The organism is Rhodococcus sp. 05-2256-B1 (genome assembly GCF_002258465.1).
GTDB lineage: Bacteria > Actinomycetota > Actinomycetes > Mycobacteriales > Mycobacteriaceae > Rhodococcoides > Rhodococcoides fascians.
The window spans coordinates 1-46,175 of the sequence record NZ_NOZA01000018.1 but is presented as its reverse complement, the minus strand read 5'-3'; the positions used below and the strand labels follow the sequence as shown (position 1 = coordinate 46,175).

General features: G+C 65.3%; 40 protein-coding genes. 17 read left to right on the top strand and 23 right to left on the bottom strand.

All coding sequences use genetic code 11. From position 1 onward, the window contains the following. Nucleotides 1-119: 119 nt before the first annotated feature. The 3 genes from CH285_RS11060 to CH285_RS11050 all read right to left on the bottom strand — a co-directional run bounded on the left by CH285_RS11060 (nt 120) and on the right by CH285_RS11050 (nt 3,250). The gene (locus CH285_RS11060; RefSeq protein WP_051365247.1) at nt 120-1,556 is read right to left on the bottom strand and encodes an MFS transporter; all 1,437 of its coding nucleotides are present in this window, start codon (nt 1,554-1,556) and stop codon (nt 120-122) included. Between the two features lie 124 nt (nt 1,557-1,680). Next, nucleotides 1,681-2,544, bottom strand: coding sequence for a hypothetical protein (locus CH285_RS11055; protein ID WP_032371672.1), 864 nt, complete (start codon nt 2,542-2,544; stop codon nt 1,681-1,683). Continuing rightward, complete coding sequence (locus CH285_RS11050; protein ID WP_027498034.1) at nt 2,534-3,250, bottom strand: metallophosphoesterase family protein; 717 nt, start codon at nt 3,248-3,250, stop codon at nt 2,534-2,536. The genes CH285_RS11055 and CH285_RS11050 overlap by 11 nt, the downstream gene beginning before the upstream one ends. Nucleotides 3,251-3,320: 70 nt before the next feature. On the opposite strand from CH285_RS11050, the gene CH285_RS11045 reads away from it, so the two are divergent. After that, nucleotides 3,321-3,914, top strand: a complete 594-nt coding sequence (locus tag CH285_RS11045) for a suppressor of fused domain protein (protein ID WP_174557311.1) — start codon at nt 3,321-3,323, stop codon at nt 3,912-3,914. Nucleotides 3,915-4,004: 90 nt separating this feature from the next. On the opposite strand, the gene CH285_RS11040 is transcribed toward CH285_RS11045, so the two are convergent. Further along, a complete protein-coding gene (locus tag CH285_RS11040; protein ID WP_027498032.1) occupies nt 4,005-5,093 on the bottom strand; it encodes a magnesium and cobalt transport protein CorA in 1,089 nt (362 codons plus the stop codon). 79 nt (nt 5,094-5,172) lie between these two features. On the opposite strand from CH285_RS11040, the gene CH285_RS11035 reads away from it, so the two are divergent. The 4 genes from CH285_RS11035 (at nt 5,173) to CH285_RS11020 (ending at nt 8,355) form a co-directional block, all read left to right on the top strand. After that, a complete protein-coding gene (locus CH285_RS11035; RefSeq protein ID WP_027498031.1) occupies nt 5,173-6,009 on the top strand; it encodes a PHP domain-containing protein in 837 nt (278 codons plus the stop codon). Further along, nucleotides 6,006-6,620, top strand: coding sequence for a MarC family protein (locus CH285_RS11030; RefSeq protein WP_027498030.1), 615 nt, complete (start codon nt 6,006-6,008; stop codon nt 6,618-6,620). The genes CH285_RS11035 and CH285_RS11030 overlap by 4 nt, the downstream gene beginning before the upstream one ends. Further along, complete coding sequence (locus tag CH285_RS11025) at nt 6,617-6,910, top strand: hypothetical protein (protein ID WP_052053095.1); 294 nt, start codon at nt 6,617-6,619, stop codon at nt 6,908-6,910. Before CH285_RS11030 ends, CH285_RS11025 begins: the two co-directional genes overlap by 4 nt. Nucleotides 6,911-7,155: 245 nt before the next feature. Continuing rightward, nucleotides 7,156-8,355, top strand: a complete 1,200-nt coding sequence (locus CH285_RS11020) for an NAD(P)-dependent malic enzyme (RefSeq protein ID WP_094643820.1) — start codon at nt 7,156-7,158, stop codon at nt 8,353-8,355. 79 nt (nt 8,356-8,434) lie between these two features. On the opposite strand, the gene CH285_RS11015 is transcribed toward CH285_RS11020, so the two are convergent. Genes CH285_RS11015 through CH285_RS11000 form a run of 4 tightly spaced genes read right to left on the bottom strand, consistent with a single transcriptional unit; the run spans nt 8,435 to nt 11,908 of the window. Then, complete coding sequence (locus tag CH285_RS11015) at nt 8,435-9,127, bottom strand: ABC transporter permease (protein ID WP_027498027.1); 693 nt, start codon at nt 9,125-9,127, stop codon at nt 8,435-8,437. Further along, nucleotides 9,124-9,786 (bottom strand): ABC transporter permease, encoded by a 663-nt coding sequence (locus tag CH285_RS11010; protein WP_032365390.1) that lies wholly within the window; start codon nt 9,784-9,786, stop codon nt 9,124-9,126. Before CH285_RS11010 ends, CH285_RS11015 begins: the two co-directional genes overlap by 4 nt. After that, a complete protein-coding gene (locus tag CH285_RS11005; protein ID WP_032390505.1) occupies nt 9,783-10,934 on the bottom strand; it encodes an ABC transporter ATP-binding protein in 1,152 nt (383 codons plus the stop codon). Before CH285_RS11005 ends, CH285_RS11010 begins: the two co-directional genes overlap by 4 nt. Continuing rightward, complete coding sequence (locus tag CH285_RS11000) at nt 10,934-11,908, bottom strand: ABC transporter substrate-binding protein (RefSeq protein ID WP_032365502.1); 975 nt, start codon at nt 11,906-11,908, stop codon at nt 10,934-10,936. Before CH285_RS11000 ends, CH285_RS11005 begins: the two co-directional genes overlap by 1 nt. 209 nt (nt 11,909-12,117) lie before the next feature. Here CH285_RS11000 and CH285_RS10995 point away from each other — a divergent pair, with 209 nt between their 5' ends. After that, complete coding sequence (locus CH285_RS10995; protein WP_094643819.1) at nt 12,118-13,011, top strand: glycine betaine ABC transporter substrate-binding protein; 894 nt, start codon at nt 12,118-12,120, stop codon at nt 13,009-13,011. Here CH285_RS10995 and CH285_RS10990 read toward each other — a convergent pair. From CH285_RS10990 to CH285_RS10980, 3 genes are read right to left on the bottom strand one after another with little or no spacing between them, the layout of a single operon-like run. Beyond that, nucleotides 12,967-13,923, bottom strand: coding sequence for an alpha/beta hydrolase (locus CH285_RS10990; protein ID WP_032365393.1), 957 nt, complete (start codon nt 13,921-13,923; stop codon nt 12,967-12,969). The two genes, CH285_RS10995 and CH285_RS10990, sit on opposite strands and share 45 nt — an antisense overlap. 12 nt (nt 13,924-13,935) lie before the next feature. After that, on the bottom strand, nt 13,936-14,769 hold the full coding sequence (locus CH285_RS10985; RefSeq protein ID WP_032365394.1) for an SDR family NAD(P)-dependent oxidoreductase: 834 nt from the start codon (nt 14,767-14,769) through the stop codon (nt 13,936-13,938). Beyond that, a complete protein-coding gene (locus CH285_RS10980) occupies nt 14,766-16,334 on the bottom strand; it encodes a flavin-containing monooxygenase (protein WP_094643818.1) in 1,569 nt (522 codons plus the stop codon). The genes CH285_RS10985 and CH285_RS10980 overlap by 4 nt, the downstream gene beginning before the upstream one ends. Nucleotides 16,335-16,403: 69 nt before the next feature. Here CH285_RS10980 and CH285_RS10975 point away from each other — a divergent pair, with 69 nt between their 5' ends. Further along, entirely contained in the window at nt 16,404-17,051 is a 648-nt protein-coding gene (locus CH285_RS10975; protein ID WP_032371667.1) for a TetR/AcrR family transcriptional regulator, read from the top strand. A gap of 264 nt (nt 17,052-17,315) precedes the next feature. Here the strand turns inward: CH285_RS10975 and CH285_RS10970 are convergent, their stop codons facing one another. The 6 genes from CH285_RS10970 to CH285_RS10945 all read right to left on the bottom strand — a co-directional run bounded on the left by CH285_RS10970 (nt 17,316) and on the right by CH285_RS10945 (nt 28,762). Next, nucleotides 17,316-21,128 carry a multifunctional oxoglutarate decarboxylase/oxoglutarate dehydrogenase thiamine pyrophosphate-binding subunit/dihydrolipoyllysine-residue succinyltransferase subunit gene (locus CH285_RS10970; RefSeq protein ID WP_094643817.1) on the bottom strand — a complete coding sequence of 1,271 codons (3,813 nt, stop codon included), beginning with the start codon at nt 21,126-21,128 and terminating at the stop codon, nt 17,316-17,318. 110 nt (nt 21,129-21,238) lie between these two features. Continuing rightward, nucleotides 21,239-24,976, bottom strand: a complete 3,738-nt coding sequence (locus CH285_RS10965; protein ID WP_094643823.1) for an ABC transporter ATP-binding protein — start codon at nt 24,974-24,976, stop codon at nt 21,239-21,241. Between the two features lie 251 nt (nt 24,977-25,227). Further along, nucleotides 25,228-25,998, bottom strand: a complete 771-nt coding sequence (locus tag CH285_RS10960) for an ABC transporter permease (RefSeq protein ID WP_032365398.1) — start codon at nt 25,996-25,998, stop codon at nt 25,228-25,230. Further along, nucleotides 25,995-27,053 carry an ATP-binding cassette domain-containing protein gene (locus CH285_RS10955; RefSeq protein ID WP_094643816.1) on the bottom strand — a complete coding sequence of 353 codons (1,059 nt, stop codon included), beginning with the start codon at nt 27,051-27,053 and terminating at the stop codon, nt 25,995-25,997. The genes CH285_RS10960 and CH285_RS10955 overlap by 4 nt, the downstream gene beginning before the upstream one ends. A 106-nt stretch (nt 27,054-27,159) precedes the next feature. Further along, nucleotides 27,160-27,999, bottom strand: coding sequence for an LLM class F420-dependent oxidoreductase (locus CH285_RS10950; RefSeq protein ID WP_094643815.1), 840 nt, complete (start codon nt 27,997-27,999; stop codon nt 27,160-27,162). Between the two features lie 43 nt (nt 28,000-28,042). Beyond that, nucleotides 28,043-28,762, bottom strand: coding sequence for a hypothetical protein (locus CH285_RS10945; RefSeq protein WP_037219502.1), 720 nt, complete (start codon nt 28,760-28,762; stop codon nt 28,043-28,045). Nucleotides 28,763-28,859: 97 nt separating this feature from the next. On the opposite strand from CH285_RS10945, the gene CH285_RS28370 reads away from it, so the two are divergent. Together CH285_RS28370 and CH285_RS10940 are read left to right on the top strand one after the other, a co-directional pair. Then, nucleotides 28,860-28,994: a hypothetical protein gene (locus tag CH285_RS28370; RefSeq protein WP_255032191.1), complete on the top strand. Its 135-nt coding sequence runs from the start codon at nt 28,860-28,862 to the stop codon at nt 28,992-28,994. After that, entirely contained in the window at nt 28,991-29,371 is a 381-nt protein-coding gene (locus CH285_RS10940; protein ID WP_094643822.1) for a VOC family protein, read from the top strand. The genes CH285_RS28370 and CH285_RS10940 overlap by 4 nt, the downstream gene beginning before the upstream one ends. A 57-nt stretch (nt 29,372-29,428) precedes the next feature. Here CH285_RS10940 and CH285_RS10935 read toward each other — a convergent pair whose 3' ends face one another. Together CH285_RS10935 and CH285_RS10930 are read right to left on the bottom strand one after the other, a co-directional pair. After that, nucleotides 29,429-30,442, bottom strand: coding sequence for a glutathione S-transferase family protein (locus CH285_RS10935; RefSeq protein ID WP_045840759.1), 1,014 nt, complete (start codon nt 30,440-30,442; stop codon nt 29,429-29,431). A 63-nt stretch (nt 30,443-30,505) separates the two neighbouring features. Next, entirely contained in the window at nt 30,506-31,249 is a 744-nt protein-coding gene (locus tag CH285_RS10930) for a GNAT family N-acetyltransferase (protein ID WP_080730184.1), read from the bottom strand. A 194-nt stretch (nt 31,250-31,443) separates the two neighbouring features. Between CH285_RS10930 and CH285_RS10925 the strand changes: the two genes are divergently transcribed. The 3 genes from CH285_RS10925 to CH285_RS10915 all read left to right on the top strand — a co-directional run bounded on the left by CH285_RS10925 (nt 31,444) and on the right by CH285_RS10915 (nt 33,997). Next, nucleotides 31,444-31,647, top strand: coding sequence for a cold-shock protein (locus tag CH285_RS10925; RefSeq protein ID WP_008714360.1), 204 nt, complete (start codon nt 31,444-31,446; stop codon nt 31,645-31,647). 272 nt (nt 31,648-31,919) lie between these two features. After that, nucleotides 31,920-32,537, top strand: a complete 618-nt coding sequence (locus tag CH285_RS10920; RefSeq protein WP_048315880.1) for a PadR family transcriptional regulator — start codon at nt 31,920-31,922, stop codon at nt 32,535-32,537. Next, entirely contained in the window at nt 32,534-33,997 is a 1,464-nt protein-coding gene (locus tag CH285_RS10915) for a DHA2 family efflux MFS transporter permease subunit (protein ID WP_032365402.1), read from the top strand. The genes CH285_RS10920 and CH285_RS10915 overlap by 4 nt, the downstream gene beginning before the upstream one ends. 52 nt (nt 33,998-34,049) lie before the next feature. Here the strand turns inward: CH285_RS10915 and CH285_RS10910 are convergent, their stop codons facing one another. Further along, on the bottom strand, nt 34,050-35,195 hold the full coding sequence (locus CH285_RS10910) for an acyl-CoA dehydrogenase family protein (RefSeq protein ID WP_027498008.1): 1,146 nt from the start codon (nt 35,193-35,195) through the stop codon (nt 34,050-34,052). A gap of 86 nt (nt 35,196-35,281) precedes the next feature. Between CH285_RS10910 and CH285_RS10905 the strand changes: the two genes are divergently transcribed. After that, nucleotides 35,282-36,073 carry an enoyl-CoA hydratase/isomerase family protein gene (locus CH285_RS10905; RefSeq protein WP_094643821.1) on the top strand — a complete coding sequence of 264 codons (792 nt, stop codon included), beginning with the start codon at nt 35,282-35,284 and terminating at the stop codon, nt 36,071-36,073. Nucleotides 36,074-36,083: 10 nt separating this feature from the next. Further along, nucleotides 36,084-37,025 (top strand): adenosine deaminase, encoded by a 942-nt coding sequence (locus tag CH285_RS10900; protein ID WP_057472864.1) that lies wholly within the window; start codon nt 36,084-36,086, stop codon nt 37,023-37,025. A 1-nt stretch (nt 37,026) separates the two neighbouring features. On the opposite strand, the gene CH285_RS10895 is transcribed toward CH285_RS10900, so the two are convergent. Both CH285_RS10895 and CH285_RS10890 read right to left on the bottom strand, forming a co-directional pair. Next, the gene (locus CH285_RS10895) at nt 37,027-38,514 is read right to left on the bottom strand and encodes a molybdopterin-dependent oxidoreductase (protein WP_057472952.1); all 1,488 of its coding nucleotides are present in this window, start codon (nt 38,512-38,514) and stop codon (nt 37,027-37,029) included. A 61-nt stretch (nt 38,515-38,575) separates the two neighbouring features. Next, nucleotides 38,576-39,889, bottom strand: a complete 1,314-nt coding sequence (locus CH285_RS10890) for a D-arabinono-1,4-lactone oxidase (protein WP_027498004.1) — start codon at nt 39,887-39,889, stop codon at nt 38,576-38,578. A gap of 75 nt (nt 39,890-39,964) precedes the next feature. Here CH285_RS10890 and CH285_RS10885 point away from each other — a divergent pair, with 75 nt between their 5' ends. Continuing rightward, nucleotides 39,965-40,606: a TetR/AcrR family transcriptional regulator gene (locus CH285_RS10885; RefSeq protein WP_027498003.1), complete on the top strand. Its 642-nt coding sequence runs from the start codon at nt 39,965-39,967 to the stop codon at nt 40,604-40,606. Between the two features lie 83 nt (nt 40,607-40,689). Next, nucleotides 40,690-41,904 carry an alanine racemase gene (locus tag CH285_RS10880; protein ID WP_057472866.1) on the top strand — a complete coding sequence of 405 codons (1,215 nt, stop codon included), beginning with the start codon at nt 40,690-40,692 and terminating at the stop codon, nt 41,902-41,904. Here CH285_RS10880 and CH285_RS10875 read toward each other — a convergent pair. After that, nucleotides 41,874-45,323 carry a TM0106 family RecB-like putative nuclease gene (locus tag CH285_RS10875; protein ID WP_094643814.1) on the bottom strand — a complete coding sequence of 1,150 codons (3,450 nt, stop codon included), beginning with the start codon at nt 45,321-45,323 and terminating at the stop codon, nt 41,874-41,876. The genes CH285_RS10880 and CH285_RS10875 overlap by 31 nt on opposite strands. A gap of 81 nt (nt 45,324-45,404) precedes the next feature. On the opposite strand from CH285_RS10875, the gene CH285_RS10870 reads away from it, so the two are divergent. Then, nucleotides 45,405-46,022 carry an alpha/beta hydrolase gene (locus CH285_RS10870; RefSeq protein WP_032375181.1) on the top strand — a complete coding sequence of 206 codons (618 nt, stop codon included), beginning with the start codon at nt 45,405-45,407 and terminating at the stop codon, nt 46,020-46,022. The last annotated feature ends 153 nt before the right edge of the window (nt 46,023-46,175 follow it).

Here is a 46,175-nt window from a genome sequence, read left to right as displayed (position 1 = left end):
AACAACCGCCCCAGAAAAACCCTGGGATGGGATACTCCACTCGAGGAGTACAACAAACGACTGCACGTTGCGACGACCACGTGAACCCGTCACGAAGTTCCACTCACATGCCGCAGGCTCTACAGTGGCACGTTCGACGTGGTGTTCGGTTCGGACTCGGCAACCCGCACCGATTGCCGCGCTGCCGGGGTGCTTCTGATGGCCAGGGCTGCCGCGGCGACGACGGCGCAGGCGACGGCACCGGCGACGAAGGCTGCGGTGTACGCGCTCTCGCGGGCCACGTTTGTGCCGTCGATGGTGAACATCGCCAGCACGGTGGACAATGACGCACTCGCGATCGACGTGCCGACGGTGCGCACGATCGAGTTGACGCTGTTGGCCACGCCGGTGTCCGCCGCGCTGACCTCGGCCATGAGCAGGTTGGGCAGGGCCGCGAACGCGAGGCTGACGAACGTGTTGATGACGATGCCTGCGGTGATCAGCTGCCAGGTGTGATCGTGGGCCACCGCGACGAACGCAAATCCGAGAACGCCGATCACCGCGCCGCCGACGAGAACTCGGCGCGGCCCGAACGATCCGATGAGGCGACCGCTGATCACCGCGGCCACCACTCCTACCGCTGCACCGGGTAGCAGGTACACGACACTCGCTTCGAGAACGTTGGCGGTGAATCCGTAGCCGGCGACGGCACGTGGGGTCTGCACGAAGTAGGAGCAGGCCAGAAAGTTGGCGAACATTCCGACGCCGACGAACAGGGTGGCGACGTTGGTGGCCAGCAGGGGCCCGTGAGTGAGCATGCGGGGTGCGACGAGCGGGGCATCGATGCGCTTCTCGAAGATCCACCAGACGGTTCCCAGCAGCACGCCCGCGACAGCGCATCCGATGGTGGCCACCGAACCCCAGCCCCACGTGCGGCCCTGGGTGAGGGCCAGGAACAGCAGCAGGAGTGTGCCCGCCAGAAGTACGGCACCCCACCAGTCGACCGACCCGCTGCCGCTACGCGGTCGGGCCGGGACACCGAACCACGCAATGCCGAGTGCAACCACGACGATGGCGACGGTGAGCCAGAAGACGCGGTGGTAGTCGGCACCATTGGCCGTGAGCAGCCCCGTCAGCACCAATCCGAAGCCGCCGCCCACGCCGAGAGTGCCAGACAGGATCGACATCGAGCCGACGAGTGCGCGCGGTGGCATTTCGTCGCGCAACACCGCCAGGGCGATGGGAAACAGGGCGTACGAGACACCCTGCAGAATGCGGCCGACCAGCAGCCAGGTCAGTGAATCGGTCAACGCTGCCAGCAGCGACCCCGCCAGCACGACGGTCAGGACGCCGATGAGCACGGGGCGTTTGCCGTGCAGGTCGGCGAGTCGGCCGATGACGGGGGTGGCGATGACCGCGGCCAACAGGTTCGCCGTCAGCACCCACCCGGCAGCGGTGGTGCTGACGCCCAGTTGGGTGCCGATGGTGCCCACGATGGGAACGACCATCGTCTGCAGGACGGCGAGGGTCATGACGATGAAACAGAGTCCTGGCAGCAGCGTGCGGCGGGTGGACATGGAAGAGCTACCTCGTTACCTATGACAACCGAAAATACGAACCGATCGAACTAAAATGTTGAACGCATCTAATTAATTATCGGGTACCGGTTTCCCCGGTGTGAGCCGAGGTGCCTCGGACGAGCTACTGCGCCCGGTTGGGCTTCCCCAGGGCCTTCTGCCGGAGTTCACTGACGATCTCGTCGTTCCAGACGTGCTCGCGCACCAACCGATAGCGCTCACGGCTCATCCACAGATAGGCCTCGGCATCGGTGCGGTCCTCGAGAATCTCGGCCGCCCGGACCATGCGGACCACCGGCAGGTACTCCTCACCGAACCAGCGTCGTGCGACCGTTCCGCGGTCGACGAACTCCCCGAGTTCCTGCATCAGCCGAAATCCCCAGGCCTCCACCGACTCGCTCAGCTGCGCGTAATCGAACGGGTCGGTGACCTGTACCGCCTCGCGTGCGCGTCCCACCAGGGGCACCCGACTCAGGAAGATGCGGCGATGATCCTTGATCAACAGATCGCCGCGCCGGGTGATGCCCTCGGGGGAGATACGCGTGATGATCTCGGTGACGACGGCGTCGATCGTCGTGCGATGCATCGCGAACGCAATCGACACCCGGTGATGCCCGTCGACGACGAAGTGCATGCCGCCGATGCGATACACCTGGATCGGCGGCATCGCTTCACCGCGGCGCTGCGCCGCCGCCAACCGCTGCCAGCGTTCCCTGATCCGCGCCGAGGTCGGCCTGAAGAACCTGTCGAAGTCGCGGGTGCGGTCGACACTTCCGACGATGGTCTCGACGCGAATGACCTGCAGACCCAGGTGCCGTTCACCGACCTTGCCGAGGGCAGCAACCACCTCGTCGAACGGCAGGATGGTGTTGACGTCGTCGGGTTGACGCCGCAGCCACCCGACGAGTCTCGCCACGTCGGCGCGTCGACGCTGGCGGGTGAAGTCGTTCTCCGCGTCGGCGGCCGGAAATCCGGTGTCACGTGCCATGTCTGCGCCTCACGATCCTCGGTGCTTCGACGTGCTGTCGCTGCCCACCCGGTTCGACGTCGAGCAGGGTGTATCCGACGGTGTTGATCACCGCCGCCCCGTGCAGGGCCAGATCGTCCGGGGTGTGGCCGTGTGGATGAATGTGGCCGTGCAACAACAACTGTGGGGAGAGCCGACGCGTCACCTCGTCCAGGCAGTCGAAGCCGACGTGTGCCGGGTCGGTGTCGTCGCCGACTCCGAGGGGTGGGCTGTGAGTGAGCAGAATGTCCACCGGCCGTACGTCCTTGCGGACGTTGCGATTCCACGCGAATGTTCGAGTGAGGGTGCGTGAGCGTCTGCGCTGCTGACGTTGCGTCCATTGATTGGGTCCGCCGTTGTAGCGGATCGACCCGCCGAGACCGGCGATACGCAGACCGGCAGCGGACACGATCCGCCGGTCGACGTTGATCGCACCCACCGGCCCCGGCCAGGTGGCAGGCAGCCCGGCGCGCATCCAGCCGGCCTTCCCGGCCGAATAACCCGTCAGGTCCGCGTCGTGATTGCCGGGCACGAACACGCACGGAGCGTTCAACGCATCGGTCAGATACTCGAGGTAATCGAACGGAAGGTCGCCCGCGCCGAGAATCAGATCGACGCCGAGCGACTTCACCTGCGGACTCCACAGAGATTCGATCGTTTCGTCGGACACAGCGAGAACGGATACCACGGGTACGACGGTACCCACCTCGTCCGCGGTGGCACCTCCGAACGGACTTCTCGGGCACCGGTGGTGTTGGATGGGTCTCGTGAGCGAGAGTGTCATTACCGCGGTACGCGCACACCTGGTGACCGAGATCGGCGACGACAACCCGTCGTCCGCGTCCGTGACGTTCCTCGGCCTGGAGTCACTGGACGTGCTGCGATTCGGAGCGGACTCCGAGGTGGTGCGGTACGTCAGCCTCGGCTGCTCGCGTCATCCCATGGCAGACCCGAACGACATGGTCGCCGATCCGTCCCGTGGCCCTCGCGCCGAACTGGTACTGACCCTTCGCGGTGGCGCAGGCGTGGCGTCGGGCGTCCACAAGAGCTTGGCCGTGCTCGCGGCCTCGCCTGCGGTGGAGGGCGTCGTGCTGGTGGAGGACGCCCTGCTCGATCTCGGTGAGCCGCTGTGGACCAACGCGCCGTTCACGGCCGTGCTGCTCGGGCCGAGCGACATTGCGGACCTGCCGCTGCCGGAGCCTTTCGATCCGGTTCATTTCTTCGCCGCGGTGCCGTTGACCGGAACCGAGGCCGCCTGGGTGCGGTTACGCGGGGCGGATGCGTTGCGCGAGGCCTGGAAGGAAGCGGGGATCGACGTTCGAGACCCCAACCGGTCCGCAGCCAGCCTCTGATCGGGCGCTCCTGCGCACAGGGTGTCGACTTCCGGTGGCTACCCGCTTCTGTCGGAGTTCGTCCCTGGCTGTAGATCTCAGGCGCAGGATCTACAGCCAGTTGTTCTTGTGGAACGTTCGCCACAGACCGACGCACACGCAGGCGACGATCGCGACGATCGTGTGATACCCATAGGTCCAGTGCAGCTCGGGCATGTTGTCGAAGTTCATGCCGTAGATGCCGGCCACCATGGTCGGCACCGCCGCGATCGCCACCCAGGACGAGATCTTGCGCATGTCGAGGTTCTGCTGCATCGTCACCCGAGCCAGGGCGGCGTCGACGAGCGAGCTCAGTACCTCGTCGTATTCGGAGATACGTTCGGCGACAGTGGTGTGATGGTCCTGCACGTCGCGCAGGTACCGCCGGACGGATTTCGGAACACTGGGCTCCTGGACCAGCCGTGCGAGAGGCGTCGACAGTGGGGTCACCGACCGGCGCAGTTCCACGACCTCCCGCTTGAGCAGATAGATGTTCTCGATCGGCACGTGATGATGCGGAGAGAACACCTCCTCCTCCATGCCGTCGACGTCCCTCTCGATCGAGTCGGTGACGGCCAGGTACTCGTCGACGACGTGGTCGGCAACCGCGTGCAGCACCGCCGACGGGCCGAGTGCGAGCTGCTCCGGATTGTCCTCGAGGCGCTGGCGCACGCCGGCCAATCCGGAGTGTTCGCCGTGTCGGACGGTGATGACGAAATCTCGACCGACCATCACCATGATCTCGCCGCTCTCGACGATCTCGTTCGCCGTCGTCACCGACTCGTGTTCGACGTACTTGACTGTGCGCAGGACGAGGAATGCGACGTCGTCGTATCGCTCCAGCTTGGGCCGCTGATGCGCGTGCACGGTGTCCTCGACCATCAACTCGTGCAGGTCGTAACACTGAGCGATCGCGTTCATCTGACGGTCGTCCGGCGCATGCAGGCCCACCCAGACGAACCCCTCGCCGCGGGCTCGTACTTCGGCGATCGCGGAAGTGTGAGTGAACCGGCCGGGTAGCCGGGAGCCGTCGACGTAGACAGCGCAGTCGACGATGGCGCGCGCCGTCGGCACCGGTATTCGTGGACTCGAATCGGGAACGGCCTTGTTTCCTCGTCGGTGCAGCGAGGGCAGTGAGGGACGCGGTGGAAGGGACGGCATGGCGGGCAATCGTACGCCAGGAAAACGACAGAACAGTGGGCCCGGAACATCACGGCGGTACGCCTGGGACACTGTTCTGGTGCTCATCGATCTCCACACCCACTCGACAGCGTCCGACGGTACCGACAGCCCGGCCGAGCTGGTTCGCGCTGCGTCGGCAGCGGGCCTGTCGGTGGTGGCGCTCACCGATCACGACACCACGGCGGGATGGGACGAGGCCGCTGCCGCATCGCCCGCCGGCCTGACGCTCGTGCGCGGCATGGAACTGTCGTGCACCGGTCGTGGGGAGGACGGCACGCCCGTCCCGGTGCACCTGCTGGCGTACCTGTTCGACCCCGAGAACGAGGCATTCGCCGCCGAGCGTGCACGACTGCGCGGTGAGCGGGTGACCCGGCTGCGGGCCATCGCCGAGAACATGGCCGCGGACGGCCTACCCATCGATCCCGACGCGGTTCTCGCCTCGGCCGGGGAGGCCGCCGGTCGTCCCCATTTGGGCCAGGCTCTGATCGAGGCCGGCTACGTCTCGGACATGGACGCGGCGTTCGCCGGTCCGCTGGCAACGGGTGGCAAGTATTACGTGGGCAAGGTCGACACTCCACTCGACGTCGCCGTCGAGATGATCGCCGCCGCAGGCGGCGTCAGCGTGCTCGCGCATGCCCGGGCCCGCAAGCGCGGACGCATCCTGGATCTGGACCACATCCGAGAACTCACCCCGCTCGGGCTCGGCGGTGTGGAAGTCCACCACATGGACCACTCGCCGGAGGACACCGTGGTGATGGCCGAGTTGGCCGCGGAGTTGGACCTCATCGTCACCGGGTCCTCGGATTATCACGGCACCAACAAGACCGTGAAGCTGGGCGAGTACACCACCGACCCGGAGCAGTACGACCGACTGATCGCGGCGGCCCGGTCATGAACTTCGACGTGACGCTGTACCTGACGGTTCTGATCACGCTGTTCGTGATCATGGATCCACCGGGCGCGATTCCGGTGTTCTTGTCCCTGGTGGGACGCAAGAGCAAGGAAGTGCGCAACAAGGCCGCATGGCAGGCACCCGCGGTCTCGCTCACCGTCATCTCGGTGTTCGCGATCGGCGGCCAGGCCATTCTGAGCTACCTGCACATCGGCATTCCGGCACTGCAGGGCGCGGGTGGACTTCTGCTCCTGCTCATCGCGCTGTCGTTGCTCACCGGTAAGGGCGCGGGCGGCGACGCGGCGGCCGAGGACGTCAACGTCGCACTCGTGCCGCTGGGAACGCCGTTGATGGCGGGCCCCGGAGCCATCGCCGCGGTGATCGTCTACGTCAGTCAGGCCGACGGCAACGCGAGCTCGTTGCTCGCAATTGCCTTGGGCATCATCACGATTCACGTCCTGTTCTTCGTGATTCTACGATTCTCCACCGTCCTCATCCGGCTGCTCGGCGAAGGCGGCATTTCGCTGCTGGCGCGCATCGCAGGCCTGTTGCTCGCCGCCATCGCAGTGCAGTTGATCGCGGACTCCGTCCGCGGATTCGTGGCCGGAGCATGAGCGGGGCCGGAGCGGGCGCCGGACTGCGCTTCCTGCGCGGGCTCAGCGGCATCGTCACCGCCGGACTGCTGGTGCTGGCGATCGGCGTCGGCGTCACCCAATATCTCGGTCAGTCCCGCGGCTACCCGGGACCGGGCGCGCTGTCGGTCACCGTGCACATCGTTGCCGCTGTCGTCGCCATCGCAGCGCAGCGGATCGCCGATCACCGACGCGGATTCACCGCATTCCTCGGAGCGATCGTGGTCTTCGTGGTCACCGGTCTCGTCCTGTGGACCCAATGGTGGCAGTAGTTCACGCTGGTTTCTGACTCTGTGGTCAGGTCGGTGGGCGGTATGGCACACTTGGGCCGTTACAGCGATGCGGCTACAGCCCATCGTTGACTGTGCAGGCACACCCGCCGCACGTGCGAGACGCGCTTTTCGGCAGTCGGCAGCCAGTACTGGCGCCCTCCGGTAGTCCGCGACCCTTTCGAGCATCAATCACTTCGTAGACACGTGTTGCCTCGTCGAGGCCGACAGTGCGAGGAGCTTTCACCGTGACGGCAGTCGAAGACACCACAGGAACACCATCGGCAGTTGCGGCCGCGATCACCGACGACGAGATCTTCGCCGGGCATCTCGGCGGCAAGCTTTCGGTCCAGTTGGCCGCGCCGCTCGAGACCCAGCGCGATCTCTCGATCGCGTACACCCCGGGAGTGGCCCAGGTCAGCCGTGCCATCGCCGCCGACCCGGCGCTGGCCAAGCGCTACACCTGGACCGACCGGCTGGTCGCCGTCATCTCCGACGGTTCCGCGGTGCTCGGCCTGGGCGATATCGGTCCGCGCGCGTCGTTGCCGGTGATGGAGGGCAAGGCGGCGCTGTTCAAAAAGTTCGCCGGCCTCGATTCCATCCCGATCGTGCTCGATACCCACGATGTCGACGAGATCGTCGAGACGATCGTGCGGATGCGACACAGTTTCGGAGCCGTCAACCTCGAAGACATCTCCGCCCCGCGGTGTTTCGAGGTGGAACGACGCGTCGTCGAGGCACTGGACTGCCCCGTGATGCACGACGACCAACACGGCACGGCCATCGTCGTCCTTGCGGCGCTGACGGGTGCTGCACGGGTACAGGGCCGGGACCTGGCCGGGCTCCGAGTGGTCGTCTCGGGCGCAGGCGCTGCAGGCGTTGCGTGCGCGAACATGCTGCTCGCCGCCGGCATCTCCGACGTCGTGGTCCTCGACTCCAAGGGCGTCGTCTCGGCCGATCGCGGTGACCTCACCGGCGTCAAGGCCGACCTCGCTGCGCGAACCAACCCTCGTGGACTGAGCGGGGGACCGGGCGATGCGCTGGCCGGAGCCGACGTGTTCCTCGGACTGTCCGCAGGCAAGGTGGACGAGAACGTCATCGCCTCGATGGCCCCCGAGTCCATCGTGTTCGCGCTCTCGAACCCGGATCCGGAGATCCACCCCGAGGTGGCCAGGAAGTACGCGGCCATGGTCGCGACCGGACGCAGCGATTTCCCCAATCAGATCAACAACGTTCTGGCCTTCCCCGGTGTGTTCAAGGGCGCGCTCGACGCCGGCGCACGCCGCATCACCGAAGGCATGAAGCTCGCCGCTGCCGAGGCAATCCTCTCGGTTCTCGGCGACGAGTTGGCCGCGGACAGAATCGTCCCGAGCCCGCTCGATCCTCGCGTCGCCCCGGCCGTTGCGGACGCAGTTGCGGCAGCAGCGCGAGCCGAGGGCGTCGCGTAGGAAAACAGAAAAAAGCACCCCGAACCCCGCCCTATCCGGGCCGGTGGTTCGGGGTGCTTTTAGTTTGCGTGAGTCGTCGTCAGACTTTTGCCAGTCCGGTCGGCATGCGCCGGAGGCGACCGGTTCCCGGCACCGACGTCCACACCGCAAGGGCGAGAAGGCCGTCGACGACGAGTGTGAGCAGCGCGACGAGGATCGCCCCGACCAGAACCCGGCCGTAGTCGTAGAGCGCGAGACCGTCGAAGATGTAGCGACCGAGCCCGCCCAGGTTGACGTAGGCCGCAACGGTCGCGGTGGCGATGATCTGCAGGGTGGTGTTCCGTAGTCCGCCGAGGATCAGTGGGAGTGCATTGGGGATCTCTACCCGCAGCAGCACCTGTGATTCGGTCATCCCCATCGCGCGGGCGGCGTCGACCACGTGGGCGTCGACGTTGGCTATTCCCGAGTAGGTGCCCGCCAGCAGCGGCGGTATCCCGAGCAGGACCAGCGCGATGATCGGCGGGATCAGACCCAATCCGATCACCAGGACCAGGAACACCAACACACCCAGAGTCGGCAGTGAGCGCAGAGCGTTGACCAGTCCGACGACCACCGCTTCGCCGCGGCGCAGGTGACCGATGATCAGTCCGATGGGAATCGCGACAGCGGCCGAAAGCACCACGGCCAGCAGTGAGTACCACATGTGCTCGAGCAGTCGAGCGCCGATTCCCGTCGGCCCGGCCCAGTTGGCACCGTCGAGGATGTACGAGAACGCTTCGGAGAACAGATTCATGCGCGCGCCTTCCTCGTCGACGAGCTGCCCTGCCGGGTCCACGGCGTGAGTCGACGGCCCACCAGGTACAGGGCGGCGTCGAAGATCAACGCCAAGAACACGATCGAGATGATGCCGGCGAAGATCTGATCGGGATAGTCACGTTGGTAGCCCTGGGTGAACAGCTGGCCGAGACCACCGATACCGATCACCGAACCCACCGAGACCAACGAGATGTTGGTGACCGTGACAACTCGAATATTGGCTATGAGCACCGGCAAGGACAGCGGTAGCTCGACGGTCACCGCCCGGCGTAGCGACGAAAAGCCCATGGCCTGAGCCGAATCGACGACGGCGAACGGAACCGAATCGAGTGCCTCCGGAACCGCGCGAACGAGCAGAGCCGTGGAGTACACCGTCAGTGCGATCACGACGTTCAGCGGATCGAGCACAGGCAGTCCCACGACCGCGGGAATGGTGACGAACAGCGCCAGTGACGGCAACGTGAACGCAATGCTGGCCACCGTCAACGTGATTCGGCGGACCCACCGCGTGTTGCGGATCAGAGTGCCGACCGGAACCGCGATGAGCAGTCCGATGAGCAGGGGCACGAGCGAAAGATACAGATGTGTCTTCGTGTACCCGAGTACGACGCCGAAGTTGTCGAACAGCCAGGTCACTGTGCGTCGTTCCCGGCCGCGCCGAAGTGGTGGCGATTGCGCTCCTCGTCCTCCGACTTGCGCTGTACGGCCAGGTTTTCGAGAATCTCCGCACCGTCGACGCTGCCCACGGCGGCACCGGTCGAATCGACGGCTACGCCGATTCCCGACGGAGACGAGATCGCCGAGTCGAGCGCCTGCCGTAGATCGCCGCCCTCGAGGAACAGCGACCCACCGGCCGCGGTGCTCTCGTCCAGGCTGCCGCCGCCGCGTACCTTCTCGACGCCGGTGGCGTCGATCCAGCCGAGGGGACGACGCTGGGAGTCCACGACCAGAACCCACTGCCCCTGGTCGAGTCGCAGGGTGCTCATCTCGTCCTCGGTCGCGGTATGGATCGGATGCATCGTCACCGACTGCGCGGAGCGGAAAGACAGGCCTCGGTAGCCGCGGTCGCGGCCGACGAACGACGCCACGAACGACGTCGCCGGTGCCGCGAGCACGGTCTCGGGCTTGTCGTATTGCTGCAGACGACCCTGCGGTCCGAAGACCGCAATGTGGTCGCCCAGCCGCACGGCCTCGTCGATGTCGTGCGTGACGAACACGATCGTCTTCTTCAGATCGGCCTGCAGCCTGAGCATCTCGGTCTGCAGATCCTCACGCACCACCGGATCGACGGCGCTGAAGGGTTCGTCCATCAACAGAATCGGTGGGTCCGCGGCGAGCGCGCGGGCCACCCCGACGCGCTGTTGCTGCCCGCCGGACAGCTGTGCCGGGTAGCGGGACGCGAGAGCCGGATCCAGGCCCACTCGTTCCAGTACCTCGAGCGCCGCCTTGCGGGCCGCGCGCCGGGACTGACCGTTCAACACCGGAACCGTCGCAACATTGTCGACGACGGAACGGTGGGGCAGCAGCCCGGCACTCTGGATGACGTAGCCGATTCCCCTGCGCAGCTTCACCGCGTCTGTGTCGGCGATGTTGCGGCCGTCGACCGTGATGACGCCCGAGGTGGGCGCGATCATCCGGTTGATCATCCGCATCGACGTCGTCTTGCCGCAGCCGGACGGCCCCACGAACACGGTGAACGAGTGTGGCTGGATCACCAGGTCCAACGAGTCGACTGCCGTGGTGCCGTCCGGGTACGTCTTGGTGATGTTCTCGAAGGTGATCATCAGCTGACCGGCTGGTCCAGACCCTTGTCCTTGACCCACGCCGTTGCCGCCGCAGCCGGTTCGACCTTCTGGTCGCCGGACACCGACGTGTTCAGTGCAATGAGCTCTTCGGTGGTGATCTGCGCCGAGACGGCGTCGAGAACCTGAGTGAGCTTGTCGGACTGCTTGGACGTCCGCAGCACCGGGATGACGTTCTGAGCGGCGAAATTGTTCTCCGGGTCTTCGAGAACCACGAGATCGTTCTGCGCGATGGCAGGCGAGGTGGTGAAGATGTCCGCCGCGACGACCTGGCCCGACACGAGTGCCTCGACCGTGGCCGGTCCGCCGCCGTCGGAGATGGGCACGTAGTTACCGGGGGAGATGTCCAGGCCGTACTTCGCTTTCAGGCCCGGCAGTCCGCCGACGCGCTCCTGGAATTCCGGCGTGCCCGCGAACGTCACCTCCGAGGAGAACGGTGCGAGATCGCCGACGGTCTTGAGATTGCGCTCGGTTGCGGTCGCGCGGGTGACGACGACGGCATCCTTGTCCTCGCCAGGTGCCTGGGCCGTCACCGAGAGGTCGTCGCCGAGTGCGGCGGGCAGTGCCGCCAGCACGTCCTCGGACGAGGTGGCCGTGGCAGATTCGTCCAAGTACTGGAGCAGGTTGCCCGTGTAGTCGGGAATCAGGTCGATCGAGCCGTCGCGGACGGCGGGAATGTACGCCTCGCGGCTGCCGATGTTGAGCTTGGTGCTCACCTCGAAACCGTTGGCGCGCAATGCTTCTGCGTAGATGTTCGCGACGGTCTCGGACTCCGGGAAGTTGGCCGAGCCGACGATGATCGAGTTCGTATCGTCGTTGCTCTCGCCGCCTCCGCTCGAGAGCGGATCCGAATTTCCGCCGCAGGCGGTCAGTGCGGTGACCGACAGGGCGAGCGCGGCAACGGCCGCCACTGCCTTCGGGGCGGAGAACGCGCGCGTGATTCGGGAGGTGGTCATGGTGTCCTTCCATCGGTTCGGGCACAGACGAAGCCCCAACTCCGACGGGTGCCGCCCGATCACCGGGGACACCGCCGAACCAGGACTCGGGCTGCTCGGGATGGTAGTCGACGTCGCCGTGCCCATAGGGTTGGTTCGACTACCCTCTCGTTCGCATCTGTGCCCCGCGGTCGGGATCGGTAAACCCCACGGGCAGTGAACAGGAGAAAATGAGAGTGCGTTCGTCGATTCTGGCAGCGGCCCTCGCGGTCACTATTGCAGGTTCCGTCGGTGGGTGCAGTGCGGCCGACCGGGCCGAACCCGGGCACGTGCCCGTCGTCGTCGGAGCCGGGAATTCCGACCTCTCCCGGTTGCTCGCACAGATCTACGCAGGAGGACTCCGGTCGACGGGAGCCGAGGTCTCCGTCGCCGAGAACCTGGGGGATCGGACGGCGTACCTCGCGGCGCTGGACCGCGGCGAGGTATCGATGATCCCCGACCTGACCGGGGACCTGTTGCGAACCTTCGACACCCTGGCCGGGGCAACCGAAGCAGAGGACGTGTTCACCGAACTGAACCGATCGCTGCCCGCCGGACTGTCGGTGGGAGACTACGCAACCGCCGAGGATCGATTGGCCCTCGCGGTCGCGTCGAGCAATGCAGTGGACGACGACGCGACGGTGACCGAATTTCTTCGTCGGGACGACGTGACAGTCGGCACGGTCGATGGCCAAGTCGACCCGATGAACGTCATGAATGCGCCGCGGACGGCTCCGGCCTTCACCGGGGCAAGTGCCACAGATTTCATGGTCTACCCGGATGCGCAGTTCGCCGTCCACGACCTGAATTCCGGTGCGGTGGATGCTCTCGCGATTCGGACGGCGTCGTTCGGTCCGCTGGCCAAGGATCTGACGACTCTGCCCGACGACGATCATGTGTATCCGGCGCAGAACGTCGTTCCGCTGTACCGCACCGGTGTGCTGGACGAGAGTGCGGTGAAGTCGTTCTCGGTGGTGGCGGGGGAGCTGACGACAGCGGACCTCGCCGACATGATCGGCGAGGTCCGCGGGGGTGCTGCGTCAGGCGATGTCGCCGGCCGCTGGCTCGGCGAGCACAGCCTCTGACACGTCGGACTTCTGCTCTGCTCTGAGCTTGCGGCCCAGATAGGAACCCATGTGCTGGACGGCTTCGGCTGCTTCCCGCAGGATCGACGCCTGCAGATGCGCCACGTGCCAGAGCTTCTTGTACTCGATGTACTCGAGTTCGACGCCGGACAGGCGCAGCTTGTCCGCGAACGCGGTGATCTGCGGATAGAGCACCTCGTCCGTCCCGACGTGCATGACGACCGGAGGCAGCTCATCGAGGTTGCCCTGGAGCGGCGCGAAGCCTTGATCCAGCGGGTCGCCCGCCCCGAGATACGCGTCGGCCGAGGAGTTCGACCACCCGGTGTTGACCACCAGGTCGCGCGGCTTGACCGCGTCGCGTGCGCCCGGATCGACCCACGGTGAGATCAGTCCGAGTGCTGCCGGCCTCGCGCCGTCGTCCACCAGCCGCCTCGCCGTCGCGACGGTCAACCCGCCGCCGGCCGAATCACCGGCGATGGCGATGCGATCCGGGGTGAAGCCGTGCGAACGCACCAGTTCTCGGAACGCCGCCACGGCGTCGTCGAGCGCGGCCGGGTACGGGTTCTCCGGGGCGAGGCGGTAGTCGAGTACGTACACGGCGCTGGCCGACTCTCGGGCCAGATGGGCGGCGAGCGATCGGTGGGTGTTGATCGAGCCGATCGTGAACGCGCCCCCGTGGAGGTACAGGATCGCGGTGTCGCGTTCGGTGGCTCCGACGGTGATGCGCTCGGCTCGCCTGCCCGCGAGCGTCAGTTTCTGCGCGACGGTCCCGTGTGGGAGCGTCTGCACGGGAGCCGCGGCCTCGAGGACCGCCCGCTGCGCCCGGAAGGACAGACGCGGATTCAGCGCGAGGCGGTAGAAGGGCTTGAGCGCCGCCGCAACGATCGGCAGTGGAACGTAGAAGGCTTTCACGACGCGACCCGCCTACTTCTTCGACCGTGGCATGGCCCGCTTGGACACCGCTGCGATCAGGCCCTGGTACCGCGAGCCGGTGATGCGTTGCAGCAGATCGAGCGCGATGGCGTCGGAACCGATGAGCACGCGACCCCGGCCCTTCTCGACGCCCTTGAGAATGGTCTTGGCCGCGTCGATCGGGGTGGTCTTCGCCAACTTGCTGTCGAAGAATTTCGCCACGTCGGCCTGGTCGAAATTCTCGGCGACGGTGGCGTTGCGGGCGATGGCAGTCTTGATGCCGCCGGGGTGCACCACGGTCACCTTCACCGGAGCCTTCGCGATCAACATCTCCATGCGCAGCGACTCGCTGAATCCGCGGACGGCGAACTTCGCTGCGTTGTACGCGGACTGGGACGGCATCGCCAGCAGGCCGAACAGGCTGGAGATGTTGACGATGTGGCCGTCGCCGGAGGCCTTGATGTGCGGCAGAAATGCCTTGGTGCCGTTGACGACGCCCCAGAAATCGACGTCGACGATGCGCTCGATGTCCTTGAACGAGGACTTCTCCACGTCACCGTGGTAGGCGATGCCCGCGTTGTTGTAGATCTGGTTGACCTTGCCGAAATGCGCGACGACGGCCTCGGCATAGTCCAGCACGGTCTCGCGCTGCGAGACGTCGAGGAAATCGGACTTCACCTCGGCTCCGAGTGCCTCGACGCGGCGCACCGTCTCGTCGAGTCCGGCGGTGTCGACGTCGGACAGTGCGAGCTTGGCTCCGCGTCCGGCCAGCTCGAGGGCCAGGGCCCGGCCGATTCCCGAACCCGCGCCGGTGACGACGGCTACCTTGCCTGTGAATGTGCTCATCGTGCGGACACCTTGTCTGTGTTGTTGCCGGCGGCCGTGCTCGCCGACGCGGAGGTCAGATCTGCGGTTGCGACGCTACGGTACGCATCGAGATCGAAATGCTTGGTCTGACGACGGAACTCGAACGTGAACCCGGGCCACAGGGTGGTGTTGTTTCCGTGCTTGTCCAGATACCAGCTGGCGCAGCCGCCGTTCATCCAGACGCTCTTGGCGAGCTGGTCCTGCAGGGTCACGTTGTACTCGTCCTGCACGTCCTTGCGCACTTCGATGGTCCCGATGTCGTGCTTGTCGATGGTGTTCAAGGCGTCGACCAGGTAGTTGATCTGCGACTCGATCATGAAGACCATCGAGGTGTGCCCGAGGCCTGTGTTGGGGCCGACGAGGAAGAACATGTTCGGGAAGTTCGCCACCGCGGCGCCCTTGTAGCCCTGCTGTCCGCCGTCGTCGAACGTCTGCGCCAGCGTCCGGCCGTCCTTGCCGACGATGGCTTGGTATGCAGGCGAATCGGTGACGTGGAAGCCGGTGGCGACGACGAGTGCGTCGATCGGGCGCTCGGTGCCGTCCTTGGTGACGATCGATCCCTTCCGGATCTCGGCGATGCCGTCGGTCACGAGGTCGACGTTGCTCTGCGCGAGAGCGGGGTAGTACGCGTTGGAGATCAACATGCGCTTGCAGCCGATGCGGAAGTTCGGAGTCACCTTCGCGCGCAGCGCCTTGTCCTTGATCTGCGTGCGCAGATGATTCTCCGACGCCCACTGCAGCGGCTTCATGAACGCGGGGTTCTTCGCCAGCCCGACGACCTGGGTCTCACGCATCGCGTAGATGCCGGCGCGGGCGAGGCGCTGGAAGCCGGGCACATGCTTGAAGGCGAAGCGCTCGAGCTTGGTGTACGGGCGATCGGCGCGAGGGAGGATCCACGGCGCGGTGCGCTGGTAGACGTCGAGGTGCTCGACCTGGCCTGCAATGGCGGGAACGATCTGGATCGCCGACGCGCCGGTCCCGATGACGGCGACGCGCCTACCGGCGAGCGAGACGTCGTGGTTCCACTGAGCGGAGTGGAAGACGTCGCCCTCGAAATCGTGAATTCCCTTGATATCGGGCAGGTTCGGCTCACACAGTGCGCCGACGGCCGAGACGACGATCTTGGCGGTGTAGTTGCCGGTGGTCGTCTCGACGTCCCAGCGGCTGGTGGAGGCGTTCCATCGCGCCGACGTCACGTCCGTGCCGAAGACGTGCTTGTCCATGACGCCGTACTTGCGCGCAACTCCGGCGATGTACTTCTGGATCTCGGGCTGGGTGGAGAACGAACGAGTCCACTCCGGGTTCAGCGCGAACGAGTACGAGTACAGATGCGAGGGCACGTCGCAGGCTGCACCGGGGTAGGTGTTGTCGCGCCAGGTACCGCCCACATCGTGGCCGCGTTCGACGACGACGAAATTCTTCTTGCCTGCCTTGGTCAGCTTGATCGCCGCTCCGAGCCCGGCGAAACCACTGCCGATGATCAGCGTATCGACGTGACGCGGCGACGTTGCGCGGTCCGAAGTATCTGTTACGGGAAGACTCATGTAGAGCAGACTAGAAGCTTACTGAGTGTGAGTCAATAGTTATTGACTACTATTCAATAGGATGATTGCATGGCGGATGTGAACCGCGCTGGAGTATCGACGACGAAAAGGACCAGACTCAGTCCGCAGCAACGACGAGCGCAGCTGATCGAGCTCGGCACCGAGATGCTCGCCGATCGGCCACTCGAACAGATCTCCGTCGAGGACATCGCCGATCAGGCCGGAGTCTCCCGAGGTCTACTGTTCCACTACTTCGCGTCCAAGCAGGACTTTCACCTCGAAATAGTCCGCGAGGCGTCGCGGTCGATGATCGAACGGACCGCACCCGACCCCGACCTCGAACCCTTCGAGATTCTGCGCGACTCCATCGCCAACTACGTCGACTACGTCAGCGAGAAACGCGACACCTTCATCTCCCTGCTCCGCGGCACGGCAAGCGGAGACCCCCAGATGCGCGAGGTGTTCGAGCAGACCCGCACCACCATGGCCGATCGCACTCTCGTCCAACTCGCTCAACTCGACGTCGATGTCACCCCCACCATCGACCTCGCCGTCCGCGGTTGGATCGCCTTCGTCGAAGAAGCCACCATCACCTGGCTCAGAAATCCACAGATCACCCGCGACGAGTTGATCGACCTGAACGTCAACGCCCTACCTGCTGTCGCCCTGGCTCCGGGCATGATCTCCGCGCTGCTGGGAGCCGACGCCGACGCCTGAGCCCCGCCCCAGTGTGCGTCCCCCCTGGATCGACGTCCTCCCCGGTTGCAGGTCCTCCCCAGTTGGGATCAATGTCCCTTTGTTGCAGTCTGACCGACTGAATCCCGCATTCATCCGAAGTGCGGCCGAGGCCACAGCCGAATGAATGCGGCTCTGTTGCAGTCTGACCGACTGAATCCCGCATTGATCCCAACCCGGGTGCGCACAGAAACGACGAAAGCGGCCCACTCCCGAAGGAGTGGGCCGCTTGTCGCTGTCGGAGATCTAGTCTTCGCCGACCTTGTTGAAGGCCTCGTCGATGATTTCGAGTTGCTCGACGGCGTGCACCTTGCTCGATCCCGAGGACGGTGCGGACATGGCGCGACGGGAGATGCGCTTGATGCCGACCAGCTTTTCGGGCATGAGTTCGGGCAGTGCGAGACCGAAGAACGGCCAGGCACCCTGGTTCGCAGGCTCTTCTTGAACCCAGCGGAATTCCGTTGCGTTCGGGTAGCTCTCGAGTGCTTCCCGGATTCGACGCGTCGGCACGGGGTAGAGCTGCTCGATTCGGACGATGGCGACGTCGTCGCGGTTGTCCTTCTGCTTGCGGGCGAGGAGCTCGTAGTAGAGCTTGCCGCTGACCATCAGCACGCGCTTGACCTTGCTGCGGTCGCCGGTGCCGGTGTCGTAGGTGGGCTCGTCGAACACCGAGTGGAACTTGCCGTCGGTGAAGTCCTCGATGTTGCTCACTGCTGCCTTGTTGCGCAGCATCGACTTCGGGGTGAAGACGATCAGCGGGCGACGGATTCCGTCACGCGCATGCCTACGCAGCAGGTGGAAGTAGTTCGCGGGGGTCGAGGGGAGTGCGACGGTCATCGATCCTTCGGCGCACAGCGTCAGGAAGCGTTCGATGCGTCCGGACGTGTGGTCCGGGCCCTGACCCTCGTGGCCGTGCGGGAGCAGCAGCACAACGTCGGAGAGCTGTCCCCACTTGGCTTCACCGGACGAGATGAACTCGTCGATGATGGACTGGGCACCGTTGACGAAGTCACCGAACTGCGCTTCCCACATCACCAGTGCGTCCGGGTTGCCCACGGAGTAGCCGTACTCGAAGCCGACGGCCGCGAACTCGCTCAGTGCGGAGTCGTAGACCATGAACTTGCCGGGATTGTCGCTGCCGATGTTCTGCAGCGGCGTGTACTCGGAACCGGTCTTGCGGTCGATGATCACCGAGTGCCGCTGCGTGAACGTGCCGCGGCGGGTGTCCTGGCCCGAGAAACGAATGTTGCGTCCCTCGTCCACGAGCGAGCCGAGTGCGAGCAGTTCGCCGAAGGCCCAGTCGACCTTGCCCTCGTACGCCATTTCCCGACGCTTCTCGAGCACCGGCTTGACGCGGGGATGCACGTTGAATCCCTCGGGAATGTCGAGGTGCGCATCACCGATGCGGTGCAGGACGGCCTTGTCGACGGCTGTGGTGAGTTTGGTCGGCAACTGCTGGTCGAGTTCGACCGATTCGCTGGGCTCCGGGGTGTACTTCTCGAGTTCGCGTACCTCGTTGAAGACGCGTTCGAGCTGACCCTGGTAGTCGCGGAGCGCGTCCTCGGCTTCCTTGAGCGAGATGTCGCCACGGCCGATGAGCGATTCGGTGTAGCTCTTGCGGACGCTGCGCTTGGTGTCGATCACGTCGTACATCGCCGGCTGGGTCATCGAGGGGTCATCACCCTCGTTGTGTCCGCGACGGCGGTAGCAGATCATGTCGATGACGACGTCCTTGTGGAACTTCTGACGGAAGTCCACTGCGAGCTGAGCCACCCAGGCACATGCCTCGGGGTCGTCGCCGTTGACGTGGAAGATCGGCGCGGCGATCATCTTGGCCACGTCGGTGCAGTACTCGGACGAGCGCGAGAACTCAGGCGAGGTGGTGAAGCCGACCTGGTTGTTGACGACGATGTGCACGGTTCCGCCGGTGCGGTAGCCACGCAGATCGGACAGGTTCAGCGTTTCCGCGACGACGCCCTGGCCGGCGAAGGCCGCGTCGCCGTGCAGCATCAGCGGCAGCACGGAGTAACCGCCCTGGCCGGTGCCCTTGTCCAGGAGGTCCTGCTTGGCCCGGACGAGGCCTTCGAGAACGGGGTCGACGGCTTCGAGGTGCGACGGGTTCGCCGTGAGCGAGACCTTGATGTCGTTGTCGCCGAACATCTGGATGTACGTGCCCTCGGCGCCGAGATGGTACTTCACGTCACCGGAGCCGTGTGCGGCAGCCGGGTTCATGTTGCCCTCGAACTCGGTGAAGATCTTCGAGTACGGCTTGCCGACGATGTTGGCCAGCACGTTCAGACGACCGCGGTGCGGCATGCCGATGACGACCTCGTCGAGGGCGTACTCGGCGCTCTGGTCGATGACGGAGTCCATCATCGGGATGACCGACTCGGCACCTTCGAGCGAGAAGCGCTTCTGTCCGACGTACTTGGTCTGCAGGAACGTCTCGAAGGCCTCGGCTGCGTTGAGCTTGCTGAGGATGTACTTCTGTTGCGCCACAGTTGGTTTGACGTGCTTGGCTTCGACGCGTTCCTGCAGCCACGAGACCTGCTCGGTCTCGAGGATGTGGGTGTACTCGACGCCGACGTGGCGGCAGTACGAGTCGCGCAGGACGCTGAGCACGTCGCGCAGCTTCATCTTGTCCTTGCCGTGGAATCCGCCGACCTTGAACTCGCGGTCGAGGTCCCACAGCGTCAGGTCGTGGCTGATCACGTCGAGGTCCGGATGCATCCGGAACTTGTCCTTGGTGAACTGCAACGGGTCGGTGTCGGCCATCAGGTGACCGCGGTTGCGGTACGCCGCGATGAGCTCGAGCACGCGGGTGTTCTTGTCGACGGTGCCCTCGGGCAGATCCTTGCGCCAGCGGATCGGCTCGTACGGGATCTTGAGCGAATGGAACAGCTCGTCGTAGAACTCGTCGCTGATCAGCAGATTGTGGATCGTCTTGAGGAAGTCGCCCGACTCCGCACCCTGAATGATGCGGTGGTCGTACGTCGAGGTCAGCGTCATGAGCTTGCCGACGCCGAACTCGGCGAGACGCTCGTCGCTGGCACCCTGGAATTCCGCCGGGTACTCCATGGCACCGGCACCGATGATGGCACCCTGGCCGTTCATCAGGCGCGGGACGGAGTGGACGGTGCCGATTCCGCCGGGGTTGGTCAGCGAGATCGTGACGCCCTGGAAGTCCTCGCCGGTGAGCTTGCCGTCGCGGGCACGCCGGACGATGTCCTCGTACGCGTTGTAGAACTGCGTGAACGTGAAGTCCTGCGTGTTCTTGATGGCCGCGACGACGAGGGAACGGTTGCCGTCCTTGCCGGGAAGGTCGATCGCCAGACCGAGGTTGATCGACGCCGGAGTGACGGCATTGGGCTTGCCGTCGACCTCGGCGAAGTGGCGGTTCATGTTCGGGAACGCCTTGACGGCCTGCACGATGGCGTAGCCGAGCAGGTGCGTGAACGAGATCTTGCCGCCGCGGGTACGCGCGAGGTGGTTGTTGATGACGAGGCGATTGTCGACCATGAGCTTGGCCGGGATGGCTCGCACGCTGGTAGCTGTCGGAATCTGCAGCGAAGCGGACATGTTCTTGGCAACCGCTGCAGCTGCGCCGCGCAGAATCTTGCTCGACTCTTCACCGAATTCGGCAGAGGCGGGCTTGGCCGGGGCTGCCTTCTTCTCGGCCGGCTTGGCCGGGGCCGACTTCGCCGGAGCAGGCTTGGATTCAGCAGCCTTGGGAGCTGCGGCCTTCGCGGGGGCTTCGGTCTTCTTGGGAGCTTCGGTCTTCGGGGCTTCGGTCTTCGCGGCCGAGGCGGCGGGCTTCGCAGGAGGCGCGGGTGCTGCGGGAGGAGCGGACTTGGCCGAGCTGCCGTTCGAGGCCGAGCCGTTGGAACCGGACTTACCGTTGGAGATGGGGTTCTCGTCGATCACGGCTTCGGGGTCGTAATCGGTGAGGAACTCGTGCCAGCTCGCGTCGACGGAGGACGGGTCCTGCTTGAACCGCTGGTACATCTCGTCGACCAGCCATTGATTTTGTCCGAATTGGGTAGTAGAGCTGCTGCTCACGGCAGTAGTTCGCCTCGTTTCTGTCTTCGTTCCCGATCAGCGCGCGTACGACTCCAGGCTAGACCTCCGGTCGAGATCGCGTGCGTCCGGGACGTAGCTGTGATATGTACTCACCGGTAACCATCGGCCTCGTTGTCGATGACCCCGTTGACTATCGAATTATTCCCCCGGTTCGTTTCGGCTGCAGCCCACAATGTGGCGTAGAAGCCGTCCCGTTTGCGAAGTTCGGAATGTCGTCCAACTTCCACGATACGACCACCGTCGACGACCACGATCAAATCCGCTCGTGCGGCGGTGGCCAATCGGTGCGCGACGACCACAGCGGTGCGGGTCCGCGCAACGGCGTTGCTGGCTTCGAGGACCTTGCGTTCGGTGGCCGGATCGAGGGTCGCGGTCGCTTCGTCGAGCAGGAGTAGATCGGGATCCACCAGTTCGGCGCGGGCCAGCGCAATGAGCTGTCGTTGGCCGGCCGACAACCCTTGGCCGCGTTCGCCGACAGGTTGCTGCATACCGCCGCGAAGTGCAGCGATGGTGTCGAGGGCCCCGACCGAGCGTGCCGCGTTCTCGATGTCGGCCCTGCTGGCGTCGGGCCTGCCGTACGCGATGTTCGACGCGATGGTTCCGGTGAACAGGTGGGCTTCCTGCGGTACGACGCCCAGCCGGTGGCGGTAGTCGGACAACCGGTAGTCGCGGAGGTCGTGGCCACCCACGCGTACCGATCCCGAGGTCGGGTCGTAGAACCGAGCGAGCAGCTTCACGACGGTGGATTTGCCTGCTCCGGTGCGACCGACCAATGCGACGGTGGTGCCTGCCGGGATGCTGAGAGATACCTCACTGAGTGCGTCGGAGTGAGCTCCGGCATACCGAAAGCTCACGTCGACGAGGTCGATGTCGGCGTTCAGGCGATCGCCGACGACTGCACCGGACCCGGTCGCTGTCGCTGTTTCGATCGAACTCGTCGTGCGTAGGAGGTCTCCGATTCGCCCGACGCCGACGCGGGCCTGCTGGTAGCCGTCGAATACTTGCGAGAGTTGCTGGATCGGGCCGAAGAGGAGTCCGAGGTACAACACGAACGCCACCAGGGTGCCCGCGGTGGCGGTGCCCGTGGCGATCTGATGCGCACCGACGAAGACGACGACGGCCAGCGCGACATCCGAGAGCAGCGTGATGAACGGGAAGAACACCGAGATCGCGGTCTGCGATCGCATCCGGCTCGCTCGGTAGCGGTTGCTGCGTTCGGCGAAGCGAGAGGCTGCGTACTCCTCACGTCGGTATGCCTGCGCTGCGCGCAGTCCGGTGACGTTCTCCTGGAAATCGGCGTTGACGATGGAGATGCGTTCGCGCGAGGTCGAGTACGCAGCCGAGGAGATGCGTCGGAAGACGACGGTTGCGACGGCGAGCGGCGGCACGACAGCCAGGGCGACCAGCCCTAGCGTCGTATCCGTGACGAGCAGTGCGATCGCGATGCCGACGACGGTCAGCACGCTGACCACGGCCGTGGACGCGCCGGTCTGGATGAACGACGACAGCGCATCGACGTCGGTGGTCATTCGCGTCATGATGCGCCCGGACAGCTCGCGCTCGTAGTAGTCCAGCCCGAGTCTCTGAATGTGCGCGTAGCTGCGTACTCGCAATCCGAACAGCACCCGCTCGCCGGCTCGTGCGGTGAGCACGGTCGTCGCGCAGACCACGAACCAGCTGGCAGCAGCCAGGGCGACGCCTATCGATGTTGCGATCCACAGGGTGTCGGAGTCCCCGCGGGCCACGCCGCTGTCCACCGCGTACCGGACGAGTGAGGGAAAGGCGATCGAGGCGATCGAGTCCAGCGCCAGCAGCACCACGACACCTGCCAGCAGCAGCCGGACAGGACTCAGCAGTCGTGAGAGCCGGAATTCCGGGTCGGGTCGACGCAACTGTTGTCCCGATCCGCCTGGTTCCTCCGTTGCCGGTGGCAGGGCTGCCACCGCGTCGGAGATGGCCTGCGTCGGTGCCAACGAGCCGAATGCGCCGGCCATCGCTGCGCCGTGGGTGCCTCCGCCTCCGGCACCTGCGGGCGGCATCGCACCACCGGGGTTCGATGCGGCTTCCAGCGCATCGTCCGGCCAGAGCATCGCCGCCGACGGTTCCGTGCGCGGTTCCGGTGCGGCGTCGCTGTGTTCGTTCTCGTCTCCGCCGGCGAGGAGAGCGCGGAACAGTGGGCAGCGCTCGTCGAGTTCGTCGACTGTGCCGGTGTCGATGATGTGTCCACCGTCGAGTACGGCTACTCGGTCGGCCAACGTCAGCGTCGATCGGCGGTGTGCGAGGACGAGGGTCGCCCGGGTACGCACGCCGCGCAATGCGTCGAAGATGGCGGCCTCGGTCTCGGCGTCGACGGCGGAGGTGGCGTCGTCGAGGACGAGAATCCGCGGCTCGACCAACAGGGCGCGAGCCAGGGCGATGCGTTGGCGTTGCCCGCCCGAGAGGGTGAGGCCGCGTTCGCCGACGAGACTGTCGTAGCCATCGGGCAGAGCGTCGATGAAGGTCGAGGCCTGAGCCAGCCGAGCCGCGTGTTCGATCTCCTCCGCGCTTGCCTCGGGCCTGCCGAGCGCGATGTTGGCGGCGATGGTGTCGGAGAACAGAAACGGCTCGTCGAAGACCAACGACACCGCTTCGCGCAGTGACGCGGAATCCAGGTCGTCGATGTCGATGGACGTGTCCCCGGAGGTCACCGCGATCCGGCCGCGAGTAGGGCGATAGAAGCGGGGGAGCAGCAGGGAGAGCGCGGTCTTTCCCGAGCCCGCGTGTCCCACGACGGCCACCGTCTCGCCGGGGGCGATGCTCAGGTCGAGGCCGTCGAGGACGGTGCGCTCTGCCTCGAATCCGAACGTGACGCCGGTGAGGTGGACGCCGAGGGGGCCGTCGGGCAGTGCGATGGGGTGCGCCGGTTCCGGTGCGGTCGGCTCGGTGTCGACCACTTCGTAGACGCGCTCGACGGCCGCGCGGGAGAGTTGCGCCATGATCACCACCGACGACACGGTTCGGGTGACGGCGGACAGCGTGGCCACGTAGGTGGCGAAGGCGAGGAAGGTGCCGATGGTGATGTGGCCGTGCAGTGCCAACCAGCCGCCGAGAGCGATGACGCCGACCAGTCCGAGCTGAGGAATGGTTGCCATGGTCGGTGCGAACCGTGAATTGATGCGGGCCGAGCGCATGCGTTCGGCGAACAGCCTGCGCCCGAGAGCTTCGATGCGATCCACCGCACGCGCTTCCTGCCCGAAGCCCTTGACCACCCGGACTCCGGTGACGGTCTCCTCCACGTGCTGGGCCAGATCGGCGGCGCGCTGTTGTGCGGACCAGGTGGCAGCGAAGAGGGTGGGTCGCATTCGGTAGACGACGACGCTGACCGCGGGAACGATGACGACCGCGACAAGGGTGAGCAGCGGTGAGAGGTAGGCCATCACGACCAGGGCCAGGACGAACTGCAGAATTGCCCCGGCCGACAGCGGCACCATGGCGAGCAGACCCTGCACCAACTGTAGGTCGGTGATCGATCTCGACACGACCTGGCCGGTTCGGATTTCGTCCTGCTTGCGACCGTCGAGCCGCTGCAGCGATGCCAGCAGGTCCATCCGCAGATCGTGTTGAACATCGATCGACAGGCGCCCGGCGAGCATGCGCCGACCGAATTGGCAGGCGAATCGCAGAGCACCCAGCAGTGCGATGGCTATCGCGACTCCGGCGATCACGTCGTTCTTGCCTGCGCTGGCGTCGTCGATCGCGAGGCGCGTCAGCAGCGGAAACGAGATGTCGATGAGGGCGGCGATCATCGTCACGCCCAGTGCGCCGAGTGCCGTCCGCCGGTGCAACATGCACTGCGCGAGCAGACGTCTGATCCAGCCACGCCGTGTGATCGACAACGCGGTGATCGACGACGCGGTGGTCGGCCGGGAGTCGGTGGGTACGCCGGACGAGCCGGGGTCGGTTTCCAGCAGACGGGTACTGCCCGTATTGCTGCCCGACGCTGCTCGATCCTTCACGTATTCGCTGTGTGCCATCGATTCACACGGTAGACCCGGCTACCGACAGCAGGATCGGGCGAACATCCCCACCGATGCGGTGGTCAGTCGATGTCCCGGGTACGGGCCAGGAACCACCCGCCACCGGTGAGGATCACGGCCCACAGAGCAAGTCCGAGCGGAGCCCACGGCCACGACGCGAGGTCGCCCGCATCGTCCAATTGTGTCGCGGCCATCGTCGGCAATGTCAGGTTCGACGGCAGCGCGGTTGCCACCGGTCCGAAACCTACTCCGAACAGAATCAGGGACAGCAGTCCTTCACCGAACGGCAGCCAGGCGACGAGCACGATGGCGGCCCAGGTCGGGGATTTGAGCAGCAACCCCAGCCCGGCTCCGATGAGCGACCACAGCACCACGGCGAGCAGGCACGACGCGACGACGCCGATGAAAGCGCCGTCGAGGACGATTGTTCGTTGGCTGAAGATCAGCAGACACACCAGGCTCGCCAGGAGCACGACGAGGCCGTACCCCAGGCCGAACAGGGCGGTGACGATGAGTTTGGCGGCAACGACGCCGTCCCTGCCGCGGGCCGTCAGGAAGCTGGTGGTGATGGTCTTGTGTCGAAACTCGGTTCCGGCGTTGACCGCGCCGAAGATGCCGGCGAACAGGATGGCGGCACCCGCGGCGACGTACAGGCCGATGGAGGCGACACCGCCGGCGATCTGAAGATCTTCCTCGAACTCGCCCAGCTGGTTCGCGATCACCGAGGTGATGACGGACGCGAACACGCCGACAACGATCGGTGCGATCGCCAGCGCCCACCAGAACTTCAGTGTGGTGACCTTGCGGATCTCGGATGTCAACAGCGCGTTCATCGCGAACCCCCGTTCCAGTTCTGCGGTGGTCCGTAGCTCTGTGGCGGCGGTGAGTACCCCTGGTTGTAACCAGGCGGTGGCCCGTATCCAGGCGGTGGTCCGTATCCCGGCGGCGGTCCGTATGCAGTGGGTTGGACGGGTGCTGCGGTGTACTGACCGGCGGTCATGGACAGGAACACCTGCTCGAGGTCGACGTGTTCGCTGGTGGTGCCGAAGACCGTGACCCCAGCGTCGGCCGCGATGCGCGTGACAGTTGCAGCGTCGGCACCCGCGACGCCGATGCGGCCGTCGGGCAGCAGTTGGGTGTCGGTGAGTCCGGTAGACGCCAACGCCAGAGCCAGTTTCGCTGGGTCGGACGCGGCGACGAGCACGCGGCTCGGGCGGGTGGATCGCAGCTGAGCGATGGATCCCTGGTACATCAGGGTGCCGGCGCTGACGATGACGAGAGTGTCGACGGTCTGCTCGATCTCGCGCAGGATGTGGCTCGATACCAGCACGGTTCTCCCCGATGCCGCGAACGCTTTGAGGAAGTCTCGTAGCCAGGCGATCCCCTCGGGATCGAGGCCGTTCGCGGGTTCGTCGAGTACGAGGATCTCGGGATCGCCGAGTAGAGCTGTTGCCAACGTCAATCGCTGACGCATGCCGAGAGAGAACCCGCCTGCTGCGCGGTGTGCGGCGTCGCCCAGACCGACGAGGTTCAGGACGTCGAGGGCGCGGCTGTCGGGTACCCCGATCGCCGCGGTGTAGATCTTCAGGTGGTGCTCGGCGCTGCGTTTGGGGTGCAGACTCAGCGAGTCGAGAACGGCCCCGACGGTACGGGCCGGGTGGGTCGCCGTACGAAACGGAACGCCGTTGACGAGGCCGACGCCCGAAGTCGGGGCGACGAGGCCGAGCAGCATCCGCAGTGTCGTGGACTTGCCGGAGCCGTTCGGCCCGAGAAATCCGGTGACGGTTCCGCGTGGAACGACGAAGCTCAGGTCCGAGACCGCGCGAACGGTACCGAATTGTTTCGTCAAAGCCTGCGCTTCCAGCGCCGGAGCCGAGTAGCTGGTCATCTGTGCGGTGTCCCCCTGGCCGTCGGTGCACCTCGTGTGCCGGTTGCTTTGCGGCAACCGGTACACGAGGTTACGGGGTGGGACCAACGGGCGGGATGACCCGGTTTCAGCGATGCAACGCCGCAGCGATCTCCCGGTACGTCTCGAGCGGGTCGGCGTCGTCGGGCAGCGAGTGCAGCGTCACGTGCGACGCGCCTGCAGTGAGGTGCTCGTCGAGTCGCGCCGCGATGGCGTCGGCATCGCCGTGTGCGACGAGCGCGTCGATCAGTCGGTCACTGCCGCCGTCGCCGATTTCCTCGTCCGAGTAGCCGAGCCGGTTCAGATTGTTGGTGTAGTTGCGCAGATGCAGGTAGGGATTGTTCACCGGTGGCCGACCGATCGCGCGTGCCTTCTCCGGATCGGTCTCGAGCACCACCTTGTGCTCGGGAGCGAGAATCTTGTTCGGCCCCACTGCTTCTCGGGCTTCACGGGTGTGTTCGGGAGTGGTCAGATAGGGGTGCGCGCCTGCGGTACGGCTCGCGGCCAGCGCGAGCACCTTGGGGCCGAGCGCGGCGAGGACCCGACGCTCCATCGGGACTCCGGCCTCGTCGAGGTCGTCGAGGTAGCTCACCAATGCGTCGTACGGCTTCTGATACTCCTGGGTGGCCTCGGGGTGACCGGCACCGATGCCCAGGACGAACCGTCCGGGGTGCTTGCTCTCGATGCGGTGATACGACGCGGCGACGTCGGCGGCTGCATCGGACCAGATGTTGACGATGCCGGTGGCGACGACGATGGTGTCCGTGGCGTCGAGGATCTCCTCGGTGGTCGTCAGGTCCGCGGGCGGGGATCCGCCGAGCCAGATGGTCCCGTAGCCGAAGGACTCGATGGCGCGGGACAACGCCGGCGTGAACGCCGAGTGCAGTCGCCAGACGCCGTACTTGCCGAGTTCAGGTGTGGAAGTCATGTTCGAAGTCAACGCAGCAGCCTCTCGAAGATTCCGGGCATTCTCATTCGTCCGGTTCGATGATGCGATTTTCCGGGAACCGTGCGGGCGGCGGGCCGAAGGCGTCACGGGCGTTCTTGATGACGCCTTTGCCGACCACTCGGTTGCCAGCGCCGCCGATCGCCGCGCCGATTCCGGCGGGAAGCATCTTGCCGACCAGCAGTGCACTGCGCTTGGCCAGGTATTTGGTGACGAACTTCTTCACCAGCGATTTGTTCATGCTGGCCATCGAGCCGCCCGGGATGCGCGAGGTGACGAGTGGGCCCCAGTTCTTGGCTGTCTTGCCCACTGTTCGTTGAACGATCTGCATGCCCGATTCGCCCAGTGCCACCGAGAGCACCAGCGCGCGTCGCTGCTGGTGATTCTCGACGGGAATGCCGTGCACGGACGCGACCGACAGCGTCAGCAGAGCGGACGACTCGATGAAGAACGCGGTCTCGGCACCGACGGCGGCGAGCGATGCGACCGTACCGATTCCGGGGACCGCCGCTGCGCCTCCCACTGCCGATCCGCTGCCGGTGACCGCCAGCAGGAATCGCTTCTCGAGCCGTTCGATGATCTGGGCCGGGGTGTCGTACGGGTGTGCTCGACGCACGTGCGCGACGTATTTGTCGACGGCGGGCCCCTGTAGGCGGCTGGCGTTGTCCAGGATGTTGACCAGGGCCCGTTCGAGCTTGCCTCCGCTCGAGATCTCGACCTGAGCGTCGTCCTTCTTGCCTGCCATCGATACCTCTTTCGGTTGCGAGCGTCGGTGACGCTGGTCGGGGGAGTTACCCGCGAATTCCTCGTTGCACACGTTCGGGGCAATTTAGACTGGTGGCGTGCAGATTCCTCCGAGCGAGGTGGTGTCCGGTGGCGCGCGCCGCGTCGGGGTGGGGGCATGTTCGAGACTCTGTCCCATCGCGGCGTCGCCGGTGACGATCCGCGCGGCCGACGAGGAAGGTATGGCGTCATGACCACACACATTTGGCCCGCTCTGAAGTACGAGAACGCACGCGACGCAATTCGGTTCATCGTCGACGTGTTGGGATTCGAGGAGTGCGCGGTTCACGGCGAAGGCGACCGCGTCGATCATGCGGAACTGCGCTGGCCCGACGGCGGCGGGGTGATGCTGGGCAGTGTTCGCGACGGGAGTGCCATCGGCGAACTGCCGCCGGGTGTCGGGTCGATCTACATCGTCACCGACGACCCCGACGGCATCCACGATCGCGTCGTCGCGGCGGGCGGCACCGTCACGCAGGGCCTGCGCGAGGAGGACTACGGCAGCCGCGGCTTCATCTGCCGCGACGCCGAGGGGGTCTACTGGAGCTTCGGTACCTACGCCGGGGCATAGCCGTACCTGTCGGACCCAGCAGTTGTCGGACCCAGTAGTTGTCGGACCCAGTAGTCGTCAGACCCAGTGCTCGGGCGGGACCAGTTCGTCCGGCTTCGGCGGCTGCGGCGCGGTGCCGTCGCCGAAGGGCGATCCGCCGAGTGATTCACGTCCGTGCGGTTCGAGCCAGCCGGCCAGATCGGGCCCCTTCGGCACGATGCCCGACGGATTGATGTCGGTGTGCACCTCGTAGTAGTGCCGTTTGATGTGATCGAAGTCGACGGTGTCACCGAATCCGGGAGTCTGGAACAGGTCGCGTGCGTAGTTCCACAGCACCGGCATCTCGGTGAGCTTGCTGCGGTTGCACTTGAAGTGGCCGTGGTAGACGGGATCGAAACGGACGAGGGTGGTGAACAGTCGCACGTCGGCCTCGGTGATGTGCTCGCCGACGAGATACCGCCGGGTGGACAGCCGTTCGACGAGCCAGTCGAGGCGAGCGAACAGGCGGTCGTACGCCTTTTCGTATGCCTCTTGCGAGCCGGCGAATCCGCAGCGGTAGACGCCGTTGTTGACGTCCTTGAACACCAGATCGGCCACCTCGTCGATCTCGCCGCGGAGCGCCTCCGGGTACAGATCGGGCGCGCCCTCGCGGTGGTATTGCGTCCACTCGGTGCTGAGGTCGAGGGTGATCTGTGGGTAGTCGTTGGTGACGACCTGGCCGGTGGGAACGTCGACGATCGCCGGCACGGTGATGCCTCGTTCGTAGTCCGGGAACCGTGCGAAGTAGGCGTCCTGCAGCCGAGGGATCTGTAGAACCGAGTCGACGCCGCCCGGCTCCTCCTGGAAGTTCCAGCTGCGCGGGTCGTGGGTCGGACCCGGAATGCCAAGGGACAGAACATCTTCGAGCCCGAGGAGTCGACGCACGATGATGGATCGATGGGCCCACGGGCAGGCCCGCGCCGCGATCAACCGGTAACGCCCGGGCTCCACCGGATACCCGTCCCGGCCGTCGGCGGTGATGCGCGTCGGGATGTAGTTGGTATCGCGCTTGAATTCCTCGCCCGGCTTCACGTAGGTGGCGTCCTCGGCCATGATCGAACTCCTCACATCGGTCGGTCTCACGAACGCTACCCAGTCCGGACCGGATTCAAGCGCCTAGGTTCGACGCACGGCGGTGTGGCAGGCGCCGATCTCCACGTAGTCGAGCCGGGCGGCAAGGCGTCGAGCGGTCGTGTTCTCCGGTCGCGCTCGCCACTGCGGTATCAGGCCGTCGTCGATGGCATCGTTGGTCGCGAGCCGCCCGACGACCGCGGCGTGTCCGTGTCGTCGGTGGTCCGGGTCGGTGAGAACGCGCATGTCGGCCAGGATCATATTTTCTTCCGAGTACCCGGCCGAGGCCAGGGATCGCGCCGAATCCGCGGGTCGGTCGTCTCCGAGCAAAGTGAACCAGTGCCGCGACACAGGCTCGCCGAATGCCTCCGTCACGTCGGCCTCGCTGCAGTGCTCCGCCAGAGCGCGGGCGTGCTCTGCGTCGTGGGAGATCAGCGGATCGTGGACGTCGATGGTGTGGCCGATCTCGGATCCGTAGGCCAGCGTGTGGGAGTCGATATCGTACTGCTCGACGCGATCGCCCAGCAGCGTCGACAACCACGTCCGACCGGTGTCTGCCTGGCCCTCGATGCCGCGTGCGGCGTCCACGGCCCAGGACGGCCCGACGATCAGAGTGGTCTGCGCCAGTCGGAGTACGACGATGTTCTCGGTGTCGGTCCGATGTTCGACGCGGTCCGCGGTGGTATCGAGGGCACGGTCGTCCAACGACAGCCGTCGGCACCAGGCGAGTCGGACGATGTCGAGTCGGTGGGGATCGAATCGGTCGGCATCGTAGGCAGGCAATTCCACGGTTCGACAGTAGCGACGGCACCGGAACCGACGGGCTGCGGCAGCTGTGGCGGCATTTCTGTTTCACCGTCCCAAAGCAATCTTTCGAACTTTTTCGCCCCCGGTGTTTCGCTCAGCGCCGATAGATGGCAGACTCGGTTTTGAGATTAGAGCTTCGACGTGAAGATCTAGCTCGCTTACAGAAGGTTTACAGAATGACGCAGGGCAGTGTGAAGTGGTTCAACGGCGAAAAGGGCTTCGGCTTCATCGAGCAGGATGGTGGCGGACCGGACGTTTTCGTTCATTACTCGGAGATTCAGGGTAGCGGCTTCAAGTCGCTCGACGAGGGCCAGCGCGTGGAGTTCGAGGTGGGCCAGGGTCAGAAGGGCCCCCAGGCTACCGGCGTCCGCGCCATCTGATTCAAGCTTCGTAACCCGATTTCTCCTGGTGGACTGAAACTCTAGACTTTTTCAGCACCAGAAACTCGGTGACAAGGCCGGATACACGGAAGTATTTCCGAGTATCCGGCCTTCGTCTGTTCGGTGAGGGCATCGACCGCGGTCGGTGCCCATTCTGCGTCGAAACACGCCTTTGTCCCCTGGTGGGCGCATTGTCCGGGTTGCTCCGAGGCTATCGCCGGCCCTATATTCCAGTTGGAATAATTCGTGCGGGATAGGTGACAGGGGGATCGATGCGAGCCGGAACCGTCAATCCGCTGGGCGTCTCGATTCTGGCTCTGCTCTCGGAGGGCCCGATGCATCCCTACGAGATGTATCAATTGCTGCTCTCCCGCAAGGAAGATCGAATCGTCAAGATTCGCCCGGGTTCGCTCTATCACGCGGTCGCACGTCTGCACGAGCAGGAACTGGTCGACGAGGTCGGAACCGACCGGGGTGGCAACCGTCCGGAGCGCACCACCTATCGGATCACCTCGGCCGGACGGCACGTGCTGACCGATCGGCTGACCGAAATTCTGAGAACCCCGGTGCGGGAATACCCGCAGTTCGTCCTCGGCCTGTCCGAAATGCACAACCTACCCGCATCCGACGCGACCGCCCTGTTACGGGAGCGAATCGTGGACCTGACCGCGGACATCGACGAACTGTCGGGCTATCAACAGCTCGCAGCAGATCGCCAGATATCCGAAATCTATTGGGCCGGAATCGATTACATTCACCACATGCTGCGCGCAGAAGTGCAGTGGCTGACGCGCTACCTCGATCGGATCGACAGCGGCGAGCTCGACTGGCCGCATCACATCTCCGCACATCACACGAGCCCGATTTCGGGGATAGGGAGCGCTACATGAATTCCGTCGAGACTGCCCCGTCGCAGCACGAGATCAGACCGTGGCCGGCGCTGTGGGCACTGTGCTTGGGCTTCTTCATGATCCTGGTGGACACGACGATCGTCGCGGTCGCGCAACCTGCGATCCTCACCGGGCTGAACACCGACATCAACAACGTCATCTGGGTCACCAGCGCGTATCTCCTCGCCTACGCCGTTCCACTGCTGGTCACGGGCCGATTGGGCGACAAGTTCGGTCCTCGGAATCTGTACATCGCCGGCCTGGTGCTGTTCACCCTCGCGTCCGTGTGGTGTGGACTGTCGGGATCGATCGAGATGCTCATCGCTGCCCGCGCGGTTCAGGGCCTCGGCGCGGCGATGATCACCCCGCAGACGATGGCGGTGATCACTCGCGTGTTCCCGGCGGAAAAGCGCGGAACGGCGATGGGGGCATGGGGTGCCGTTGCAGGCGTCGCTACGCTCGTCGGGCCGATTCTCGGCGGTGTGCTGGTCGACTCGCTCGGCTGGGAATGGATCTTCTTCATCAACGTGCCGGTGGGCATTCTCGCAATTGCGTTGGCGCTGAAGTTCGTTCCGGTGTTACCGACCCACGATCACAAGTTCGATCTAGTAGGCGTTGCGCTCAGCGCCGTCGGACTCTTCTGCATCGTTTTCGGTATCCAGGAGGGTCAGAAGTACGACTGGGGTACCGGCGTGTGGATTCTCATCGGTGTCGGTCTGCTCGTCTTCGCGGGGTTCGTCTACTGGCAGTCCGTGAATACCAGCGAGCCGCTGGTGCCCTTGGCCCTGTTCCGCGACCGCAACTTCTCGCTGTCCAATATCGGTATCGCCGCAATGGGTTTCGCGATGTCCGGCATGATGCTGCCAATCATGTTCTACGCGCAGAGCGTCACCGGTCTGACGCCCACCCGGTCGGCACTGCTGTTCGTTCCGATGGCGCTGCTGACCGGACTGCTCGCACCCAATATCGGCAAGCTCGTCGACAAGACGCATCCGCGGTACATCGCCGGATCGGGACTGTTCATCCTCGCCGCGTCGCTGCTGTGGTTCGCCTACGAGATGACGCCCACGACGGCCATCTGGAAGTTGCTGCTCCCCGTCGCTGCAATGGGTGTGGCGAATGCGTTGATCTGGTCTCCGTTGGCAGCGACGGCCACTCGTAATCTTCCGATGAGCCAGGCGGGTGCAGGTTCGGGAATTTACAACACCACCCGCATGATCGGGTCCGTGCTCGGCAGCGCGGGCATCGGCGCGCTCATCCAATCGCGCTTGGCCGCCGAACTACCTACCGGTGGATCGGCTTCGGGGGCAAACGAATTCGCCGGCCGAGTGCCCGAGATGCTGCGTGACGGCTTCACCACCGCCATGGCGCAGTCGCTGATCCTCCCCGCCGTGGTGCTCCTGGTCGGCATGGTCGCGGTCTGCTTCTACGCCCGGCCTGCGTTCGAGAAACCCATGTGAGTGGAACCTCGACCCCTGCTACGAAGTTCCACTCACATGCGGCGAAGCCGCTCTACAGTCCCAGATCCCGGCCGATCAGTTCCTTCATGATTTCGTTCGATCCGGCCCAGATCTTGGTCACGCGAGCGTCTTTCCACGCGCGCGCAGCGCGGTATTCGTTCATGAATCCGTAGCCGCCGTGCAGCTGGACGCAGTGGTCGAGAATTTCGTTCTGCACCTGCGAGCTCCACCATTTGGCCTTGGCTGCGTCGATGGCCGTCAGCTCGCCCTGGCCGTGGGCGACGATGCAGTTGTCGATGTATGCCTGCGCCACATCGAGTTTGGTGACGAGCTCGGCGAGCAGAAACTTGTTCCACTGCAGCGAGCCGATCTGCTGACCGAATGCCTTGCGGTCCTTGGCGTACTGCAGCGTCTCTTCGAGAATGGGCCGTACGTGTCCGAGGTTGGCCACCGAGCAGCTGATGCGTTCCTGGGGGAGCAGCTGCATCATGTGGATGAAGCCGCCGTCGAATTCGCCGATCATGTTGGCGCTGGGTACTCGCACGTTCTCGAAGAACAGTTCCGCGGTGTCGGATTCGGGCTGGCCGACCTTGTCGAGTTTGCGGCCGCGGGTGAATCCTTCGGTTCCGTTCTCGACGGCGAACAGCGTGATGCCCTTCGCCTTCTTCTCGGGCGTGGTGCGCGTGGCGACGATGACGAGGTCGGCGGAATTACCGTTGGTGATGAACGTCTTCGAGCCGTTGATGATGAAGTCGTCGCCGTCCTTGACGGCGGTGGTCTTCAGCGCGGCGAGGTCCGAGCCGCCGGAAGGTTCCGTCATGGCGATGGCGGTGAGGATCTCGCCGCTGCAGAACCCGGGCAGCCAGCGCTTCTTCTGCTCCTCGGTGGTGAGCTTGACGAGGTAGGGCGCGACGATGTCGACGTGGATACCGAAGCACGACGCCACCGCGGCACTCGAGCGGGCGAGTTCCTCACCGAGGACGGCGTTGAATCGGTAGTCCTCGGCTCCGCTGCCGCCGTATTCTTCGGGCACTTCGAGGCCGAGGAAACCGTTGCGTCCTGCTTCGAGCCAGATCTCGCGGTCGATGTATCGCTGTTCGACCAGCTTTTCCTCGACCGGTGTGATCGTCCTGGTGACGAACTCGCGTACCGATGCGCGGAAGTCGTCGTGGTCGGACTCGAACAGGCTGCGCTTCACTTACTTGTTCCTCTCGGTAACGGCTGATACGCGCACAATACTCGTCGGTAACTACGCCCCGGAACGCGTATGGCACTATGCGAGGCATGGCTGACGCACCTACCTCGCTCGTCCGATCGACCACTGCGGCCGGCGCCGAGGTCGCTGTCCTGACGTTCGATCACGGCCCCCTCAATCTGTTCGATCAGGCAATGTTCGACGCGGTGGCCGCGAACGTTGCCGATCTGGCCGCGAACCCGCCGCGTGCGGTTCTGCTGCGCGCCGAGGGCGCGGTCAACTCGGCGGGCGTCGACGTGCACGTGTTCGAGGGATTGTCCGCGGACGAGGGCGCCGATCTGTGGCGTGCGTTGTTCGCCGGCATCATTCACCCGCTCGAGGCGTTGCCGTGCCCGGTGATCTACGCCGCGCACGGTTTGACCCTCACCGCGGCGTTCGAGATCTCGCTGGCCTGCGACATCGTTCTCGCCGGACCCAAGGCGAAGTTCGGTCTGGTCGAGACCGTCGTCGGGTTGACGCCGTCGATGGGCGGACCGCAGCGTCTGGCCGAGCGGGCAGGGTCGGGTCGGGCACGTGAATTCGTCATGACCGGAGATCTCTACGACGCCCAGACGTTGAAGGAGTGGGGCGTGGTCAACCAGATCCACGACGACGTCGATGCCGCGGCGCTCGCGTTGACACACCGACTGGCCGACGGCCCTACCGTCGCCCATGCGGCGACGAAACAGATTGTGGCCGCGTGGCGTTCGGGCGGTGTGGCGCACGCGGACGACATCACGTCGGAGGTCTCGGGCGCATTGTTCGAGACCGAGGATCTGCGCGGTGCGGTGACGAGCTTCCTCGAGGTCGGCCCTGGTAAGGCGACGTACACCGGCAAGTAGAATCGTATGAGTGAGTAATGATCAACTGGCCGAACTGCACCTCCACATCGAAGGGTCGCTCGAGCCTCCGCTGATCTTCGATCTTGCCGAGCGCAACGCAATCACGCTGCCGTACAACGATATCGACGAATTGCAGGCGAAGTACGAGTTCACCGACCTGCAGTCCTTCCTCGATCTGTACTACGCGAACATGGCCGTGTTACGCACCGCCGAGGACTTCGCCGATCTGGCGCGCGCGTACTTCCGCCGCACCGCGCAGGCCGGGGTGACGCATGCGGAGATCTTCTTCGATCCACAGGCGCACACCGAGCGCGGTGTACCGCTCCAGGCCGTCGTCGAGGGATTGGCCGACGCCTGCGCGACCAGTGAGCGCGAATTCGGCGTCACCAGCGGGTTGATCGCGTCGATTCTGCGAGACAAGCCGGTGCTGCACGCCAACCAATTGCTCGACGACCTGTTGGCGATGAAGGCACCGATCATCGGCCTCGGTCTCGACTCCGCCGAGGTCGGCTACCCGCCGTCGCTGTTCGTCGACGTGTTCGCGAAGGCACGCGCCGAGGGCCTGCACGTGGTCGCCCACGCCGGTGAGGAAGGCCCGCCCGACTACATCTGGCAGGCGCTGGATCTGCTGAAGGTCGAGCGCATCGATCACGGCGTGCGATGCCTGGAAGACGAGGCGTTGGTGAATCGACTTGTCGAGGAACAGATTCCGCTCACCGTCTGCCCGTTGTCCAACGTTCGGCTCAAGGTGATCGACGACGTCGCGCAGTTGCCGCTACGGCAGATGCTCGACTGTGGGTTGTCGGTGTCGATCAATTCCGACGACCCCGCTTATTTCGGCGGGTACGTCGACGACAACTTCTCCGCGCTGGAAGAGGGCATGGGTCTGACCGCGGACGAGCGCACACAGTTGGCGGAGAATTCGGTTCGCGCCAGCTTCGCGACAACCTGAATCAGTTCGCCGTCACCGAGATCTTCGGGTAGCCGGTTGCTCCGTCGGGGACGGTGTCTGCAGTCTTGTTGGTCTGCAGCTCCCCGGCGGAGTTGGTAGCCCGGGCGCGGATCGCGTGCTGGCCCGCCGGCAGGTCGAGCTCGATCATCCACTGCCGCCACGTGTCCTTGGAGTACTCCTCCGACAGGGTTGCCGGCACCCAATTGCCCTCGTCCACTTGTACTTCCACGGCCTCGATGCCGGTGTGCTGATCCCAGGCGACGCCCGCGAACACGGTCTTTCCCGCGGACACGGAGCTGCCCGAGCGCGGGGTGTCGATGCGGGCAGCGGTCTTGATCGGACCGAGTACGCCCCAGCCGCGGTCGGTCCAGTATGCCGTCACCTTGTCGAATCGGGTGATCTCGATGTCGGTGACCCACTTGGTGGCCGAGACGTATCCGTACAGTCCGGGCACGACCAGTCGGGCCGGGTAACCGTGCTCCACGGGTAGCGGGGCGCCGTTCATCCCGACGGCCAACAGTGCGTCCCGGCCGTCGAGCAGCACCTCGAGGGGAGTGCCCGCGGTGAAGGCGTCGCTGCTGGACGACAGGGCCATGTCGGCGTCGGGGGAGATACCCGCTTCTTCGAGGATGTCCTTCAGTGGGTAGCCGATCCACGTCGCGTTGCCGACGAGGTCGCCGCCGACGATGTTGGACACGCACGTCAACGTGACTGTTTTCTCCACCGCCTGACGCTGCGCCAGATCGGCGAACGTCAACTCGATCTCGCGGTCCACCATGCCGTGGATCCGCAGCGACCACGTATCCGACGCGACGCGTGGCACGACCAACGCGGTGTCGATGCGGTAGAAGTCCTCGTTCGGGGTGATGTACGACGCGAGGCCGTCGATCTTCAGGTCCGCCCCCGCCGGTATCGGCGTTTGTGGCGTCGGGGTCGGGAGCATGAAGCCGAGTCGATCGGCGGTGACCGCTCGCGCCGAGGTGAGCATTCGTCCGGCGGTCCCTGCGACGACTCCGAGTACTGCGGCACCGGCGGCGAGGGTCAGAAAACTGCGTCGGTTCATCCCGTCGGTCGCCGGGGTGGCGGATCCGATGAGGGCGTGCAGCACGACGATGCCGACGATGACGCCGCCGATGGTCGGGACTGCATAGAACACCGTCGCGTCGGGTCGGGTCACCGCGGCGAGGACGCCGATTACGCCCAAGGCGGCGAACACCGCGGCCCCGATCGGTTTGCGAGCGATTCCTGCCGCGGCGGCGATAGCACCGATGACCACGGCCATGCCGATGAACAGGGCGAGCTTGTCGGAGGTGCCGAACGTGTCGATGGCCCACTCACGGACCGGTGCCGGACTGTTGTCGACCGCCGAGGATCCGACGGCGGTCAGTGGTGACGAGTTCGGTCCGATGGGGACGGCGATCAATTCGCCGACGCCGAGGACGACTCCGGCGGCGATGATGCCGGACAGCGCGCGTTTTCCTGTGCTCACCGAGTCCAATGTAAGCGAACTCGTCGTGCGCGGTATTTCGTAGCAGGGTACGAGATACCGCTCACGACAGCAGGTGGTCCAGATAGTCGTTGCGGAACAGCTGCGTCGGGTCCAGTGAATCTCGGATGCGCAGGAAGTCGTCGAAGTGTTCGTAGGAATCACGCAGTTCGGCGCTGCCGAGAGAGTGCAGTTTGCCCCAGTGCGGTCGACCTCCGACGCTGCGGCAGATGGCTTCGACAGCGTCGAAGTACTCGCGGTGATCACGCCGGTGGTACTGGTGCACGGCGATGTACGCCGTCGGACGCCCGGATGCCGTGGACAGCCAGATGTCGTCGGCGGCCGCGAACCGCACCTCGACGGGGAACGCGATGGAGATCGCCGAACGCTCGAGCCAGCGATCCACCTCGCGCAGCACCCAGGCGATCTCGGAGACGGGCACGGCGTATTCCATCTCGACGAACTTGACCGTCCGCGACGACGCGAACACCCGGTACGAGCGGTCGGTGTACTCGCGAGCCGACAGTGCTCGGGCCGAGACCGCGTTCACCCTGGGAATCAACGCAGGCACTCGCGTCACCACTCGGTTGAGGCCCTCGAAGACCGTGTTGGACAGCAGTTCGTCGTCGAGATACGAGCGCACCTTGCCCAGCGGACGCAGATCGGTGTCACCGGGCAGGCGGGTGTTGCGTTTGGTGAGCACACGATCGGTGTGCGGAAACCAATAGAACTCGAAATGGTCGACGCCGGCGACGGTGGCATCGAGGTCGCGCAGCGTCGCCGTCAGCGTCGACGGCGTCTCGACGGCCTGCAGCGCGAACGCCGCGACGCAGTTCAACGTCACACGCGTGATGACGCCGAGAGCGCCGAGACCGATGCGGGCCGCGCCGAACAGTTCTGTGTTCTCGTCTCGGGAGCACTGCACCGACTGTCCGTCTGCGGTCATCAGCTCCAGCGCGTGCACCTGGGTGGCGATGCCGCCGAATCCGGCACCGGTTCCGTGAGTGCCCGTCGAGATGGCCCCGGCGACGGACTGCTCGTCGATGTCGCCCAGATTGGTCATCGCCAGACCGAGCTCCCACAACCGCGCCGACAACTCCCGGAGTCGAGTGCCGGCCAGCACCGTCACCTGGGCAGATCCGTCGTCGGCGCGTTCGACGGATTCGATACCGCTCAGCGCATCCAAGGCGATCTGAATACCGTCGGTGACGGCAATGGGTGTGAAGGAATGCCCTGCCCCGACGCAGCGCACCGGCAGAGAGCGTTCGGCGGCATCGCGCAGAATCGCACGCAGCTCCTCGACCGACGAGGGCTCGGCTCGACGCGCCGGGAATGCATGTTGATTGCCCGCCCAGTTCTGCCACGACCGCTCGATCATCGAATCACTATCTCGCAGCGCGCTCCCCTGGGGCAATCCAAGGCACAGATGTCGACCGCGACCTAGTATCGGGTCATGCAATCGAGGCTGCCCGCCGACGTGCGCCGCGCACAACTGGTGCAGTCGGCAATCGACGTCGCCGAGCGGGTCGGTATCGAGTCGCTCACCGTTCGGGCGCTGTCGGAATATGCCGACGTCACCAAAGGCATCGTGCAATACCACTTCGAGACCAAGCAGGATCTGGTGATCGCGATGGGCGAGCACCTCATCGTCGACGTCACCGAGATACTGCACGCCGCGTTGGACAGCGCGGTCGGAACACACGAACTACCCGGTGTTCGGGGGCTGCGCGAGCTGGTGCACAGCGGGCTGAGCGCGGTGTGGCTGCTTATTGAGAAATCGCACGGTCGTCAGCTGTTGGCGTACGAGATCAAGACGTATCTGTTGCGGCATCGCGCACTGGGTTCGGCCACGGCCGCCGAGATCGCCAGCGGGCAGTATCGAATCCGGGATTCCGAGGCGCAGCTGTTCTTCGAGAATTGTTCCGACCACACCGGCACGCGGTGGCTCGAACCGGTGGAGTCGATCGCCCGCTTCGGGATGGCGACTCTCGACGGTTTGGTGCTGCGGTGGTTGGTCGACGGCGACGATCTCGAAGTGTTGGCCCAGATCGACGACCTGTCCGGGTTGATCGCCGCGAAGGCAGAAGATCGCTGAGTGGAAAACCGCTCGACGGGACTTCTCGGCTGCGGAGTGTTTGACTGTGTCGGCCCGGCAACGACGACGAAGGAATGTGCCGAATGAGTTCGATCGCCGGTGACATCACCACCGCTACGACCCCGCTGTCCCGCATTGCCGCAGCCACCGAGGGTCTCGAATCTCCTACGGCAGCAGTCGATCTGACAGCTCTCGATGCCAATGCTGCAGCACTGCGTGCCCGCGCGAACGGTGTACCGATCAGGATCGCCAGCAAGTCGGTGCGGTGCCGAGCCGTGTTGAATCGGGTCCTCGCGGCGCAGGGTGTATCCGGAGTGATGGCCTATTCGCTGCGCGAAGCGATCTGGTTGGCGCGGGCCGGCGTCGACGACATTCTGATGGGGTACCCGACGGTCGATCGAACGGCGCTCGCCGAGGTGGTCAACGACCGCGTGCTGTCGGGACGCATCACCTTGATGGTCGACGACGTCGCGCAACTGGACCTCGTCCGAGACGCCGCGCGGAGCGACCTACTCAAGCCCCGCGTCTGTATCGACGTGGACGCATCGTTGCGGGTGGGGCCGCTGCACATCGGGGTCAGGCGCTCTCCGCTTCGGGATCCGGAGCAGGTGGCGCAGTTCGCCCGTCAGGCTCGCTCGCGGGGGTTCCGGGTGGTGGGGTTGATGTTCTACGAGGCACAGATCGCCGGTGTTCCCGACGCCAACGTCGCTGTCGAGCTGATGAAGTCGCTGTCGTCTCGTGAGATCGGTGCGCGGAGAACAGCAGTGGTGGACGCCGTGACCGCGGCGATCGGGCCGCTCGAGATCGTCAACAGCGGTGGTACCGGGTCGATCGATTTCTCTGCCGCGGATCCGGCCGTCACCGAGGTCACCGCGGGCTCGGGTCTGTTCGCGCCGACCCTGTTCGATCGGTATCGCGCGTTCTCGGCCGAACCCTCGCTGTTCTTCGCACTGCCGGTGGTGCGCAAGCCGACTCCGCGGATCGCCACCGCGTTCGGCGGCGGCTACATCGCGTCGGGCCCGGCATCCTGGTCGCGATCACCCCGACCTGTCGGCTGGTCCAGGAGGGCAGCGGGCGTTGTCACGTCGGGCCTGAAACTGCTGCGCAACGAGGGCGCGGGAGAGGTGCAGACCCCGGTGAGCGGGGCCGAGGAGGTGCGCATCGGCGATCGAATCTGGTTCCGCCACGCCAAGGCCGGGGAGTTGTGCGAGCGGTTCGACACCCTGTCTCTGGTGCATTCCGACGGATCGGTCGACGCCGTTCCCACCTACCGCGGCGAGGGTATGGCGTTCGGCTGACGTGCGTTCTCGCACAGCCGCATGAACGTGCCGAGCGTGACGAGTCCGTCCGGGGTCGACGGTAGATAATGGGTCAGCGCGCGCGAGCGCACCAGGATCGCGGCCCACTGACCGCGGGAGATGGCGACGTTGAGTCTGTTGCGCGACAACAGGAATCCCATTCCGCGGGGCACGTCCTCGATGGCCGACGCTGCCATGGAGATGAGGACCACCGGTGCCTGACGGCCCTGGAATTTGTCGACGGTTCCCACCGACACCTCGTCGAGTCCGGCGGCTGCGAGTTGCTCGACGATGACGGCGACCTGTGCGTTGTAGGCCGCCACCACCAGAAAGTCGGACTGCTGCATCGGGCGCGGGTCGCTGCCGTGTGCGGGGTCCACCCACGGCCGACCCAGCAACGACCGGACCCGCGTGACGATCTCGTCGGCTTCCTCGATCGAGTCGGTGGAATTGCCGTGGTGGTCCAGAAGGACGACGTGCAGGCCCGGTTCCAGACCCGACAGCGAACGTGACTGTGTCACATCCTTGTTCGATTCGAGCTTGCCCTCGTACGACAGCATCGACACCGGCGCGCACAGATCCGGATGCATCCGCCACGTCGTCGCCAGGAAGTAGCCGCGGTCGGCGGGCAGGGTGGCGTGCCCGGTCGTCAGCCATCCCAGGGCCGATTCGTCGACGGGCTCGGGGTGGGTGCCCTGACTGACCTGGGGGAGCTGCGCCGGGTCGCCGAGAAGCAGCAGATTGCGCGCCGATACCGAGACCGCGATGGTGTTGGCGAGGGAGAACTGACCGGCCTCGTCGACGACGAGTAGATCGAGGGAGCCGGGTGGTATTCGGCCGGGGTTGGAGAAATCCCAAGCGGTGCCGCCGATGACGCAGCCCTCGTCGGCCTCGGTGACGAAGTGCGAGTATCCGGCGATGTCCACGACGGTGTGCGCGGTCGGGGCCTTCTTGCCCACTTTCGAGGCGTCGACCCCGGCCCCGACGATGGTGTCGAGCAGGTTGTTCACCACGTGATGCGACTGGCCGACCACTCCGATCCGCCAATGATGGGTGTTCACCAGCTGTTCGATGACGCGCGCCGCCGTGTAGGTCTTCCCGGTGCCGGGCGGGCCCTGCACCGCGACGTACGAATTGTCGAGATCGAGCAGCGCGTCCGTGATCGCATGTGCGTAGTTTTTGTCGTGGACCGCGGGAAGGCCGGAGCCGGAAAGGGTTCGAGGCGTCGAGCGCGTCAGCAGATCGGCGACGGCCGTGCGCGGCAGTTCCGGCAACCCGCCGAGAACCTCGGTCGCGACGGAGACGATCGCCTGCTCGAGATGCTTGGTGTTCGGCGGCGGCTCGGGGGCGGTGGCAACCGGGAAATCGGTGTACTCCTCCACGCCCTTGCGTAGATTCTCTTGTACGACAACTACATCCAGGGTTCCCTCGTACCCGGTCTGCACGATCTCCACCGATGTGGTGGCCCGATGCGCCGGTTGCTGCTTCGTCAACCCCTCCGGGGCCGGGTTCTCGTACAGCAGTTTCACCTTCGAGCCGGACAGCACACCGTTGCTCAGGTGCCCGATCAACTTGACCTGACGACGCAGCACCCGTTGTCCGGGTGCAGTTTTCATCCAGTCGTGCACCAGCTCGGCGCGCTCGACTTTCAAAACGTCCGCGGCGTCGGCCCATTCGTCGAGCGGATGGGTCAGGCGGTCGTAGTGGCCCCACCAGAACGGCTTGTTCTCTCGTCGGTGATATCCGATGGCACCGGCGAACAATCCGAGCGCGTGCTGCGTCGGCGTGCGATCCCACGGCAGTCCGGCGTGCTCGGCCAGTTCGAGTTCGAGTGGGGTCGCGGTGCGGTCGACGATGTCCTCGAGGTCCAGCTGCTGCGGGGACCGCGGTGCTACCCCAGCGTCCGATGCCCGATCGAGCAACCAATCACGCAGTCGCAGTGTCGATTCGCAGTCGGTGCGGTTGTACTCGGCAATGTCGGCGAGCAGAGCTGCCGCCTCGGCGTCCTTGCCTCGATCGCGCAGTTCGCACCAGTGCGCGTATTCGACGATCGACGCCGCCGCGTCGGTGACGTCTCCGTCACGGGCCGCGGGCATGTACAGCGGTTCGAGTTTCTTGATGCTGTACGAGCGAGCACCGATCCGAACAGCCGACCGCACGACGGGGTAGAGATCCACGAGAACGTTCTCCCGCAGCAGATCGTCGACGGCGTCCTCGCCCACTCCGTACCGGCCGGCCAGCCGCAGCAGAGCCGTCTTCTCGTACGGCGCATAGTGATACACGTGCATCTTCGGATACTCGGCTCGGCGGGCGGCGACGTAGTCGAGGAAGTCGATGAGCGCACGACGTTCCTGCGCACGGTCGTGTGCCCAGAACGGCAGGAAGTCGCCGTCCGCGGTGTAGACGCCGAACAGGTACTCGAGACCCCAGTCGGACGAACCGGACTCCGCGTACAGCGGATCTCCCTCGAAGTCGAAGAAGATGTCGCCGTCGTCGGGCTCGGGAATCACCCCCAGTGCCTCGGCGTCGAAGATCTCGAATTCGGCTGCCCCGCTGCGCTCTTGGCGTACCTGCAAGGCTGCCTGCGCCCGCAGGTTCTCCAGTGTCCGGGAGGACATGCCGTCCACCGGGGTACTCGACTCGGCGAGCTCGTCGATCGACGAGATTCCTGCGTCCAGTAGACGGTCCCTGGTGCTGCCGCGCATGCCGGCGACGAGCACCAGATCGCGATGCTGCTCCACCTCGGCGGTGCAGGCATCGCACTGCCCGCATCCCGAGTACCGCGGATCGAACCACTCGACGACGGTGCCCTCGGCGTGATGCTCGTCGAGAATGTGCTGCAGGTGTGCTCGCGACTGCCGGTAGACCGGAAGAATGTCGGCCAGTGCGTGCGCGGAGTCGCTGCCGTCGCCGAGCATCAGATGGACCTGCTCGCTCGGAGTGATACCCCCGGTGTGCAGCGCGTCGGCGTACGCGGCCAACTGCAGCAGCGCCGGCACCTTCGCGTGTCTCGACAGTTTCGTGTCGTAGACGGTGTAACGAGAACCGTCGGCTACCAAGAAGTCGCAGAAACCGAGAAATCGTCCGTCGAAGAAGGTGGCCTGATAGAGCACCGGCGTGCGTGAGGTCAGGGCGGTGAAGGTCGCCCATGCCGCGTCCGCCAGTTCCTGTGCGGTACGGCCCGGTCGGTCCATGGTCAGGACGCCACCGGGAAAACGCTGCTCGAACGCCTCGAGTTGGCGTCGTTCGTGCTCGAATCCGAGTGTGGACGTGCGGTCGAGCATCGGGTCGGCTGCGACGCTCTGCCGGGGGATCAAGCCGGTGACAGCGTCCAGTCGTCGGAGCAGGCCGAATTCGCAGGACGCCGCCGCGGCGAGGTCGCTGGCGCTGTAGACGACCTGATCGCCGAGGAGGAACACAAGCGTCCACCCTAGCGACCCACGACAGCGGCACCGGTCACGTTGCGCGCGGAAGCCGGCGGGAACAGGCAAAATGATTCAATGCCTTTTTTCGACGGAGCCACCGGTGCTGTCCACTATCGAACCTGGACCGTCGCCGACGCTCGATTCGGTCTCGTTTTCCTGCACGGTCTCGGCCAGAACAGCGCCCACTACCACCGCTTCGCGCGGCTGCTGAACGAGCGTGGGGTGGACGTGTGGGCGGTCGATCACGTGGGGCACGGCCTGACCGAGGGTGAACTGACCGACGCAGCACAGATCCCCGGTCTCGCACAGAACGCGCTGCAGTTGATCGACATCGCCGAGGCCGAGCACCCCGAGCTGTCGTTCGCCCTGATGGGCCACTCGCTCGGTGCCGCGACGGCCATCGCAGCGCTGGGTGCGCATCCGGAGGCCGTCCGCTGCGCAATCCTGTGCGGCACGCCCAAGTCCGTCACCGGTTCTGCCGACGACCTGTCCGACAACGTCATCCCGTTGCTGGCCGTGCACGGGGTCGACGATCGTCTGGCACCGGTCGATGCCGTGCGTGAATGGATCGGACGCGTTCCGCAGGCGAGCCTGCGCGAGTTCGAGGACGGCGGACACGATCTGCTGCACGAAAAGATTCACCAGGCCGTGACCACGGTGGTCGCCGAATTCCTCGACGACCACATGCACTGACGATCACATGCACTGACGATCACATGCTGTACGCCGAAGGGCCCGACGCGATTGGGCGGATTCTAGGGGTCCTCGCAACACCTGATGGTCAGATGCCTGTCAGTAGATCACGTAAACGCTCGGCTGGAGTTTTCCAGCCGAGCGTTTTGCGTG

Excerpts from the sequence above, each read along its gene's own strand:
- CH285_RS10985 (WP_032365394.1), bottom strand. The coding sequence starts at position 14,769 with ATGAGCACATTCACAGGCAAGGTAGCCGTCGTCACCGGCGCGGGTTCG.
- CH285_RS10935 (WP_045840759.1), bottom strand. The coding sequence starts at position 30,442 with ATGGCCGAGGACGCCACCTACGTGAAGCCGGGCGAGGAATTCAAGCGC.
- CH285_RS11045 (WP_174557311.1), top strand. The coding sequence starts at position 3,321 with ATGGGTCTCGTGAGCGAGAGTGTCATTACCGCGGTACGCGCACACCTG.
- CH285_RS11000 (WP_032365502.1), bottom strand. The coding sequence starts at position 11,908 with ATGACCACCTCCCGAATCACGCGCGCGTTCTCCGCCCCGAAGGCAGTG.
- CH285_RS11055 (WP_032371672.1), bottom strand. The coding sequence starts at position 2,544 with ATGGCACGTGACACCGGATTTCCGGCCGCCGACGCGGAGAACGACTTC.
- CH285_RS11060 (WP_051365247.1), bottom strand. The coding sequence starts at position 1,556 with ATGTCCACCCGCCGCACGCTGCTGCCAGGACTCTGTTTCATCGTCATG.
- CH285_RS11030 (WP_027498030.1), top strand. The coding sequence starts at position 6,006 with ATGAACTTCGACGTGACGCTGTACCTGACGGTTCTGATCACGCTGTTC.
- CH285_RS10925 (WP_008714360.1), top strand. The coding sequence starts at position 31,444 with ATGACGCAGGGCAGTGTGAAGTGGTTCAACGGCGAAAAGGGCTTCGGC.
- CH285_RS11040 (WP_027498032.1), bottom strand. The coding sequence starts at position 5,093 with ATGCCGTCCCTTCCACCGCGTCCCTCACTGCCCTCGCTGCACCGACGA.
- CH285_RS10915 (WP_032365402.1), top strand. The coding sequence starts at position 32,534 with ATGAATTCCGTCGAGACTGCCCCGTCGCAGCACGAGATCAGACCGTGG.
- CH285_RS10890 (WP_027498004.1), bottom strand. The coding sequence starts at position 39,889 with ATGATCGAGCGGTCGTGGCAGAACTGGGCGGGCAATCAACATGCATTC.
- CH285_RS10870 (WP_032375181.1), top strand. The coding sequence starts at position 45,405 with ATGCCTTTTTTCGACGGAGCCACCGGTGCTGTCCACTATCGAACCTGG.
- CH285_RS10950 (WP_094643815.1), bottom strand. The coding sequence starts at position 27,999 with ATGACTTCCACACCTGAACTCGGCAAGTACGGCGTCTGGCGACTGCAC.
- CH285_RS10955 (WP_094643816.1), bottom strand. The coding sequence starts at position 27,053 with ATGACCAGCTACTCGGCTCCGGCGCTGGAAGCGCAGGCTTTGACGAAA.
- CH285_RS10960 (WP_032365398.1), bottom strand. The coding sequence starts at position 25,998 with ATGAACGCGCTGTTGACATCCGAGATCCGCAAGGTCACCACACTGAAG.
- CH285_RS10975 (WP_032371667.1), top strand. The coding sequence starts at position 16,404 with ATGGCGGATGTGAACCGCGCTGGAGTATCGACGACGAAAAGGACCAGA.
- CH285_RS10945 (WP_037219502.1), bottom strand. The coding sequence starts at position 28,762 with ATGGCAGGCAAGAAGGACGACGCTCAGGTCGAGATCTCGAGCGGAGGC.
- CH285_RS10980 (WP_094643818.1), bottom strand. The coding sequence starts at position 16,334 with ATGAGTCTTCCCGTAACAGATACTTCGGACCGCGCAACGTCGCCGCGT.
- CH285_RS11025 (WP_052053095.1), top strand. The coding sequence starts at position 6,617 with ATGAGCGGGGCCGGAGCGGGCGCCGGACTGCGCTTCCTGCGCGGGCTC.
- CH285_RS10940 (WP_094643822.1), top strand. The coding sequence starts at position 28,991 with ATGACCACACACATTTGGCCCGCTCTGAAGTACGAGAACGCACGCGAC.
- CH285_RS10880 (WP_057472866.1), top strand. The coding sequence starts at position 40,690 with ATGAGTTCGATCGCCGGTGACATCACCACCGCTACGACCCCGCTGTCC.
- CH285_RS11015 (WP_027498027.1), bottom strand. The coding sequence starts at position 9,127 with ATGAATCTGTTCTCCGAAGCGTTCTCGTACATCCTCGACGGTGCCAAC.
- CH285_RS10965 (WP_094643823.1), bottom strand. The coding sequence starts at position 24,976 with ATGTTGCACCGGCGGACGGCACTCGGCGCACTGGGCGTGACGATGATC.
- CH285_RS11005 (WP_032390505.1), bottom strand. The coding sequence starts at position 10,934 with ATGATCACCTTCGAGAACATCACCAAGACGTACCCGGACGGCACCACG.
- CH285_RS10995 (WP_094643819.1), top strand. The coding sequence starts at position 12,118 with ATGAGAGTGCGTTCGTCGATTCTGGCAGCGGCCCTCGCGGTCACTATT.
- CH285_RS10905 (WP_094643821.1), top strand. The coding sequence starts at position 35,282 with ATGGCTGACGCACCTACCTCGCTCGTCCGATCGACCACTGCGGCCGGC.
- CH285_RS10885 (WP_027498003.1), top strand. The coding sequence starts at position 39,965 with ATGCAATCGAGGCTGCCCGCCGACGTGCGCCGCGCACAACTGGTGCAG.
- CH285_RS10920 (WP_048315880.1), top strand. The coding sequence starts at position 31,920 with ATGCGAGCCGGAACCGTCAATCCGCTGGGCGTCTCGATTCTGGCTCTG.